Below are 55542 nucleotides of genomic sequence, written 5' to 3'. Positions count from 1 at the left end.
CTCGCGCGCCGCGTACATGAGCGCGAGGAAGAGCTTGAGGTTGTTCTCGTTCGTGTAGCCGGGCCCGCTCGGCACCACCTGGCAGTCGAGGTCCTGCGCCTCGCCCTCCTGGCCGAGCGGCACGATCTCGCGCATCGGCGCCTCGCCCGTCTCGAGGTACCAGTCGGTGGCGAAGATCGCCTCGAGGCCCGACACGATCGGTCCCTCGACGCGGACGACCAGCTCCTTCCACTTCAGGCCGCGGCGGATGTTCGCGCGCTTGTTGTAGGAGCGGTCGATGATGTTCTGCGAGCCCATGAAGCCGACCTCGCCGTCGACCACGAGGATCTTGCGGTGGTTGCGCAGGTCGGGTCGCTGGTAGCGGCCCTTCAGCGGCTGCACGGGCAGCATGAAGTGCCAGCGCACCTGCATCGCGTCGAGGCGCTTGAGCGTCTTGCGGTAGCCCTTCACCCGGATCGAGGCGATGTGGTCGAGGAGCACGCGCACCTCCACGCCCCGGGCCACCGCGTCGCCGAGCGCGTCGAAGAACCGGGCCGTCGTGTGGTCGTACGCGAAGATGTAGAACTCCACGTGGACGTAGCGCTGGGCCCGCTCGATCGCCTCGGTCATCGCGTCGAGCGAGCCCTGGTAGTCGCCGATCAGGCCGGCGCTGTTCGAGCCGATGAGCGGCATGGCGCCGAGCGTGCGGTTGAGGCGCACGACGCCGTCGAACCACGTCGGCCACGCGCGGCTGTCGCTGATGCGCTCGACGCCGTGGGTGGACTCGCGGATGTACTCGTCGACCTCGGCCTGCTTCTCGCGCCGCCGCTTGGGCAGCTTGGGATTGCCGATGAGCAGGAAGATCAGGCCGCCGAGCACCGGGAAGAAGAAGATGGCGAGCAGCCACGCCATGCCCGCGGTGGGACGGCGGTTCCGCGGCACGACGATGACCGCGATGATGCGGATGACGATGTCGACGAAGATGATCGCGCCGGCCACGAACGCCGCGAACTCGGGCGCTGAGATGTCGATCGTCATCCGGCGTGGCGTTCCGTCAGCCGGCCGGGTGCTCGCGCCCGAGCTTGGCTCGCTCCTCGGCTTCGATGCGGGCGTACGCCTTGCGCTCGCCGCGGTCGGCGCGGATGATCGCGCGCATCACGAACCAGAAGATCAGCCCGATGAGCACGGTCGGCGCCAGCGACCAGATCGCATTCGCCCAGAATTCGTCCATAGCCCTTCAAGGATACGGGGGTTTCCTCGGGTTCGTGCGACCGGATGCCGGGACGGGCCGCTTCCGGCGGTCGAGGAGCGCCCGGCGGAGCTGGACGCGCCTCGGAACCCGCCCCCACGCGGGGACGGGTTCCGAGAACTGCGAGCGGTGCGGGTCAGGCCGCGGCGACCGCCGCGGCCGGCACCGGCGCGGCCTCCTCGACCGCGACCGGGGCGCGACGCGCCCAGCGCTTCAGCGCGACGACGAGGAAGCCCATCACGATCGTGCCGGCGAGGATCGCGACGAGGAACATCCCGAAGTTGCCGATCGCGAAGAACACGAAGATGCCGCCGTGGGGCGCCTGCGAGGTGACCCCCGCGGCCATGCAGATGGCGCCGGCCGTCGCACCGCCGACCATCGACGAGGCGATCACGCGGAGCGGGTCTGCGGCCGCGAACGGGATCGCACCCTCGGAGATGAACGACAGGCCGAGCAGCCACGCGGCGACGCCGTTCTCGCGCTCGGGCTCGGTGAACATGTTGCGAGCGAGCACCGTCGACGCGAGCGCCATGCCGAGCGGCGGCACCATGCCCGCCGCCATGACGGCGGCCATGATCATCCAGGGCGCCTGGTTCTCGACGGATCCCGCGGCCAGACCGGTCACCGCGAACGCGTAGGCCACCTTGTTGACCGGACCACCGAGGTCGAAGCCCATCATCAGGCCGAGGATGGCCCCGAGCGCGATCGCGCTGACGCCCGTGAGGGAGTTCAGCCAATCGGTGAGCCCGGCCATCAGCGTCGCGATCGGAGCGCCGAGGATGAGGAGCAGCAGACCCGACGAGAAGAGCGACGCGAGCAGCGGGATGATGACCACGGGCATGAGGCCCGCGAGCCAGCGCGGCGGCCGGAGCCGACCGAGCCACATCGCCGCGGCACCGGCGAGCAGGCCGCCGACGAGGCCGCCGAGGAAGCCCGCGTTCAGGACGAGCGCGACCGAGCCGGCGACGAAGCCGGGGGCGATGCCCGGCCGATCCGCCATCGCATAGGCGATGTAGCCGGCGAGGGCCGGCACGAGGAACGCCATGGAGGCGGAGCCGATGATGATCAGCACCGATCCGAGGTATTCGGAGAGGCCGCCCGGCGGCAGGTTCCACAGCGCGTTGTTGAGCACCACGTCGGCGGCGTTGTCGCCGACCTGGTAGCCGCCGATCAGGAAGGCCAGCGCGATGAGCAGGCCGCCCGCCGCGACGAACGGGATCATGTAGCTGACGCCCGTGAGGAGCCACCGCTTGAGGTTGGCGCCGAATGACGCTCCGCCGACGGCGGTGGTCGCACCGGTCGGCGCTCCGCCCGCGGGCACGCGGGGGGCGTTCGGGTCGGATGCCGCGGCGAGCGCCTGCGCGACGAGCGCGTCGGGCTCGTCGATGCCGCGCTTGACGGGCACCTGCACGACCGGCTTGCCCGCGAACCGCGCCTTGTCGCGCACGTCGACGTCGACCGCGAAGATGACGGCATCGGCCGCGGCGATCACGGCGGGGTCGAGCGGCTTCGCGCCCGAGGAGCCCTGCGTCTCGACGTGGTACTCGACGCCCGCGCGCCCGGCCGCCGCGGCGAGCGCGTCGGCGGCCATGTAGGTGTGGGCGATGCCGGTCGGGCAGGCGGTCACCGCCACGATCGAACGGCGATCGGATGCCGCGGCGTCGGTCGGTGCGTCATCCGATGTCGCCGCGGCCGTGGTCGCTGCCGCAGCCGCGGCCGGCGCGGCATCCGCTGCCGGCTCGTCGTCGCCCCGGAGCGCACCCTGCACGATGCCGACGACCTCGTCGGGCGTGGCGGCGCTGCGCAGGGAGGCGACGAAGTCCTCCTTCATGAGCGAGCGGGCGAGCGTCGAGAGGAGCGCGAGGTGGTCCTGCGCGGCGGTGTCGGGCGCCGCGATGAGGAACACCAGGTCGGCGTCCTCTCCCTCGTCGAACTCGACGGGGCGCGCGAGGCGGGCGACCGCGAGGCTCGCCTGCTTCACCGCGGGCGACTTCGCGTGCGGGATGGCCATCCCGCCGGGGAGGCCGGTGGGCGCCTGCTCCTCTCGCTTCCACGCGTCGGCGAAGAGGGCCTCGGCGTCGGTGGCGCGGCCGCTCTCGGCGACCCGGGCGGCCAGCGCGCGGATCACGCCGGACTTCTCGGGCCCGAGGTCGGCATCCAGCACGACCAGGCCCGGTTCGATGATGTCGGACATGGGGTTCTCCTTACTGCCGGTCGCCGACCGGCTGGCCGGCGACCTCGGTGACGACGACCCGGGCCGGGTCGACCTGGTCTCGGGTGGGAACCGCGCTGCCCGGGAGGGCGACGGCGGCGGCGCCGGAGGCCACGGCGCGGGCGAGCGCGTCGGCGGGCGACGCACCCTCCACCGCGGCGACGAGGAAGCCCGCGAGCGAGCAGTCACCCGCCCCGACGGTGCTCCGCGGCACGACGCGGGGGGCCCGCGCGAACCAGGCGTGGTCCTCGGTCACGATGGCGGCGCCCTCGGCGCCGAGTGTGACGAGGCTCGCGCGGACCCGCTCCACGGGGATCGAGCGCGCGAGGTCGATGGCCTCGTCGGGGCCGGCCTCGAGGGCGGCCTCGTCCGAAGAGCCGGTGAGCTCGGCGAGCTCCTCGGCGTTGGGCTTGATGAGGTCGACGCCGACGCCGGACTCGACGAGCGCGGCGAGTGCCGCGCCCGAGGTGTCGACCGCGATGCGCGAGGCGGCGGCGCCAACGCGCTCGGCTGCGGCGCGAGCGGCCTCGACGACGCGGACGTAGAAGTCGTCGGGCGCCCCGGGCGGCAGCGAGCCGGCGAGCACCAGCCAGTCGGCGCCGACGGATGCCGCGGCGGTCGCGTCGACGAGACGCGCTTGCGCGTCGGCGTCGAGCTCGGGGCCGGGTTCGTTGACCTTCGTGGTCACGCCCGCGGCATCCACGATGGTGAGGTTCGTCCGCACGGCGCCGTCGATCGGCACCGCGCGGTGGGGCACGCCCTCGGCGGCGAGCGCGGCGAGGAACGCGTCACCCGCGCCGGCCGGCAGCACGGCGATCGAGTCGACGCCCGACGCGCGCAGCGCCCGCGTGACGTTGACGCCCTTGCCGCCCGGGTCCTGCCGCGTGCTCGTGGCGCGCTGCACGGCGCCGGGCTCCAGCGCCTCGGCGAGCTCCACGGTGCGGTCGAGCGACGGGTTGGCCGTCAGCGTGACGATCATGCGAGCACCACCTGGACGTCGGCGTCGGCGAGGGCCTCGGCGAGCTCCGGCGGCGGCGCGGCATCCGTGATCAGCGTGTCGAGCTCGTCGAGGCACGCGAACCGCACGAGCGACTCGGCGTCGAGCTTCGACGAGTCGGCCAGCACGACGACGCGGCGGGCCGCATGCACCATGGCGGCCTTCGCGGCGGCCTCGGTCTCGTCGGGCGTGGACAGCCCGAACGCGGCGCTCACGCCGTTGGCGCCGACGAAGGCGAGGTCGGGACGGATGTCGCTGAGCTGGGCGATCGTCGTCGGGCCGACGGCCGCGCCCGTGATGCCGCGCACCGCGCCGCCGAGGCTGCGCAGCTGGAGGTGCGGGTTGCCGGCGCTGTGCAGGCGAGCGGCGAGCGGGATCGAGTTCGTGGAGACGTCGAGCGTCGCACCGGGCACGTCGGGCTCCCATTCCTCGAGGAGCTCGGCGAGCCGGCCCGTGGTGCTGCCGGAGTCGATCAGCACCGAGCCGCGGAACGTCGGGGGGATGAGGGCGAGGGCCGCCCTGGCGATCGCGTCCTTCGCGGCGGCGTTGCGGCCGAGGCGCTCGGCGAGCGAGGTCTCTGCGAGGGTCGACTGGTCGGCGGGGACCGCGCCGCCGTGGACGCGGCGGAGGCGGCCGGCCTCCTCGAGGGCGTCGAGGTCGCGGCGGATCGTCTCGGTCGTGACGCCGAAGTCGCGTGCGAGGCCCGCGACGGAGACGCGGCCGACGACCTCGAGCGTGTCGGCGATCTGCTGGTGTCGCTCCGTCGCGTACATGAGGCCCGTCCTCCGGTCTGCGTCTGCCTGTGGTTCCGCCGCCGGTCTGTCGCCGTCGACGTGTTATGAGCAATATTCACACACAAACCAACAGAAAGCAACACATTCACAGATTTCTGTGCAGACGGATGCCGCGGGCCGGCGTTCACCGGCGGCTCGCGCCGCGCCCCAGACGCCCACCACCGGGCCGAATGCAGGAAGAACCCGGGCCGGTCCCGCTCGTCGCAGGCCAGAAGACGGCGTTTCGGAGAGTCCTTCCTGCATCGCGGCGGGCGGCAGGAGTGATCGTCCATGGCCGGGGACGACGAAGGCCCGATCCGCGTGGGATCGGGCCTTCGGGAGTTCGCGTGTTGGAGCGAGTGGGTTTCGAGACGGCCCTGGCGGGCCTCCTCAACCCGCGGAGAGGGTCAGCCGCCGTTGATGATGCCCCAGATGCCCGAGCCGAGCAGGTAGAGGCCGACCCCGGCGACGACGATCCAGATCACGATGCGTGCGTTCGACGGGCGCTTCGGATCGGGGTCGGGCTCGAGTTCCTTCTTGGGGAGGTAATCGTTCATGCGCGGCATCCGTTCACTTGACGAGGGGGAAGAGGATGGTCTCGCGGATGCCGAGCCCGGTGACCGCCATGAGGAGGCGGTCGATGCCCATGCCCATGCCGCCCGACGGCGGCATGCCGTACTCGAGCGCCCGCAGGAACTCCTCGTCGAGGCGCATCGCCTCGGGGTCGCCGCCGGCGGCGAGCTTCGCCTGCTCGACGAAGCGCTCGCGCTGCACGACCGGGTCGACGAGCTCGGAGTATCCCGTGGCGAGCTCGAAGCCGCGCACGTAGAGGTCCCACTTCTCGACGACGCCGGGGATCGACCGGTGCGCGCGGACCAGCGGCGACGTGTCGAGCGGGAAGTCCATGACGAACGTCGGCCGCTCGAGGGAGCCCTTCACGTGGTGCTCCCACAGCTCCTCGACGTACTTGCCGGGCAGCGGGTGGTCGATCTCGATGCCCTCGGCGTCGGCGAGCTCCGTGAGCCGCGACATCGGGGTCTCGGCGGTGATCTCCTCCCCCACCACCTCCGAGAGCGTGCCGTACATCGAGATGCGGTCCCACTCGCCGCCGAGGTCGAACTCGGTGCCGTCCGCCCAGGTCACGACGTGCGAGCCGCTCGTGGCCACCGCGGCATCCTGGATCAGCTGCTGGGTGAGCGACGCCATGGTGTTGTAGTCGCCGTAGGCCTCGTAGGCCTCGAGCATCGCGAACTCGGGGCTGTGCGTGGAGTCGGCGCCCTCGTTGCGGAAGTTGCGGTTGATCTCGTACACCCGCTCGATGCCGCCGACGACGGCGCGCTTCAGGTAGAGCTCGGGTGCGATGCGCAGGTACAGCTCGGTGTCGAACGCGTTCGAGCGGGTCACGAACGGGCGAGCGGATGCCCCGCCGTGCATGATCTGGAGCATGGGGGTCTCGACCTCGATGAAGCCGAGCGCGTCGAACGTGCGCCGCAGGCTCGCGTTGACCTTCGCGCGGTCGACGACGTTGCGGCGCGCCTGCTCGCGCGCGATCAGGTCGAGGTAGCGGCTGCGCACGCGGGTCTCCTCGGAGAGCTCGTTGTGCAGGTTCGGCAGCGGCAGGATCGCCTTCGACGCGATGCGCCAGTCCCTCACCATGATCGACAGCTCGCCGCGGCGGCTCGTGATGACCTCGCCCGACACGAACACGTGGTCGCCGAGGTCGACGAGCTCCTTCCAGTCGGCGAGCGACTCCTCGCCCACCTCGGCGAGCGACACCATCGCCTGGATGCGGCTGCCGTCGCCCGACTGCAGGGTCGCGAAGCAGAGCTTGCCGGTGTTGCGCGAGTAGACGATGCGGCCGGCGAGGCCCACCTGCTGCCCGCTCGCCTCGTCGACGCCGAGGCCGACGAAGCGGTCGCGCACCTCGGGGATGGTCGCCGTGATGGGCAGGCGCACCGGGTAGGCGCCGAGTCCGAGGTCGTCGGATGCCGCGATGAGCCGCTCGCGCTTGGCGAGCCGCACGGCCTTCTGCTCCGAGATCTCCTCGGCGGTGGGCTCGGCTGCGGCTTCCGTGGTGGTTTCGGCCATCGTTCACTCTCGGTTCGCGGAAATGTGCGTGCCCAAGCCTACTCAGCCGTGGCTCCGAGGTTCGTGGCAGTCGATCAGCCGCCGACCTCGACGAACGCGTTGTCGATCAGGCGGGTCGAGCCGACGATCGCGGCGACGAGCACGAGGGCCCGCCCGCGGTAGTCCTCGCCGACGGGCAGGAACGTGTCGGGATCGACGACGACGAGGTAGTCGAGGTTCACGCCGTCGTGGTCGCCGAACGCGGCCACGCCCTCGGCGAGCAGTTCCGAGGGGCCGTCGGATGCCGCGGCATCCGCGGCTCGCAGCGACTCGGCCAGCACGAGGGCGGCCTGCCGCTGGGTCTCGTCGAGGTAGCGGTTGCGGCTCGAGAGGGCGAGTCCGTCGTGCTCGCGCACGGTCGGCACGACCTCGACGCGCAGCGGCATGTCGAGCTCGGCGACCATGCGCGTGACGAGGAAGACCTGCTGGGCGTCCTTCTGGCCGAACAGGGCGACGTCGGGCTGCGCGATGTTGAAGAGCTTCGCGACGACGGTGAGCACGCCGTCGAAGTGCCCGGGGCGCGACGCGCCCTCGTACTGCGAGCCCACCGGCCCGGCCTGCACTGTCGTGCCGCCGCGTCCGTTCGGGTACATCTCGTCGACGGCGGGGGCGAAGACGGCGTCGACGCCGAGCGCGTCGAGCGCAGCGAGGTCGGCGTCGAACGTGCGCGGGTAGCGATCGAGGTCCTCGCCGGCGCCGAACTGCAGCGGGTTGACGAAGATCGAGACGACGACGAGGTCGGCGAGCTCGCGGGCGCGTCGCACGAGCGCGAAGTGGCCGTCGTGGAGGGCGCCCATGGTGGGCACGAGCGCGACGCGCGCACCCGCTGCACGTCGCCGGGCGACGAGCTCGCGGAGCTCCGCGATCGTGGGCACCGTGCGGATGCCCGAAGCCGCCTCGGTCACGAGCCACCTCCCAGTGGCCGGTCGGTGCCGGCCTCGTCGATCGTACCGGTCCCGTCGAGGTACGGTCCGGGGTCGTGCCGCGAGAGCGCGTTCTCGACGGCGCTGCGCACGAGCGGGGCGAGCACGGCGCCGGGGCGCGCGACGCCGATGCCGTCGAGGAGTCCGCTCGCCTGGTCGACGATGGCGCTCGAGAAGGATGCCGCGGTGTCGATCGCCTCGGCGTAGGCCGGGCGGTCGGCCTCGGCCACGACGAACGGCTCCCCGCCCATCTCGACGACGAGCGCCTGCCCGATGGGCAGCACCGGCGCGGGCGCGGTGACGGCGAACCACGTGCCGGCGAGGCGTGCGAGGTCGATGCTCGTGCCCGTGAACGCCATCGCGGGGTGCACCGCGAGGGGGATCGCGCCCGCACGGCGCGCGGGGTCGAGCACGCCGGTCCCGAATCTCGCGGCGGTGTGCAGCACGAGCTGGCCGGGCTGCCACACGCCCGCGTCGGCGAGCCCCGACACGAGTCCCTCGAGCTCGGTCTCGGGCACCGCGAGCAGCACGAGCTCGCTGCGCTCCACGATCTCGGGGATCGGCAGGACGGGCACCGCGGGCAGCATCGCCGCGGCGCGTTCGCGGCTCGCCTCGGAGACCGCCGCGATGCCGGTGACGGCGTGGCCGGCGCCGGCGAGCGCGGCCGTGAGCACGGCGCCCACGCGACCGGCGCCGATCGCTCCGACGCCGAGTCGGCCGGATCGCTCAGCGGGCATCGGCGGACTCCGGTCGCGCGGCCAGGGCGCCGGCGGCGCCCCAGTGGTGGGAGGTGTCGCGCGCGGCGCGATCCACGGCCTCGGCGGCGAGCCGCTCGAACAGCCCGTCGGCGTTCTCGCGGTCGGCGACCGGGAGCGTCGCGTACACGGGCCCCGCGACCGTGTGGATGCGCACGGCGGCGAGCCGCAGCACCCGCTTCACCGGACCGACGTGGATGGCCACCGATTGCATGCGAGCGAGCGGCGCGAGCGTGAGGCTGCGCAGCAGCCAGCCGCGACGGATGAGCGCGACGCCGTCGACGACGTTCCAGCCGATGCGCCGCCACGAGAACGGGCGCAGCCATGCGGCACGGCGGGGCGTGCGCGAGAACCCGTCGCCGTCGCGTCCGATGAGGCCGGCGTCGACGAACGCGTCGACGGATGCCGCGGCGTCGGGCAGGAGCAGGGCGAGCACGCGGTGCACGTCGGCGACGGTGCCGACGGGGAGCACGAGCGTGCGCTGCGCGGCGTCGTTGCCCGCGCTGACGGACTGGCCGGCGACGTTGATGCGGATCGACCACCAGCCGAAGGGCCGCCAGAGGATCCACTGCTGCGCCTCGATCGCGTGGATGCGCCCCGGCGGGATCGTCTGGTTTCCCGTCGAGAGCAGTCCGTGGCCGATGCGCACGCCGTCGGGCGTGCCGGCGATCGAGTACCGCAGCGACTTCGTGATGCGCGACCACAGGTAGCTGACGAGACCGATCGCAGCGGGCACGAACGAGAACAGCACCCAGAGCTGGCCCGTCGAGACGCCGATCACGATGATCGCGACGAGGATGATCGCCCAGACCGTCGAGCCGCCGAGCAGCGTCGAGCCGATCACGCGGCCGAACGGCAGGTGCACCACCGACTCGGGCGGCGCGAGGTTCGGGTCGAGCTCGGGTGCGAGGAACTCGTCGACGCGGTGCCCGATCACGGCCGACACCGCGCTGCGGCCGTTGGCCGGGGGTGCGGATGCCACGGGCGCACCCGGCGCGGCCGCGGCATCGATCGGGCCCGGGGCATCCGTCGCCTTCGCGGCCTGTGCTGCCGCCTTCTCGGCGCGTGCGCCCGACGCGAGCCGCAGCACGTCGGCACGGAGGCCGTCGGCGAGCGCGGACCCGAGGTACGAGAGCTGCACGTTGCCCGACTGGCCGGCGACCGAGATCTCGAGCTTGGCGGTGCCGAACAAGCGGGCGAACACCGGACGGTTCACGTTGATGCCCTGGATGCGGTCGAGCCGGGCGCTGCGGTGCGACCGGAACAGGAGGCCGCTGCGCACCTCGACCGCCTCGTTCGTGACGCGGAACGTGTGCATGCGCCACGACAGCCAGAAGCCGATGATGACGAGCACGATCACGACGGCGACACCCGCGATCGCCCAGCCCACGAGGCCGCGGTTGACGATGCCGCCGATCGGGTCGTTCGCCCAGTCGCCCTGCCAGCGCTCGAACTCGCCCTCGAAGTCGTCGCCGAGGTCGGGCGCGAAGATCACGATGAACATGTCGACGAGCCGCTCGCGAAGGTTCGCGATGATGAAGCCGAGCACGGCGATGAACACGAGGCCGCCGCGCAGCAGCGGGCTCGCCGGATGCAGCCGGTGCCACTCGCCGTCGGCGAGGTTCGTCACCGGCTGGGGCCGGACGGGTGCGGTCACGATGCGCTCCCCGCCCTCACAGCCCGGCCCGGCGGGTCTCGGCGAGCGCCACGAGCTCGTCGCGCAGCCGGTCGGCCTCCTCCATCGGGAGGCCGGGCACGGTCACGGCCGTGGCCGCCGCGGCCGTCACGAACTTGAGGTCGGCGAGTCCGAGCGCCCTGGCCACCGGACCGCGCGTGATGTCGACGAGCTGCATCCGCCCGTAGGGCACGGCGACCTGACGCTGGAACATGATGCCGCGCCTGAAGACGAGGTCGTCCTCACGCAGGCGGTAGCCGATCGAGCGCACGCGGCGAGGCTCGAGGGCGATGCCGATGAGCGAGATGACGCCGATCACGATCGCGCCCCACAGCGCCCACCACATGCCCCAGAGGGCGTAGGCGACGAGCAGGCCGCCGACGAAGACGACCATGCCGATGAGCGAGCCGACGACCTCGACCACGACGTACTTCGGGGAGACGCGGAGCCAGCCGGAGTCCTTGGGGGCGGTCGGCGCGGCCGGGGGCTCCAGTGCCGACGGCACCGCGGGCGCGGGCGCGCCGGGCGACGCAGCCGCGGCCGCCGCCCCCGCGACATCCGACGCGAAGACCGGCGCGGATGCGGCATCCGCCCCCTGCGTCGTCGGCGTCTCGGGCTCGGCGTCGGGGCCCGGCACCACGCCCTCGCCCGGCTCGAAGCGGCCCGCGTCGTCGCGGATCTCAGGCATGCGCGTGCTCTTCCTTCTCGGGTTCGGTGTCGTCGGGCGGGAGGGTGCAGAAGGCCTCGGCGATGAGGCCGGCGGCGAGCAGCAGGCCGGCGCCGATCGCGGTGGCGAGCGCGAGCCAGATCGTGTCGGCCGGCGGCACGACGCTGCGCGTGAGGAGGAACAGCGTGATGCCGATGCCGAACCCGAGCACCAGCGACCCGCTGAGGCTGCACGCCTTCGCGAGCACGGCCGTGCGCATCGCGCGGAACGGGTCGAGGTGCTTCGTGGCCTTGCCCTTGACCGCACGGCGGATCGGCCAGGCGAAGGCGACGACGAGCGCGGCGACGCCGACGAGCGTGATCGGCAGCGAGAGCGGCGGGACGATCGCGTTGCCGCCGCCCGACACGATGGCGAGGTCGATGAGGTAGCCGCCGACCGCGCCGGCGAGCACGAACGCGATGACGGTCGAGGCGTGCGTGCGCTTCATCGCCGCACCACCTCGTCGTGCGCCGCCGCGCGCAGCTCGGCGACGGGACCGCGGCCGGGGATCACGGCGTCGGGGTCGACGTCGAGCCACGGCTGCAGCACGAACGCTCGCTGCCACGCACGCGGGTGCGGCAGCTCGAGCTGCTCGTCGGACGACACCGCGCCGCCGAAGTCGATGAGGTCGAGGTCGAGCGTGCGGTCGCCCCAGTGCTCGGTGCGAACCCGGCCGTGCTCGTGCTCGAGGCCCTGCAGCACGTCGAGCAGCGCGTGCGCATCGAGGGGAGTCTCGACGACGACCACGCCGTTGAGGTACCCGGGCGCGTCGTGGTCGACGCCGGAGTCCTTGATCGCGGGCGTCTCGTAGACGGGCGAGACGGCCACCAGCTCGACGCCCGGCGTCTCGGCGAGGCCGCGCACGGCGGCGTCGATCGTGGCCTCGCGTTCGCCGAGGTTCGCCCCGAACGCGATGACGGCGCGGGTCATGCGCGGCTCCGCACGATGGTGACGGCGACGTCGTCGAACGGCACGGAGATGGGCGCCTCTGGCTTGTGCACCGTGACCTCCACCTCCTCGACCGCCGGATACGCGAGCGCAACGGCGGCGACGCGCTCGGCAACGGTCTCGATGAGGTCGACCGGGTCGCGACGCACCGCGTCGGCCACCGCCTCGGCGAGCTCGCCGTAGTGCACGGTGCGGGCGAGGTCGTCGCCGGATGCCGCGCCCGCGAGGTCGACCGCGACGGCCACGTCGATCACGAACTCCTGGCCCTGCTCGCGCTCGAAGTCGAAGACGCCGTGGTGCGCGCGGACGCGCACGCCGGTGAGGGTGATGCGGTCGGGGGTCCTAGCCACGTCGTCCACTCTGCCACGCCCCGAGGACGTCGAGCGCGCGGCGCGTGCCGCGCACGTCGTGGACGCGCACGCCCCAGGCGCCGGCCTGCGCCGAGAGGGCGCTCACGACCGCCGTGGGCAGGTCGCGATCCTCCATCGGCGCATCGTCGGGCAGCAGCGCTCCGATGAAGCGCTTGCGGGAGGCGCCGACGAGGATCGGCAGCCCCAGCTCGCCGAGCACGTCGAGCCGGCCGAGCAGCTCCCAGTTCTGCGCGCCGCGCTTCGCGAAGCCGAGGCCCGGGTCGAGGATGATGCGCTCGCGCGCGACGCCGGCGTCGGCGAGCGCGTCGACGCGCGCCGCGAGCTCGTCGCGCACCTCCGCGGCGACGTCGCCGTACTCGGCGAGCGCGTCCATGCGGTCGGAGTGCCCGCGCCAGTGCATCGCGACGTAGTGCACGCCCGTCTCGGCCACGATCGGGGCCATCGCGGCATCCGCGAGCCCGGCCGAGACGTCGTTGATGATCTCGGCGCCCGCCTCGACGGCGGCCAGGGCGGTCGCCGCGCGCATGGTGTCGACGCTGACCCGGATGCCGCGACCGGCGAGCTCGCGAACGACGGGGACGACCCGGCGCAGCTCCTCCTCGGGCTCGACGCGCGCGGCGCCCGGTCGCGTGGACTCGCCGCCGACGTCGAGCACGTCGGCGCCGTCGGCCACGAGGTCGAGCCCGTGCGCGATGGCGGCATCGGCGTCGAACCACAGCCCGCCGTCGCTGAAGGAGTCGGGCGTGACGTTGACGACGCCCATGATCAGGGTCGAGGCCCCGTCAGCCACGTTCGACGGATCCGATCAGCGCGATGATCTCGGCGCGCGCGGCCGGCTCGCCGAGCGCGCCCCGGCTCGCGATGGTGATCGTCGAGCTGCGCTCCTGCCGGGAGCCGCGGGTGGTGACGCAGCGGTGCTGCGCGTCGAGCACCACGAGCACGCCCTTGGGGTCGAGGCCGGCCTCGAGCGTGTCGGCGATCTCCTCGGCGAGCCGCTCCTGCAGCTGCGGACGTGCGGCGAGCGTCTCGATGACCGCGGGGATGCGCCCGAGCCCGACGACACGGTCGCGCGGCAGGTACGCGACGTGCGCGGTGCCGACGAAGGGCAGCAGGTGGTGCTCGCACACCGAGCGGAAGGCGATGTCGCGCAGTACGACCGCGTCGGACGTGGCGGGCACGCCCGCCTCGGTGTCGCCGAGCGGCACCGTGTCGGCCAGGTGCGTCAGCGGGTCGACCGCGAGGCCGCCGAAGAAGTCGGCGTAGGCCTCGGCGACCCGCTGCGGCGTGCGCTCGAGCCCCGGACGCTCGGGGTCCTCGCCGATCGCGAGCAGGATCTCGTGCACGGCGCGCTCGATGCGCCCGGTGTCGACACCGGCCATGGCACCCCCTCTTCGGGTCGGTCGGCTAGGCCGTCGCGGGTCGCGGGTTCGACCGCGGCGCGCGCGCCCCGGCCGGCTCCTCGACCGGAGTCTGGCCCGAGTCGACGCCGCCGTCGACGGCGCCCTGGTCGATCGGCATCTTCTCCTCGGCGGGGAACGCGATCGGCGGGCGGTCGGAGACGGGGCGACGGTCGCTCGACAGCCAGAGGGGGCGCTCGGGGAGCCGCTTCACGTCCTTGAAGATCTCGGCGATCTGGTTGTGGTCGAGCGTCTCGTGCTCGAGCAGCTCTGCCGCGAGCTTGTCGAGGATGTCGCGGTTGTCGTTGAGCACCTGCCACGCCTCGTCGTGCGCCTGCTCGATGAGCATGCGCACCTCGCCGTCGACCTTCTCGGCGATCTCCTCGGAGTAGTCGCGCTGGTGGCCCATGTCACGGCCGAGGAAGACCTCGCCCTGCGACTGGCCGAGCTTCACGGCGCCGACGTTCGCCGACATTCCGTATTCGGTGACCATCTTGCGCGCGGTGGCCGTGGCCTTCTCGATGTCGTTCGACGCGCCGGTCGAGGGGTCGTGGAACACGATCTCCTCGGCGACGCGACCGCCCATCGCATAGGTGAGCTGGTCGAGCAGCTCGTTGCGGGTGATCGAGTACTTGTCCTCCAGCGGGAGCACCATCGTGTAGCCGAGGGCCCGGCCGCGCGGCAGGATCGTGATCTTCGTGACGGGGTCGGTGTAGTTCATCGCCGCCGCCGCGAGCGCGTGTCCGCCCTCGTGGTAGGCCGTGATGAGCTTCTCCTTGTTCTTCATCACGCGGGTGCGGCGCTGCGGGCCGGCGATCACGCGGTCGACGGCCTCGTCGAGGGCGCGGTTGTCGATGAGCTGCGCGTTCGAGCGCGCCGTGAGCAGCGCGGCCTCGTTGAGCACGTTCGCGAGGTCGGCGCCCGTGAAGCCCGGCGTCTTGCGCGCGAGCACCTCGAGGTCGACGCCCTTCGCGAGCGGCTTGCCCTTCGAGTGGACCTCGAGGATCCTCTGGCGGCCCTTGAGGTCGGGCGCGTCGACGCCGATCTGGCGGTCGAAGCGGCCCGGGCGCAGCAGGGCCGGGTCGAGGATGTCGGGGCGGTTCGTCGCCGCGATGAGGATGACGTTGGTCTTCGGGTCGAAGCCGTCCATCTCGACGAGCAGCTGGTTGAGCGTCTGCTCGCGCTCGTCGTGGCCGCCGCCGAGGCCGGCACCACGGTGTCGACCGACGGCGTCGATCTCGTCGACGAAGATGATGGCCGGCGCGTTCTGCTTGGCCTGGTCGAAGAGGTCGCGCACGCGGCTCGCGCCGACGCCGACGAACATCTCGACGAAGTCGGAACCCGAGATGGAGTAGAAGGGCACGCCCGCCTCACCCGCGACCGCGCGGGCGAGGAGCGTCTTGCCCGTTCCGGGAGGACCGTAGAGCAGCACGCCCTTGGGGATGCGCGCGCCGACGGCCTGGAACTTCGCCGGCTCCTTCAGGAACTCCTTGATCTCCTGGAGCTCCTCGATCGCCTCGTCGGCGCCCGCCACGTCGTCGAACGTGACCTTCGGGCTCTCCTTCGTGACGAGCTTGGCCTTCGACTTGCCGAACTGCATGACGCGGTTGCCGCCGCCCTGCATGCCCGAGAGCATGATCCAGAAGAAGAGGCCGATGAGCACCAGCGGCAGCAGGATGCCGAGCATCGACAGGAACCAGTTCGGCTGCGGCACCTCGTCGTTGAAGCCGTCGGACGGGTTCGCCGTGTCGACGGCGTTGACGACGTCTTCACCACGAGGCGTGACGTAGTAGAACTGCACCTGCTTGCCGAGCTCGTCGTCGGCCTGCTTCAGGGTGAGGTCCACGCGGTTCTCGCCGTCGACGATCTTGACCGACGAGACCTTGTCGTCCTTCAGGAGCTCGAGGCCCTTCTGGGTCGACACCTCGCGGAACCCCGAGGCGGTGATGAGGCTCGATCCGATCCACACGGCGACGATCGCGAGCAGGATGTAGATGATCGGCCCGCGCAGGATCTTCTTCATGTTCATGGTCCTGCAAGGCTACCCCGGTGGTGCTGGGCACCGGCTCCCTGTTCGCTGAAAGCGCGCAGGGCCTAGGAGTCGGGCCGATCGGATGTCTCGTACCGCGTGCGCCGCAGGCCGATCATCGCCGGCAGCCCCTTGCCGGCGGCGACTGCGGTGCGCGAGAGGCGGCCCGGCCACGACGGCGGCGCCAGCGGGGGGAGCGGATCCTCGAGGTCGCCGACGTCGACGAAGAACGCGCGCACGGTGCCGAAGCCCTCGAGGTCGGGCGCGACCTCCTGCACGGGCTGGCGCACCGAATCGGCGCCGGTGCGGTAGAGGTCCTCGGAGAGCAGGACGTACTCGGGGATGCCGACGGGGTTCTTCAGCAGGCGGTGCACGAGGATGACGTCGATCCCGACGAGCTTGATGCGGTCGCGGATCGTCTGGGTGGCGACGTCGCCGACGTGGGCCACGAACTTGAGCTTGAGGTCGGCGGCCCCCTTGCAGCCGGTGCACGGGCAGAGGTTCGCGGCGACGTACTGCCGTTCCTCGTGGAAGGCGCGATGCATGGCGACGGCTGCGTCGAGGATCGCGGCGATCGCCGTCTCGGCGTCGCCGTTCTCGGCCTGCCGGGACAGGAAGGCCGCGTCGCCCTCGATCTCGATGAGGTCGAAGCCCGGGGCGGCGTCGATCATCTTCTCGAGCATGCGCGCCGTGTTCACTTCGGCGTGGGCGAGGCTCATCCGGTGCGTGCTCATGTACTCGGTGTAGCCGCCGATGTCGGCGATCAGGAGGACCGCCCGCCCCGAATCCATGCCTCACCTTCGCATCTCTGGGTTCGCATCTCAACAGGTCGGGCGTCAGGCCGGGGGCGACGGGTCGCCGGATGCCTCGTCGGGCTCGGGCGAGTACCGCTCGAGCTCCGCGTCGACGGCCAGCTCCGCCTCGCGCGCGCTCGGGGTGTAGCCGACCACGACGGGGAGGAACTGGTCGGACCGGAGCATCCGGAGTTCGAGCGGGCTCGACGCGACCACCGTCGCGGTGCGCGGCGTGCGCCGCAGGAGTGCGATCTCGCCGAAGCCCTCGCCGGGGCCGAGCGTCGCGACCACGCGACCGCCGCCCACGACCTCGGCCTGGCCCGACTCGATCACGTAGTAGCGGTCGCCGACGTCGCCCTGCGAGAACACGGTCGCGCCCGCGGGCACCTCCGCGGGCTCGAGCCCGCGTGCGAGCTGCTCGATCGAGGGCAGGGGGAGCGGCGCGAGCATGGGCACGCTCCTGAGCAGTGCGACATCCGCGTCCAGGTCGTCGACCGAGCGATCGAGGCTCCGCAGTCGACGCAACGACAGCACCGCGAGCACGGGGCACACCAGCCCGATCACGATGAGCGCGGCCTGGATCCCGAACCACTCGACCAGTGCCGACGCGACGACGGCACCGATCCCGATGAACACCGCGACGAGGCTCTCGAGCACGCCGAAGACCCGGGCCAGGACCTCGTCGGGTGCCATCCGGGCGATCAGGGTGAACCCGGCGATGTCGATGAGGGCGTTGCCGACGCCGACGAACGACAGGATGACCAACGCGGCCGCCTGCTGGGGGAAGACGCCCACAAGGGCGATGGGGAGGCCCCAGAGGGCGACCCCGACGGCGAACCACGCACCGAGCCGACCGGTGCCGACGAGGAGCGAGGCGCCGAGCGATCCGAGCACGGCGCCGACCCCGACCGCGGTCATCAGGGTGCCGACGCCGGGCTCGCCGGTGCGGAGCAGCTCGATCGCGACCACCACGGAGAACACGGTGAGCGCGCCTCGCGTGAGGGCCTGCGCCGACGCGAGTCCGAGGATCAGCAGCAGGTCGCGGTTCCGCGCGACCGCCCGCACCCCTTCGACGGCCTCCTTGGCCAGGTTCGGACGACTCGGCGCCGGCGGGCGCGGAGGGGCTTCGTACCGGAGCCCCAACAGGAGGGCGGCCGCACCGAACGACGCGGCTGCCGCGACCGCGAACACGACGTCCACCCCCGTGAACTGGAGCAGCACCGCAGCGACCAGTGGACCCACGAGCGTGGCTGCGGAGTCGAGCAGCCCGCGGACCATGTTGGCGCTGGCGAGCTCGTAGCCGGTGCGGCACAGCGACGGCAGCAGCGCGGAGTGCGCCGGGCGGTACAGCGTGGCGGCGATGGTCGACACGACGGCGAGGGCGTAGATCACCGCAGCCGGACCCGACACCGCGACGACGACCGCGGCGACCGCCGTCGCGGCCCCCCGGACGATGGACACCAGGATGAGGACCCGCTCACGGCGCCCTCGGTCGGCGATCGGCGACAGCAGCGGCGCGAAGATCGCGGACGGCACCATGCGCAGCAGGCCCACGAGTCCCACGGCCACCGCGCCGCCGTCGCGGTAGGCGACGATCCCGAGCGCGACCGTGAACGCCCACTCGGCGGTCCAGGCGCCGAGGAAGCTCAGCTGCGCACGGCGGAGATTCGGGTTGATCCAGTTGCTCGCGAAGGCAGCACCGGCGTCGCGCAGTCTGCCGCGGCGCCCACCCTGGCCCATGGGGACGACTCTATGGCCGGAGGCTTCGGGTCTCCAGAGGCTCGTCCGGGGGACGCTCAGCCCGCGCGTCAGCTGTACACGTGCGCCGCGAGGATCGCGACGTCGCGCAGGTTCCGGTACCGCTCGGCGTAGTCGAGCCCGTAACCCACCACGAACTGGTTCGGGATGTCGAAGCCGAGGTACTTGACGGTCACCTCGACCTTCGCGGCATCCGGCTTGCGAAGGAGTGCGCAGATCTCGACCGACTCGGCGCCGCGGGACTCGAGGTTGCCGAGCAGCCAGCTGAGCGTGAGGCCCGAGTCGATGATGTCCTCGACGATGAGCACGTGACGCCCGGTGAGGTCGGTGTCGAGGTCCTTGACGATGCGCACGACGCCGCTCGACTGCGTGCCGGCGCCGTACGACGAGACCGCCATCCAGTCCATCTCGACGTGCGGGCGCAGCTCGCGCGCCAGGTCGGCCATGACCATGACGGCGCCCTTCAGCACCCCGACGAGGAGCAGGTCGCGGCCCTCGTAGTCGGCCTCGATGCGGCGGGCGAGCTCGGCGAGCTTCGCACGGATCTCGTCTTCGGTGACGAGCACCTCGGTCAGGTCGCCGTCGATCTCGCGCGCGTCCATGCCTGCTCCCTGGTGTCGTGGGCGAACGGATGCTCAGAGCCTAGCGCCGTGGACCTCGTGGCCAGAGGGCCCGGCACGACTCCGCGCACGACTCAGTGGTCGTGCGGCAGCACCTCGGTCGATCCGGTCGTGCTGAACACGATCCGGCTGCCGGCGCGGGTCGCGCGGATGCCCCCGGGCAGGTCGATCGGGCCCTGCCCGTGCCAGTCGGTGACCAGTCGGGCCACCTCGAGGGTCTGCGTGCGCGTGAGCGAGACGCCGAACTCGCTCGCGACGACGTGCCGGATGATGCGCTGCCGCAGCGCGGCGGGGTTCGCGGCGAGCGCCGCCGCCGACACGGCGATGCCCGCCTCGGCGGGTTCGCAGAGCTCCTCGATGAACTCGTCGATCTGGCTCGTGAACGCCTCCTCGTCCTCGCGCAGCTGCTCGGCCGTGCGGGCGAGCGCCTCGGCGACGCCGGGTCCGAGCTCGGCCTCGAGCACGGGCAGCACGCGTTCGCGCACGCGCACGCGCGTGTACGCAGGATCGAGGTTGTGCGGGTCGTCCCACGGCTCGAGCCCGGCGTCGAGGCACGCCTGCCGCGTGGTCGCCCGGCGGATCCCGAGCAACGGGCGCGCGTAGCGTCCCGACTGCGGCGCCATGCCCGCGAGGCTCGCGGCGCCCGAGCCCCTCGCGAGCCCGAGCAGCACGGTCTCGGCCTGGTCGTCGAGCGTGTGACCGAGCAGCACGAACGCGGCGCCGGTCTCGTCGGCGGCCGCGTCGAGCGCGGCGTAGCGGGCGGCGCGAGCGGATGCCTCGGGGCCGCCCTCGCCCGTCACCTCGACCCGCCGCACGAGCACGGGGTCGAGCCCGAGGGCCCGGGCGGCATCGGCTGCCGCCTCGGCGACGGCGGCGGAGGCATCCTGCAGGCCGTGGTCGACGATCAGCGCGCCCGCACGGAGGCCGGCGCGCGGCGCCTCGAACGCGGTGGCCGCGGCGAGGGCGAGCGAGTCGGCGCCGCCCGAGAGGGCGACGAGCACGAGGGGTGCGGCGGGCCCTGAGCCCGTCGAAGGGCCGATGTGGCCGCTCCCTTCGACGGGCTCAGGGAACGAGGCGAGGACGCTGCGCACCGCCCGACGCACGTCGGCGATCGGCGAGGTGAGGCGCGGACGCCGCGCGGAAGGGTCCTCAGGAGCCATCAAGTAACCTTATTGCGCCGTTCCCGCCGTCCTGCCGCGGGCCTGCACGGCCGAAGCTTCCGCCAGACAAGGAGAACCAGCATGGGCGAGTACGCCGCCGTCATCGAGATCCCGAAGGGGAGCCGCAACAAGTACGAGGTCGACCACGAGACCGGTCGCGTCTTCCTCGACCGCGTGCTCTACACGACGTTCGTGTACCCGACCGACTACGGCTTCTTCGAGAACACGCTCGGCGACGACGGCGACCCGCTGGACGTGCTCGTGCTCACGCAGTACCCGCTCTTCCCGGGCGTCGGCGTCAAGGTGCGCCCGGTCGGCGTGTTCCACATGACCGACGACGGCGGCGGCGACGCCAAGGTCATCGCGGTGCCCGCGGGCGACCCGCGCTGGGACTCCATCCAGGACGTGAACGACATCCCCGAGTTCACGCGCAAGGAGATCGAGCACTTCTTCGAGCACTACAAGGACCTCGAGCCCGGCAAGTGGGTCAAGACCGAGGGTTGGGCGGAGGCCGCGGAGGCCGAGTCGCTCATCCAGAAGGCGATCGAGGCCTACCCGGGTCACTGATCCGGGCCTGAGCTGCACGAAGGGGCGAGCCGATCGGCTCGCCCCTTCGTCGTGTCCGCGGAATCGTCCCCGCGGGCCGGCCTTCCGCGCACCGATCGATCTGGATTCAGGCGAACGTCCCCGATTCAGGCCGTTCTTCGCTGTTGCCGCCTGAGCAGCGTCCGATTGCCTGAATCTCGGATGATGCGGAATCCGAGGCGGGACGGACTCCGCGGGGTGAGGAGCGGGCGCAGCCCGCGGGGTGAACTCAGCCCGCCGGGCGGGCCGCCGCCGAGGGCGAGCCCCAGATGAAGTACTCGCGCACGGGAACGCCCTCGCGCGGCGCCTCGAGGATGCGACCGCCGCCGAGGTAGATCGCGACGTGGTAGTAGTCGCCGCCCGATCCCCAGAAGAGCAGGTCGCCGCGCTGCGCCTGCGACACCGGCACGGCGAGGCCGCGTCCCGCGAGCGTGTAGTACTGGTTCGTCGCGGAGTGCGTGCCGATGTAGATCCCGGCGTTGGCGTACGCCATCTTGGTGAGGCCCGAGCAGTCCCACACGTTGGGGCCGGCGCCGCCGAGCACGTACGGCTCCCCCAGCTGCGCGCGGGCGAACGCGATGGCGGTCTCGACCGCGCCGGCGTTCGGCGGTGCGGGCGCCGCCGGTGGTGGAGGCGCGGGAGCCGGGGCCACGCCACCGCCGCCGGGCGCAGGCGCCGGCGGCGCAGGAGCGGCGGGTTGCGCCGGGCGCGACGCCGCTGCTGCGGCAGCCGCCGCGGCCGCCGCTGCCGCCGCGGCCGCTTCGCGCGCCTGGCCCTCCGCTCGCTCGCGCTCGAGCTCGGCGGTGGTGTCCTTGAGGCTGGCGAGCTGCGCGTACAGCTCCGCGGACTTCTGCTCCTGCACCGCGACGGCGGTGTTGGCGCGGTCGGCGGCCTCGCGCGCCTCGTCGGCGCGCTGCTCGGCGAGGTCGGCGAGGCGCTGGCGCTCGGCCGCGGCATCCGCCGCCTGCTCGCGGAGCGAGTCGGCCGTGTTGCGGTCGGCGAGCGCCTGCTCGTAGACCTCGTTCGACTGCTCGCTCAGCTTCGACGCCATGCCGAGCTGCTGCAGCAGCTCGCGCGCGTCGTCGCCCGAGAACATGAGCTCGGTGGTGAGGTCGCTGCCGGCGGTCTTGGCGAGGTGCGCCGCAAGGAGGCCTGCGCGCATCTTCGAGATCTCGGCCACGGCGTCGGCCTCGTCGGCCTGGTGCTCGAGGGTCCGCTCGCGCTCGGCGGCCCGGTCGCGCTGGTCGACGGCGATGCGCCAGGCCTCGTCCGCCTGCATGGACGCGATCGCGGCGGCATCCGCCGCCTGCTGCAGGCCCACGAGGAGCTCGCCGACGCGGGCGATCTCGGCCTGCTTCGTCTGCTCGTTCTGCTTCGCCTGCTCGATCTCGCTCCACGACGGGTAGTCGGGCTCGGCCATCGCCGGGCCGCCCGCCGCGACGACCGAGGCCGTGACGGCGCCGATCGCGACGGTCGAGAAGACGGTCGCGGGCTTCACCCGCGAGATCGGTCGAGTACGGTGCTCAGCCAAGGTCCACCCCCCGGTCGGCCATGAACGGAATCGGGTTGATGCGGCTGCCGCCGACGAAGACCTCGAAGTGCAGGTGGCATCCGGTCGACGCGCCGGTCGTGCCGCTCGACGCGATGTTCTGGCCCGACTCGACCCACTGGCCCGTGCCCACGAACGTGCCGCCCGGCCGGATGTGCGCGTAGCCGGTCCAGACGCCGCCGCCGTGGTCGATCTGCACGTAGTTGCCGTAGGTGCCCGACCAGCCGGCGAAGCGCACCACGCCGCTGTTCGCCGCGAAGATGGGCGCGGAGCATCCGGTGCCGAGGTCGACCGCGTAGTGGAAGCTGCCGGAGCATCCGCCGCCGGTGCAGATCGACGAGCGGGGGCCGAACGTGCCGGTGATGTAGCCCGCGGCCGGCAGCGCCCAACCCGACGCCGCGACCGCGCCCGGGGAGCCGTTCTTCAGCGCCTCCTGCCGGCGGCGCTCCTCCTCCTCCTTGCGGATGCGCTCGCCCTCCTGGTAAGCCGCCGCGGTCTTCGCCTCGGTGTCCTGCAGGAACTTCAGCTGCTGCTCGAGCTCGATCTTCTTCGCCTGCGACTCGGCGAGCGCGGCCTCCGCCGCCGCCTGCGCCGCCTGCGCCGCGGCGAGGGCCTCCTCGGCGGCGATGCGCAGCTTCTCGCGCTCGGCGCGGGCGACCGCGGCCTGGTCGGAGAGCGAGCGCGCGGCGTTCTGCTTCTCCTTGGCCTTGTTGTAGATGGACGAGGTGCGCTCGACCATCTTCTCCATGCTGCCGAGCTTCGCGAGCAGCGCCTCGGTCGCGGCGGAGTTCCCTGCGTCGAGGAACAGGCTCACGCCGACGTCGCCCGTGCCCGCGCGGTAGAGCTGTGCCGCCACCTGGCCGGCGTTCCGCTCGGCCGCGGCCGCCTCGGCCGCCGACGCGTCGGCCTGCGCCTGGATCTGGTCGGCGCGCGCGACCGCGTCGTCGAACTTCTGCTGCGCCACGATGAGCTCGTCGGTGCGGCGCTCGGCCTCGGCGCGCGTCACCTCGACGTTCGTCTCGAGCTGGGCGATGAGCCCCGTGATCTGCGTCACGGCGGCCGCGCCCGCGGCGGTGTTGGCCTTCGCCGCCTGCAGCTCGTCCCACGTCGGATACGTCGCCGCCTGCGCACTCGTCGGCACGGCGATCGCCCCCACGAGCGTGAGCGCCGCGATCGAGACGCCGGCCATCACGTGCCGCACGCGACCGTGCAGCCGCATGCTCGCGCGAGGCGACGTCGACCCGCCCGACGTGCCGGGCGCGCCGGACGTGCCGGGCGCGCTCGACGCCGGTCGGCCGGGCCGGCGACGGATGCCCCGTGGCGAGGTCGTGCGGTCTCGGGCGATCGGCATGCGGATGGTGGTGCGGTCCATGGTTCCCCGTCCACGCGGGCTCGTTCGCCCCGCGCTCCTCGCGTCTCTCGGCTTCTCGTGGGTCGGTGATCGGCTGCCCGTGCGGGCAGTGGCAGCCTTCACGTTAGGCGCGTGCGAGGCGCTTTCCGGGTATTTCGGGCGCGCGTGGCGGATGCCGCGGGGCGCGCGCCGCGGCCGGGAATCGGGGTCTTCGCGGCATCCGCGAGCCTCGTTTTGCGCTCGCGCGCGTTGGCACGTATGCTTGCTTGTCGGCGGTCATGCCCCGAAAGCAAGGCCACCCGGCCCCATCGTTTAGTGGCCTAGGACACCGCCCTTTCACGGCGGCAGCACGGGTTCGAATCCCGTTGGGGTCACCACGAAGGCATTACAATTGAACAGCTTCTTTACGAGGCCCTGTGGCGCAGTTGGTTAGCGTGCCGCCCTGTCACGGCGGAGGTCGCGGGTTCAAGTCCCGTCAGGGTCGCTCAGGCGACAAGCCCTTTCCCTTTCGAGAGAAGGGGCTTTCTCCTTATCGAGGCATCATTCCGACTCGTCGGGCGGATGCCACGAGGCTCTGTAGCTCAGTTGGTAGAGCGTTCGACTGAAAATCGAAAGGTCACCGGATCGATGCCGGTCGGAGCCACTTCTAAATATCCTGATCAATCGCGGTTTTCGCGGGGGTCTCACCCCCTCGAAGTTGACCATTCGATTGGGCGTAATACGCCGTGAGCGCTGCTCCCCCGCGTCGGGCGGCATCCCGACGCGTGTCGGCATAGCGCTGCGTCGTGGCGAGGTCCGAGTGGCCCATGATCGCCTGCACGTCCGTTGCCGGGACGTTGGCGAGGAACAGGTTCGTTGCCGCCGTGTGCCGCAGGTCGTGCCAGCGGAGCGGAGCCTCACCGTTCGGGAATGTCTTCACCTGATCGCGGATCCCATGCCAGTCGACAGCCCGCGAGAGGTTCCCCGACGAGAGGAACCCCCCGCGCGGCCCGGTGAACAGGTAGTCGTGCTCCCCCTTGCCCTCCATCGCCGCGAGCAGCTCAGGCACGAACGGTTCAGGCATCGGCACGTCACGCACACGGCGGCCCTTGGTCGGCCCGACGACGACCTCGCCGTGGCGCCCTGGTGACGCGGTGCGCTGAACGCGGATGGTCAGGCCTTCCAGATCGACGTCGCCAACGCGGAGGCCCGCGACCTCACCGAACCGGCAGCCGGTATAGAGCATGGCGAGCACGAAGCGCCGGTGGCACCCTTCGCGCGGAAGCACCGCAAGCAGCCGGCCAACCTCGCGCCGGCTAAGCGCGCGTGACGTGGGATCACCGGACTGCCGCCGCCGATACTCGACCCCGACGCATGGATTCGCGGCGATGAGCCGCGCTTTGAGCGCCGCGCGGCACAGCGCCGAGAGCATCGCCACGGCATCCTTGCGCGTGGACACCGCGCCCGACCACGACGCGAACGCGAGTTCGACGTCGAATGCAGTCAGGTCCGACAGTTCCCGCGTGCCGAACGTCGGCCCGACCCGCCGCCGCCATGCGACCAGGTATCCGCGCGCCGTGCCATCAGACAGCAGCGACGCGACCGCAGGCCACAGCCGGTCGAAGGCTTCATTGACGGTCACCACCGACCGAGCCGTTCAATCAGCGCGGAACGACGCGCGCCGGACTCGACTACTCGCATATTGCGAGACTAGTGAGTCCTTAGTCTAGTCGCAAGTTATGCGACTAACTGGGTTTTGCTGCTGCCTTGACCTTCTCTTGCAACCCCTGAGCGAACACCGCCGGATCGACCGTGACACCGGGGAACTCGCACACGTCGGGGTGCTCCCCGAACGCCTGCCGGAACAGCGCGATACGGCGGAACATCTGCGACTTGCTGATGCCCAGCGCCTGCTGAGTGCCCTCGAAGCCGCCGCAGACCTGCCACATGAACCAGAAGCCCATCAGATCGACGAGACGAGAGCCGGCCTGACCTCGAAGTGACTCACGCAGTTCCGGAAAGGCCCCGAAGACCCGTCGATTGACTGCCCGATTCGCCTTGAAGTAGGCCTCCCACGAACGTTCGAGCGCGGACTTCGCACGACCCTCGCCCTCCGGCGAGGACATCCGTTCTGATCGAAAGTCCGCCATGACGCACCAATCCGCTAGTCCCACATTCAGCGACTACAGCCTAGAACCCAGGACCGACGAACCGGCCTCCCGAAATCTTCTACACATGATCAAGTCGGGCGGCTCCGCCGCCCGCAGGCTGCCGCCCTCCGCGCTCCGCGCTCCGGTTGCCATCGACCGCGTCTACATCGAGCCGCGCGCTGGGTGTCACCCGGAGCCGGTCAGGGCGACGAGCGGCGGGGCGACGGAGTGCTCGCAGGCGCTCCGCGCCACGCTGCGCCACTCCGTCGCCCCTCCGCCCCGCCTCCCGGATCCGGCAGCGCGAAACGACCGGAGGGGCTTAGTCCTGGGTGAGGACCTTCGGAGCAGGGTCCTCGAAACTATTGCGCAGCTCAACACGAGTCCAGGCGACCGGTGCCGTTGCGAACACGGGCTCGAGCGCACGCCACATCGTGGAAGCATCGTCGCCAACGAAGTAGAGCTCGTACCCGTGCGCTCCCACGTCGTTGCCGTCGATCCAACCAGCGTCGGCTGCTGCGAGGGCCTCGTCCGCTGCGAGTTCGGTTTCCAGCAAAGCGTCCATCAGATTCACGTCGAATTCGTCGTCCCTGCCCTCGAACATGACGACCACCCAGGCGTACTCCGCGGCGGGCGCGGATGCCTCCCCGTCGAATGCCTCCGCGTCGGCAGCCGGCGTTGCAGAGCACCCGGCGAGCGCCAACCCCGGCACCAGGAGCGACACAACGACAGCGGGAACAAGCAGAGCGCGGCGAGAAAGCATTGCGCAATCGTAGCCGCTCGGAGCGGCCATTTTCGGCCGTGCCAGAGTCGACGATTTATGCGTGCTATGGCACCGCAGCGCCGCTCGATACCAGCTCGCCGCGCGCCCGCTCCGCGATGATCTCCAACAGCTCAGGCACCACCGCGACGCCCTCAGGCGCAGCCGGGGCCGTCTCCGCCGCGTGCGCCTCGAACCACTCCCGTCGCAGCCGCCGCTGAACCGTGCGCGTGAGACCCGTGAACGACCAGCCCGAGCGCCGAGCGGTGCGCCGCGAAGCGCTCACGACGTGCGACCGCGAGCCGAAGCGCTCATGCACGCGGCTCCGGCACGCGCCTGGTCGACAGTCCCGCGAGCACCGCATCTCGCGTGCCGCCTGGTCGAGGCGAGCGACGTGCCCCCAGACCGCACCGTGTGCGCTCTCGCCATCCTGCACCACGTCCTTCATCACGTAGTTCAGCGCCTTGGAGAGATACCAGATCGTGCGCGCCCCCTCGCCATCCGCGCGGAACGCGTCGCACTGTGCCTGCGATCCCCAGACCACCACAGCACCGTCGACCTTCGACCACGCGACCGCCGAGCGCGCCGAGTCGCGCAGCACGTCCGCATCCGGTGCCTCACCCCGCCCAATCCGCACAAGCGCGTGCAGGTGGAGTACGCCGCGATCCTGCCACTCACGAACGACGAAGTACTCCGCCGACTCCCACCGGTCGCGCAGCCGCCGCCGCGTCCGATCCCAGAGCAGGCCCGCATCACGGTTCCAGGCCACTTGCGCCGCGTAGTCGTACGTCGACGGATCGAGCGGAACCCCGCGGAGCCCAGCGTCCTCCGCGGAGTGCATCACGCCGCAGCCGCACTGACCGACGCGCGCGCCATGTACTCGAGGCACCCGATGCACGCGACCGAACGACGGAGCCGTGAGCGTCAGCAGGTAGAACCGGTAGTGCTCCACCGGGCCATCGAACACACCAGAGCGGGCGATCGCCGCCCAGTCGCCTCGATACAGCTCGGCGCACGACTCGCACTGGCTCTTGACGCGCGAGCCGCACCGCACCCACACGCCTGAGGCCGTGCGAATCGGTCGAGCGCAGCCGCGCGCGACAACGTCGGCACGGTCGGAATCGGTTGCCGCCATAGGCCAGCCGCAACCGCGAGATCAGGACTGAAAATCGAAAGGTCACCGGATCGATGCCGGTCGGAGCCACGACGAAAACCCCCGGTCAACCGGGGGTTTTCCATTGCCCTTGATCTCGCGGTCGGCCCGCGTCGCCCAGTGAAAGCAGATCGTGGAGCTGACGAGTCGAGTGAGGCCCTCCCCCGCCGCCAGCGCATGACCGCCCGCAACTAGCACGCCGGCCTCTGCCCCCTGAAGATTACAATCAGTGCTCGTCTGCGCGCTGCTTCGTCTCGTCGCTCGAACCACTGCCGTGCCAGTGCTCGGCGTTGGCGTCCTTCCAGCGCTTCGCCCGCTCCTCGTCCGGGGTCGCCTTCTCGGCAGCGGCGTCGCTGGTCGCGTCACCGTCGAGCGTGCCGCCGTCCGCCTCCCAGCGTTCGTCTGCCGGTACGTCCCCTTTGCCTGTGTGCTTCGACATGGGGCTCACTCCTCCCTCTACTCATACGTGGATCGGTGGGGCCGGAAGTCGATCAGCTCCGCGGCCGAGCAGGTGCGCGTAGAGGCCAGCCGAGCCGCGGCGGTGCTTGCTGTCCGGCGCGCCGAGGGCAGCTGGCATCGTTCACGAGGATGCGACCGACGCCGACGTCCTCATCGAACGCGGCGGTAATCAACCTGCTCGCCTTCCGAGCAGGAGCCCACGACGCGCGCAGACTCCCGGCCCACCGCCTCAGTCGACGAGTGGGGGTCGAAGTGTGCCCAGAACACGTGATCACGGATGCCTCGACCCGAAGGGCGGCGCTGACCGTACGATCCGGGTCAATTTTGACAAATACTCACTTACAGTGTAGAAGCGTCGCAGCTGTGAACCCCCGCAGCTTTCTCTACTGCGCAGCCAATGATCACCCCGTATCGAAATCACGGCTCAGTCGCCCGCCCGGAAGGTGTCGGGCGTATCCTCGGAGTATGTGGACCCTCATCATCGTGCTGCTCGTCCTTTGGGCGATCCTGGCGATCGTCGGGTTCGTGTTCGAGGGCCTCCTCTGGCTCGCCGTGATCGGTGCCGTCCTGTTCGTCGGCACACTGATCATCGGCATCATCCGTCAGCGTGCGCGGAGGTCCTCCGCGTAGCGTCGCCCAGAGTCCGCGTGCCCAGACCCCGCGTGCGGCGACGTAGAGAGTTGGTCGTCATGACCGCCGACATCGCCCCCGTCCACCGGACACGCAGCCCCTCAGGCGTGCCCTCGAACGCCCCAGCGAGCGACTTCACGGAACTCGCCCGGCGCATCAAAGAGGCGGGGCTCATGCGCCGCCGATACGGCTACTACTGGACGAAGCTCATCGGCGTGCCGGTCGTCTTCGCCGTGGCGATCGCCCTGTTCATCTGGGTCGGGAACACCTGGTGGCAGATGTTCACTGCCGTCGGGTTCGCCGTGCTCTTCACCCAGACCGCGTTCCTCGGCCATGACGCCGCACATCGACAGATCTTCCGGTCGGGCAAATGGAACGACTGGATCAGCCTCATCCTCGGCGGGTTCGTCGGCATGAGTTACGGGTGGTGGCAGCACAAGCACACCCGACATCACGCGAACCCGAACCAGGTCGGCGTCGATCCCGACATCGACCTGCCCGTCGTCGCGTTCACGCCGGAGCAGGCCACGCGCGACCGGCCGGCGTTCTTCAAATGGGTCATCGGGCACCAGGGCTACTTCTTCTTCCCGATCCTCCTCCTCGAGGGCCTCTCCCTGCACGCGTCGAGCGTGCACCGTGTCTTCATGAGGGAGCACCTCCCCCACCGGTCAGCGGAGATCGCGTTCCTCGCCGTGCGCATCATCGGCTTCCTGGCGCTCGTGTTCCTCGTGTTGTCGCCCGACAAGGCGGCCGTGTTCCTGGCGATCCAGCTCGGCCTGTTCGGCGTCTACATGGGCATGTCCTTCGCGCCGAACCACAAGGGGATGCCGCTGGTGCCGAAGGGCCTGAAGCTCGACTTCCTCCGGCGGCAGGTGCTCATGAGCCGCAACATCCGCGGCAGCCACGTGATCGACGTCGTGATGGGCGGACTCAACTACCAGATCGAGCATCACCTCTTCCCGTCGATGCCGCGCCCGCACCTCCGACGCGCGGCCCCGATCATCGAGGGGTACTGCCGTGACCTCGACGTGCCGTACACGCAGACCACCCTCTTGCACTCGTACGTGATCGTCTTCCAGTACATCAACCGGGTCGGCCTCGGGGAGCGTGACACCTTCGAGTGCCCGCTCGTGCTGCAGCGCGCGAGCATTTGAGCCGCCACATCCCATCGCATCGCGCCAGCCATGCAGCTGGGGGACGACCGAATCGCTCACCGCCAGCTCTCGCAATACGGCGTAGGAACCACCGACGAACGCCAGGTCGAGGATCCGGATGGACGGCTTGGGGGAGGCCGCGACGACGGGGCGTAGTGTCGCAACGTGACGAGAACAGTTCGGCCAGGGTGATGAGAGTGGCGATGCTCGGGCCGATCGCGTGGCGGACGCCGCCGCGGCACTACGGTCCGTGGGAGCGGGTGACGAGCCTCCTCACCGAGGGGCTGGTGCGTCGGGGCGTCGACCTCACGCTCTTCGCGACGGCCGATTCGCTGACGTCGGCGACGCTCGAGTCGGTGGCGCCCCACGGCTATGCCGAGGACGCCGACATGGACGGCCGGGTCTGGGAGGCACTGCACATCGCCCACGCGATGAACCTCTCGCCGGGCTTCGACCTCGTGCACAACCAGCTCGACTGGCTCCCGCTCGCCTTCGACGCCCAGTGGGGTGCGCCGATGGTCACGACGATCCATGGCTTCTCGGGTGACGCGATCCTGCCGGCCTACGAGCGTGCGCGTTCGACGTTCGTGTCGATCTCGGACGCCGACCGCTCACCCGCACTCACCTATGCGGCGACCGTGCACCACGGCATCGACATGACCGAGTTCGACGTCTCGGATGCCGCTGCGCCGTCGGCGCGCGACGACCTCGTGGTCTTCGGCCGCATCCACCCCGACAAGGGCATCGCCGATGCGATCGACATCGCCGCCCGGGTGGGGCGCCGACTCGTCATCTGCGGCATCGTGCAGGATGCCGCGTACTACGCGGAGCAGATCGAACCGCGCATCGACGGCGACCGGGTCGTGTATCGCGGATCGGTGGGTCCCACCGAGCGCACCGCGGTGCTCGCATCGGCGGCCGTGCTGCTGCATCCGATCCACTTCGCGGAGCCCTTCGGCCTCTCGGTCATCGAAGCGATGGCATGTGGAACGCCCGTCGTCGCCTACCGGCGCGGCTCGATGCCCGAGGTCGTCGAGGACGGGCTGACCGGTTTCGTCGTCGACGGTGTCGTCGAGGCCGTCGACGCCGTCCCTCGCGCCGCCGCCCTGGATCGCACCACCGTGCGGCGGCGCGCACGCGAACGCTTCGATGTGGAGCGCATGGTCGACGGCTACCTCGAGGTCTACGAGGCGGTGCTCGGGAGCCCCGGGAGGCTCGCATGACCGTAGTGTATGGTGCGGAGCACAGCGCGCCCTGCTATCGGGCCGCGTGAACCGGACCGCGGCAGCGCAGGCGTAGTTCCACGAGGGTGGCCGTTTTGGCAGACGTCTCGAAGCACCGGCATCGTCAGATGCCGGTCGGAAGAGAAGATCGCCATGACCCGATACGGATTCCTGTCCACCTACCCGCCCACTCGCTGCGGGCTCGCCACATTCACCGAGGCGCTCTCGGGCGCCCTCGCCGGCCACGGAACCCGGGACGCCACGATCGTGCGGGTGCTCGATTCACCCGATGACCGACCGGATCCGATCGTCGTCGGCCGCATCCCCACCACGCGGGAGCTCTTCGCGGGGGATCCGGCCAGCCTCAGCGCATCGATACGGGCGCTCGGGCAGTGCGATGTCGCAATCGTGCAGCACGAGTACGGCATCTACGGCGGACATGACGGCGACGAGGTCGTCACGTTGCTCCGCATGCTCCGAACCCCGACGATCGTCGTGCTGCACACCGTGCTCGCCGCGCCGACCCGACATCAGCGCGAGGTGCTGGAGTCGGTCTGCGAATCGGCGGCGGCCGTCGTGGTGATGACCGAGAACGCGCGCGACATCCTGATGAGGACGTACCGCGTCAGGCCGACGACGGTCCATGTCATCCCCCACGGCGTCCCGGTGCAGCACGCGACATCCGCGCCGAAGCACAACTCGACGAAACGAGTGCTGACATGGGGACTGATCTCGCCTGGGAAGGGCCTCGAATGGGGCATCCGCGCGATCTCGGAACTCGCCGAGCTCGGGTCTGCGGTCGAATACGTCATCGCTGGACAGACCCACCCGAAGGTGCTCGCACATGAAGGCGAGCGGTACCGCGAGGCACTGCAGCGGCTCATCGCCGGACTCGGGCTCGACGACGCCGTCACGATGGACGACCGGTATCTCGACGCCTCGCAGCTCGCCGACCTGGTGACATCGGCCGACGTCGTGCTGCTGCCGTACGACTCTCGCGACCAGGCCACCTCCGGCGTGCTGGTCGAGGCGATCGCGGCAGGGGTGCCCGTCGTCTCGACCGGCTTCCCCCACGCCGTCGAACTGCTCAGCGGCGGGGCGGGCCTGATCGCCCGGCACGGCGACCCCGAATCGATGGCCGCCGCCATCCGCACGATCGTGGGGACGGAGGAGACGGCCCGGCAGATGCACGATGCCGCGCTCCGCGATGCGCACGATTCGTCCTGGCCGGTCGTCGGCGAGCGCTATCGCGAGCTCGCCGACCGGATCGCAGCGGCGCGCGCCGCGTGACCATGCCGGGCCGCCCGCCGTCCTACTCCCACCTCGTCGCGCTCATGGACGAGCACGGCATCTTCGAGCATGCGCTGTTCGACGTCCCGCGCCGCGGCGACGGCTATTGCGTCGACGACGTGGCCCGCGCCCTCATCGTGCTGGTGCGCGAACCGGACCAGACACCCGAACTCGCCGCCCGCGCCGAGACGTGCCTCGCATTCCTCGAGGATGCGGTCGACGTCGACGGCCGCGTGCACAACCGCATGGCCGCGGGAGGCGGCTGGACCGACGAGCCCGCGCTCGGCGACTGGTGGGGTCGCGCGCTGTGGGCACTCGGCGTCACGGCCGCCCGCGCGCCGACGGAGGCCGCACGCTCGCGCGCACTGAACGCCTTCCACCGCGCGGCATCCGCCCGCTCGCCGCATGGTCGGGCGATGGCCTTCGCGACGCTCGGGGCCACCGACGTGCTGGCCGCGCATCCCGACGACCTCGCTGCGAACGCGCTGCTGCACGATGGGGTGTCGACGATCGCGATCCCGCGGGACGGCCAGTGGGCCTGGCCGGAACCGCGCCTCCGCTACGCGAACGCGGTGCTCCCCGAGGCCCTGCTGGCCGCGGGGATGGCGATGGACAGCCCTCGTGTCGTGAGCCAGGGGCTCGGGATGCTGCGATTCCTCGTCGGTCTGGAGACGACCGGGGGACGCCTCTCCGTCACCGGGACCGACGGCCGGGGCCCGGGGCAGACGGCGGCCCAGTTCGACCAGCAGCCGATCGAGGTCGCCGCCATCGCGGACGCCTGCGCGCGGGCGTTCGACATCACCGACGATCCGTCATGGCGCGACGTCGTCACCGCAACGTGGGCGTGGTTCACGGGCGACAACGACGCCTCGACCGCCATGTTCGACCCCGGATCGGGCGCCGGGTTCGACGGACTCGAGCGGGACGGTCGTAACGAGAACCGCGGGGCCGAGTCGACGCTCGCGGCACTGAGCACATATCAACAGGCCCGGCGTCTCGGGGTCCTCGAGGTGGTCGCCTCGCGATGATCCGCGCCCACCCGGCACGCCTCGAGCACGATCCCTCACGCGTCGTCGCCAGGTTCTTCCTCCCCGGAGACGGGCTCCCGTCGTCGCACTCGCGAGTCACGCAGATCGTCGCTCGCGTGCTCGAGAGCCCCACTCGGCTCACGCAGGAGGCGGCCGATCGTGTCGTGGCCGAGCTCACAGAACGGCACGCGGGTGCCGCGGACCTGATCCTCGCGAACGCCAGGGCGGTCGGCAGTCGGGTCCGCGGTTCCGCCCGGCTGACGGAGTCCCAGGCACTCGTGCTCGGGGCGGCGTTCACGGCGGAATACGCGGTCGAGGGAGCGGCCCTCTGCAACCCGAGCGCGGTGGTGCATCCGTACCAGGACGGTCTCGCACCCGACCAGCTCAGGGTGGCGATCGCCCTCCGCTGCATCGGGGAGGGACACATCTCGTCGATCGGGTTCGCCGAGGCCGTCATCGACGCCGACGACACGTGGACGTTCGCGCCGAGGGCGGCGCCGATCACCGGTCCTGCGGTCTCGGTCGGCGACTGGTCGCGGCACCACTTCGGCCGCTCGCTCGAGCACGAGGGCCACCTCAACGACCTCGCGAACGCGGTCCTGAGCGACCTGCCCGAACGCTTCACGGGCGTCGAGCTCGAACAGGCCATCCTCTCGCTGCCCGATCAGCTCTCCACCCGTCCCGACAGCCGCGGGCCGACACAGGCGCTGCGCGACATGGCGGCCTCCGCGTACCATGCCGACTTCCCCGCGGCCGTGCCACTGAGCGCACGCGTGCTGCTCCCCGTCGCTGCCGAGGAGGACCATGGCATGGAGGACGCCCGCTTCGTGCGCTTCACGGACGAGGACGGGACCATCGGGTACCGCGCGACCTACACGGCGTATGACGGACAGGACATCGCACCGAGGCTCATCACGTCTCCCGACCTGTCCGCATTCGCCATCCATCGCCTGACCGGCACCGGCGCGCGCAACAAGGGCATGGCGCTGTTCCCCCGGCTCGTCGGCGGCCACCATCTGGCGCTCAGCCGCACCGATGGCGAGAACATCTCGCTCGCGCGGTCGGCCGACGGCGTGATCTGGGATGACCTCGGAATCCTGCATCGACCCACCGAGCTGTGGGAGCTCGTCCAGCTCGGCAACTGCGGCGCCCCGATCGAAACCGATGAGGGATGGGTCGTGCTGACGCACGGGGTGGGACCCCTCCGCACCTACTCGCTCGGCGCGCTCATGCTCGACCTCGACCACCCGTCGAAGGTGATCGCGCGGTCGACCGCGCCACTGCTGCAACCGACCGGCGACCTGCGGGACGGTTACGTCCCGCGCGTCGTGTACTCGTGCGGCGCGATCCTCCACCGGAAGACCCTGTGGATCCCCGTGGGCGTGGGCGACGCGCGCATCCAGATCTTCTCGGTCCCGATCGATGAGCTCATCACGTCGATGACCCGCCTCTCGTCGAACTGAGACCTCCGCGCCTCTCAAACGGATCGGCCCCTACAATCCGACACCGACTAGTGATGAAACGATGGTCCTCGCGACGCCGGCAACTTGGCCGCAGTCCGTGCCCACATCTTGCCGTTGGAGCGGCTGTCGGGCCGAGCGTGCCGTTCGCACGCCCGGTGCAACTGCCGTGGGGCGACGGCGGTACGGAGTCGCGCGATACCCCGCAGACGGCGCGCACATCGGAGAGCTCGTCGATTCCTGCACCGGCGTGAGCGATGCGGTGACGGTGCATGGGCAATCGGCGGCACGCAATGCCACGACGAACCAGACGGCGCGCCCTTGAGAAACTCCCGCCGGCACCTCGAGGAAAGGTCTGACGAGCCGGCCCGAGGAACGAAGAAGACCCCCGGGCGATTGCCCCGGGGGTCTTCTCGATGGCGTGCGTCAGTGCGAGTCGGCGGCCGACCGCGCCGGCGCGGGCTGCCACTCGGGCTCGCCCGTCGGGCCCTCGTCGTCGGTGTCTTCGTCGGAGGAGCCATCCGCCGGCGCGGCCGCATCGGCCGAGGGCTGGGGCAGGCTGCCGAGGCGATCGACCTGCTCGGTGAGCGCATCGAGGACCGAGCGCAGCTGCACCTGCGCAACCTGCGCGTAGGTGCGGACGTACTCGATCTCGGGAACCACTGCACCGTGTTCCGCGGGGACCGTCGCGGTCGCCGCCTGGCTGGCCGTGGTCTCGGCGCGCTCGAGGATCTCGCGGTACTGGTTGCGGGCGGTGAGCACGAGGTCTCGGGCGTACTGCTCGGCGTCGGCCACGGCCTTGTCGGCGATGAGCTGGGCCTGAGTGAGCAGCCCGACCGCCCCGGCAGTGATCTCGTCCTCGGATTCAGGACCGGATGCACCGGCGCTGACCTTCTGGGCCCGCAGCTCGGCGAGCTCCTGCCGAGTGCTGGCGGCAGCCGCCTTGACCTCGGCGATCGCCGTCGCGAGGTCCCGCATGAAGTTGTCGACTTCGAGGCGGTCGTAGGCGCCGCCCCGGATCTTCATGGTGAACTCCACCGAATGCGGGTCGGGGAGGTGGCTCACCGCGACGGCCAGGTCGTGCTCAGGCCCCGTGCCCGATTCGGCGAGGCTTTCGGGGTCGATCTCGTTCAGCGACATGCGTAGTACCCCTATTCGCTCCCCGGCAGCCCAGCCGGCTCCGGTTCATGGGTGTGGTGGTGAAGTTCGTGGCTGTCTTCGTCGAGGGTTGCGAACTGCTCGAACCGGACGTCCGACCGCGCGATCCCTCCGGCGCGGAGTCGGGAGACCGTGTGGCGCACCATCTCGGGGGATCCGCACACCAGCGCGAGACGACCGTGCAGCGATCCGCTCTCCGCCGCGGCATCCCCCACCAGGCCCTTGCGGCCCGGATAGCTGGGGTCGTCGGAGACCACCGGCGTGTAGGTGAACCAGGGGCGGGCCGACAGGTTCTTCAGCAGCCGGTTCTCGTAGAGGTTCCAGGGCAGGCGCGCACCGTGGAACAGGTGGACCTGCGGAGCCTGGCCGGTCGCCTGCCAGTCCTGGTCGATCCGCTCCAGGTGGGACCGCAGCGGGGCCAGGCCGGTTCCTCCGGCGACCATGATCAGGTCGCGCCGACGCTCGTCCTCGTCGAGGGTCAGCTCCTGACCGACGGGGGCTCCGATGCGCACGGTCTCGCCGGCTTCGAGGTGGCGCACCATGCTGCTGCTGACCTGCCCGCCGGGGACCATCTGGACGTGGAACTCGAGGGTGCCGTCGGCACGCGGCGCGTTCGCCGGGCTGAGGTAGCGCCACAGCCGAGGCCGCGACGGGATCTCCACCGCAACGGATTGGCCCGGCACGAACGACAGCTGCGGTTCGGGTCGGACCTGGATGACGGCGAGGTCCATCCCCCGCCGATCCACCGCGGTGACGTGCCCGGCCCACGAGGCGGGGCTGGTCGACTCGGCGGCCTCGGCCGCCTGGACCATGACCGTGGCGATCACCCCGTAGGCCTCGGCCCAGTCGGCCGCGACCTCGTCGGTCCACCCGTCGCCGAGGAAGTGCTTGAGCGTGGCGAGGAGGGAGGCGCCGACCGCGTTGTAGTGCGCCGCGATGACCTCGAAGCGCCGGTGGTCGCGACCGAGCTGCTCGATGAACCCGACCACCTCGCCGAGCTCGTCGACGCTCGACACGATCCGGCCGAGCGCGCCGACGAGACGATCGCGTTGGGTCGCCATCGAGACGGGGAACATGCCCCGCAGCTCGGGGTGCGACAGGAACAGGTGCGAGTAGAAGAACAGCGGCACCTCGTCGCCGAGGCTCTCGGCCGCCGCCCACGTCCGCTTCAGCGCAGCGGTGTCCACCGCGTCACCCGGCCGCCGTGTCGTTATCGATGATGTCGGGTGCCGTGCCGGCGACCGCGGTCACCGTGCGGTCGATGATCGCGGGCTCGACGCCGGCCTCGGTGAGTGCGGTCACGAGGTGACCCGCGACGGCGGTGAAGGCATCGGTCGAGATGCCCTTGCCCTGGTGGACGGTACGCAGCTGACGGCCGGTGTACTCGACCGGGCCGCCCATCACCTGGGAGACGAGTGCCGTCTGGTGTCGCTTGAGCCGGTCCATCTCGACGCCGTCGAAGTACCCGCGGAGTCGGTCGTCGTCGAGGATGAGGACGTAGAACCGCTCGACGACCGCAGCGACCGCCTGGCCACCGCCGACCGCGTCGTAGTCGCTTCGCGCTTGGGTGTCGGACTGCTCGTTACGGCTGTCGTTCATCGGTGGGTTCCAATCACTGGCAGGGCAGGGGTGTTCCTTTCTTAGCAGAGTCGAACCGCGCACCTGAAGCCGTCAGTTCGGCATTGTGGAAACGCCGGAGCGGTGGCATCGCGACCCGAAAGCCTCCGTCATCAGGCGGTTCCAGTGTCGGCTCGACGCCCGAACCAGGCACGGTGTCGGGGGATTTCCCAGCTTGCGAGAGCGTCGCGGACCCGATTCGGCCGAGCACCCGCTCCGCCGCCTGCCGGTACAGCTGTGCCGCCGACGATCCACCACTACTCGAGCGCCTGCCGCTCGAGCGCAGCCGCCTCGTTCCGGTAGCCCACGGTCTCGTAGAGCACGATGACGAGCGCCGGGGAGCCGGCGACGAGCAGGAGCCCGATGCCGATGCTCGCCCCGGATGCGACGGCGACGACCGCACCGGCGAGCACCAGTGCGGCCGTTGCGAAGGCCCAGAGATGGAGCCGGTCCGTCGACCGCAGGAGCAGCACGTACAGGGCGAGCAGCATCAGCTCGTACACGAGCACCGGGACGACCACGGTGAGCACCGCGGCCACCGCGTCGATGTGCGCCTCCCCCGCGATGAACATCGCCGCGACGTGGAGCCCGGCGCCCGTGCCCGCCACGGAAGCGAACACGACGATGTGGCCGTAGCTCCATCCGTACGCCCGACCGCGATGTCGCGCCAGGAGGCGCCCGACGGGCACCGTGAAGTACAGCCACCACATGCCGAACGCGAGTGCGGTCCCGCTGAAGGCGATGAGCACCGCCTCGGGCGACCACCCCACCCGGTCGACCGCGGCGGAGACCGCGAGCACCGTGCCGAAGACGATCTCCCCGAGGGTGATGATCACGAGCAGCGAGTACCGCTCGGCCAGGTGGTGCGGATGCCACGGGGTGCCGCCGAAGCGCGTCTCGGCGATGATCGGGCCGGTCAGCTCCACTGCCGTCAGCACGCCGAACGCGACGAACGTGCCCCAGACCGGCAGTGACAGGAAGATCAGTGCGACCCATCCGACCTGCGCGACGGCGATCGCCGCGGCGTACGCCAGGCACGCGCGTCGGTGCTCCGGATCATCCCTTGCGGCTCGAAGCCAGAGCACGATCGCCGCCACCCGCATGATCACGTAGCCGGCCACCATGATCGAGTTGTCGACGTGCTGTCCCTCCTCGATCGATCGGAAGAACGGCGGCAGCCCGAGGGCGATGACGACCACGCCGATCATCTCGACGAGCGTCGCGAGCCGGAACAGGAGATCGTCGTTGTCGTAGGCGGACGCGAGCCACGAGTAGTTCACCCATGCCCACCCGACGGCGAAGGCGCTCAGGACGAACGCGGCGATCCCGGGCGCCCAGTGGCCCGCCTCGAGCACGTGCGCCGTCTCGCTCGACATAACGCTGAACGACACCACGAAGGTGAGGTCGAAGAGGAGCTCGAGCGGTGTGGGTGCGCGATGCCGCTCGGCGGGGTCTCGACCCGACATCCGTACGAGCCGGTGCGTGAGGCTCATGGACCGTACGGTACACCGCAAGGTCGGAGTCACCGGTCCGGCGACGCACCCGCTCCGCGGACGTTACGCGACACTCGGCGGACCGGCGGGCGCGACCACCCCGTGGCTCGGTGCGGTGGCCGCGGCCGGCAGCTGCACCGAGACGCGGAGTCCGCCGCCGTCACGGGGATCGATGCGCATCGATCCGTCGTGCGCGCGCGTGATGCTCGCGACGATCGCCAGGCCGAGGCCGACGCCGGCGTGGTCGGAGCGGATGCGCTCGGTGCCGCGCTGGAACGGCTCGGTGAGCGTCGAGACCAGCGGCGGGCTGAGCTGCTCCCCCGTGTTCTCGACGGTCAGCGTCACGGACTCGGGGCCGACGGCGGTGTGCACCTGCACGGTGCCGTGCTCCGGGATGTTGTGGACGATCGCGTTGTGGACGAGGTTCGTCGTCAGCTGCAGCAGGAGCGCGTGCGAGCCGACGGTCGTCGCGACCTCGCCCGACGTCACGATGGCGACGCCGTGCTTCTCGGCGAGCGGCAGGAGCGTCTCGGCGGCCTCCTCCGCGACGAGCGACAGGTCGACGGGCGCCCGGGTGAAGGCTCGCTGGTCGGTGCGGCTGAGCAGGAGCAGCGCCTCGGTGAGCTCGATCGCCCGGGCGTTGACGACGCGGAGTCGTTCGATGAGCTCATCCCCCTCGCGGCGCGGATCGTGCTGCGCGACGTCGAGGAGGGTCTGCGTGATCGCGAGCGGCGTCCGCAGTTCGTGCGAGGCGTTGGCCGCGAAGCGCTGCTGCTCGGCGACCTGCGCCTCGAGCCGCGCGAGCATGGCGTCGAAGCTGTCGGCCAGCTCGCGGAACTCGTCCTGGCGACCCTCCAGCTCGATCCGGTGCGAGAGCGAACCGGATGCCGCGCGTCGCGCTGCCCTCGTGATGCGCGCCAGGGGCGCGAGCATGCGCCCGGCGAGGATCCACCCGCCGAGCAGCCCGAACACGAGGAGGGCGAGCATCGCCCAGGCCACCGCCGGGACGAACGCGCGCACGAGGTCGTCGCGGCCCGGGACGAATCCCCCGATCGTGTTGATCGCCTCGGCCGGCACGTACCGCAGGAGGAACAGCCACACGACCGCGAGCAGCAGGGCACCGGCGACCATGAGGAACCCGGCGTAGCTCAGCGTGAGCTTGAAGCGGACGCTGAGTCCGGGCTCCCTAGCCACGCGCGCCTCCACCGGTCTCCGCGCCGACCGCACCGCCGTCCGACTCGGGGCCGGTGTCGATGCGGTAGCCGACCCCGGGCACCGTGGCGATGAGCCACGGCTCGCCGAGGCGCTTGCGCAGCGCCGAGACCGTGATGCGCACGGCGTTCGTGAACGGGTCGGCGTTCTCGTCCCATGCGCGCTCCAGCAGCTCCTCGGCGCTGACGACACCGCCCTCGGCGGCGACGAGCACCTCGAGCACGGCGAACTGCTTCCGCGTCAGCGCGACATAGCGCTCGTCGCGGTAGACCTCGCGACGGAACGGATCCAGGCGCAGCCCGGCGATCTCCCGCACCGGCGGTCGGCTGACGGCCCGACGGCGGTCGAGCGCGCGCAGCCGGAGCACGAGCTCCCGGAGCTCGAACGGCTTGGTGAGGTAGTCGTCGGCGCCGAGCTCGAAGCCTGACGCCTTGTCGTCGAGCCGATCGGCGGCCGTCAGCATGAGGATCGGCATGCCGCTGCCGGACGCGACGATGTGCTCGGCGACCTCGTCGCCGGACGGGCCGGGGATGTCGCGATCGAGGACCGCGATGTCGTAGCTGTTGATGCTCAGCAGTTCCAGGGCAGTATCCCCGTCGCCGGCGATGTCGGCGGCGATCGCCTCGAGCCGCAGGCCGTCGCGGATGGCCTCGGCCATGTACGGCTCATCCTCGACGACCAGAACGCGCATGCACTCGATGCTAGAAGGCCGCGCATATCGTCGGCCTATCGAAAATCGCATACGGGCCTGCAACGCGCCGCCGCATTGACTTGCGGCATGAATCGAACCCTGACTGCAGGACGACGGTTGCGCAGGACGATCGCGTTCCTCGCGATCGGCCTGGCCGTCGCCGCCGCCGCGATCGTCGGCGCATCCGTCGCCCAGTCCTCGCTGTCGTCGGCGAGCTCGTTCGGGGAGGCCCCCGGCCGGGTCGGCGACGAGGGCGGTGGCGGCGAGGTGCCTGGCGGCGAACCGGGGCGCGCGGCATCCGCTGCCGACGGCGCCGTGACCGAGGCCGACGGCGTCATGCCCGACGGAGTGACGGTCTTCGACGATCGGTACCCCGGCGTCGCGAACCTCGACGCCGAGCTGCTCTCGGCGCTGCGGGCAGCCGCCACGGATGCCTCCGCCGACGGCGTGGAGTTCTTCGTCAACAGCGGCTGGCGCTCGGCCGAGTACCAGGACCAGCTGCTGCGCGAGGCGGTCTCGACGTACGGCTCGGAAGCCGAGGCCGCCCGCTGGGTCGCCACCGCCGAGACCTCCGCCCACGTCGCCGGGGACGCCGTCGACATCGGGTCGTACGACGCCACGACCTGGCTCTCCGAGCACGGTTCCGCGTTCGGGCTGTGCACCACGTACGACAACGAGCCCTGGCACTTCGAGCTGCGCCCCGAGGCGATCGCGGACGGCTGCCCGGCCACGTTCGCCGACCCCACGCAGGATCCGAGGATGCAGCAGTGACCGGGGAGCGAACCGGTGGCAGAACGGCTCTTGTCGTGATGTTCGCCGTCTACCTCGTGCTGCTCGTGTGGATCGTGCTGTGGAAGGTCGAGCTCCCGTGGCTCGGCGAGGAATCGAGGCGCGTGGTCAAGCTCGTCCCGTTCGTGGCGGGGCCCGGTACAGGTGCCAGCCGCCCCCTCGAGGTCGTGGCGAACGTCCTGCTCTTCGCGCCCTTCGGCGTCTACGTCGGCCTCCTCGCGCCGGCGTGGACGTGGTGGAGGGCCGCGCTCGTGTTCACGGCGAGCAGCCTGGGCCTGGAGGTCGCGCAGTACGTGCTGGCGGTCGGCAGTTCCGACGTGTCCGATGTCATCGCCAACACTGCGGGAGGCCTGGTCGGGTTCGGCCTGCTCGCCGTGGTGCGCCGGCGGCTCGGAGCGAGGACGACGCCCGTCCTGACGCGCGCCTGCGCGATCGGGACCGCGGTGCTCGTCGTCGGGAGTGCGGTCGTCGCGACCGCGCCCGTGCACTCCGGGCCGCCCGGCCACGGCCCCGGCCCGCAGCGCGCCATCCCCGTGCAGGACTCCGGAGCGTCGCCGCCCGCCCGATCGGCGTAGCCGCGAAGCAGGCACCGCCAGGGCCTCCCGGACGCCCCCACTCCGGCCTACCGTTGATGGCATGGCTGACGTTCGCGCCGAGGTGCGGGAGTTCCTGAGCTCCCGCCGCGCCCGGCTGACCCCCGAGCAGGCCGGGCTCCCCGCGTACGGCGGCAACCGCCGGGTGAAGGGACTGCGCCGCGAGGAGGTGGCGATGCTCGCCGGCGTCTCGGTCGACTACTACGTGCGGCTCGAGCGCGGCAATCTCGGCGGGGCATCCGACAGCGTGCTCGACGCGCTCGCGACGACCCTGCAGCTCGACGACGCCGAGCGGCAGTACCTCTACGACCTGGCGCGCGCCTCGGGGCCGGGCCTCACCCGCGCCCCGAAGCCGAAGGCCTCGGTGCGGCCGGCCGTCCTGCAGGTGCTCGATGCGTTCGCGGATGCCCCGGCGTGGGTGCGCAACGGACGGCACGACATCCTCGCGGCGAACCGGCTGGCCCGCGCCCTCTACTCCCCGGTGTTCGACGATCCCCGACGGCCGGTCAACACGACCCGGTTCGCGTACCTGAACCCCGCGGCGAAGGAGTTCTGGCGCGACTACGACCAGATCACCCACGACGCCGCCGCGATGCTCCGCATGGAGGCCGGCCGCAACCCGCACGATCCCGAGCTCATCCGGCTCGTCGGCGAGCTGTCGACGCAGAGCGAGCTGTTCCGCGAGCGGTGGGCGTCGCGCGACGTGAAGTTCCATCGCAGCGGGCGGAAGCGCCTGCACCACCCGGTGGTCGGCGACCTCGACCTGGACTACGAGTCGATGGACCTGCCGAGCGAGCCCGGTCTCGTGCTGAACGTGTACACCGCGCCCGCGGGCTCGCCCTCGGCGGACGCGCTCAAGCTGCTCGCGTCCTGGGCCGCGACGCACGAGGCCGAGTTCGCCGCGGCCGACGAGGCCGTCCGCACGACGGCGCCGGCGAGGAATCCCTAGGCGTCCTCACCGGCCGCGTCGCTCACGCCGACGGGTACTCGTCGGCGCGCAGCTTGTCGCCCCAGACCGTCTCGGGCTCGTCCGCTCCGGCACCGGGCGCCTCCCACAGCGCCAGATGGCACATGAAGCTGTCGGCGGTCGCGCCGTGCCAGTGCCACTCCCCCGCCGGCGTGTAGACGGTGTCGCCGGGATGCAGCTCGATCAGCTCCTCACCGCGCGACTGCACGTATCCGCGGCCCTCGGTCACGTGCAGCATCTGCCCGACCGCGTGCCGGTGCCAGGCCGTGTGGGCGCCGGGCGTGAACCGCACGAGGTTGAGGCGCGCCCGCGACGGCTCCTCGCCCGCGTAGTAGGCGTTGAAGTACACGTCGCCGGTGAACCAGTCGTCCGGTCCCTTCACGGTCGGCCGCTTCGGCTGCCGTTGCGTGCTCATGGGTTGCTCCTTCGTCTCGGGCGGGCGGATGCCGCGTCGTCATCGGTGCGCGGATGCCGCGGCATCCGTCAGCGGCCGACCATCTGCATGCCCGACGCGTCGTAGCGGTTGCCGGCAACGCCGACCCGCTCGACGAGCGCGTTCAGGTCCGCGACGTCGTCGGCCGAGAGCGCGACGGCGGTCGCGGCGGCGTTCTCGTCGACGCGCTCGCGGCGCCGGGTGCCGGGAATCGGCACGATGAACGGCCGCTGCGCGAGCAGCCAGGAGAGCGCGACCTGCGCCGGCGTCGCGCCACGCCGGTCGGCGAGCGCGCGGACCTGGTCGATCAGCACCTGGTTGGCGGCGAGGTTCTCGGCTTCGAAGCGGGGCACGCGCGCACGGATCTCGTCGGGCGCGAAGGTCGCGTCGGCCGCGACCGAGCCGGTGAAGAAGCCCTTGCCGAGCGGGCTGAACGGCACGAACCCGATGCCGAGCTCGGCGCACGCGGGCAGCACCTCGAGTTCAGGATCGCGGGTCCAGAGCGAGTACTCGCTCTGCACGGCCGTCACCGGGAAGACCGCGTGCGCGCGACGGATCGTCGCCGCGCCCGCCTCGGAGAGCCCGAAGTGCGCGACCTTGCCCTCGGCGACCAGTTCGCCGACCGCGCCGGCGACGTCCTCGACGGGCACGTCGGGGTCGACGCGGTGCTGATAGAACAGGTCGATCCGATCGATCCCGAGGCGCTGGAGGGACGCCTCGGCGACCCGCCGGATCTGCTCGGGTCGCGAATCGAGGCCCTGCATGCGCCCGTCGACGATGTTCCAGCCGAACTTCGTCGCGACCACCGCCTGGTCGCGGATGGGCGCGAGAGCCTCGCCGACGAGTTCCTCGTTCACGTACGGGCCGTAGACCTCGGCGGTGTCGATGAACGTCACGCCGTGCTCGACGGCGTAGCGGAGCACGCCGATCATGTCCTTGCGGTCGCCGGGGTTGGGCCCGTAGCTCATGGACATGCCCATGGCGCCCAGCCCGATGGCCGACACCTCGAGGCCCTGGCCGAGTGTTCTCGTGTGCATGGTGTTCCTTCCTGGGTGGTGCGCCGTTCGCGCGACCACCTCCATCCCACGCCTTCCAGCGTGCGCGCGGGAGTCCCTGGCGTGACAGGTACCAGCACGGCCTCCCTCCTCGTCCACCGGGCGCCTAGCGTGGCCGCCATGTCCATTCCGCACCTCACGCTGAACAACGGCGTCGAACTGCCCGCACTCGGGTTCGGCGTCTTCCAGACCCCGCCCGACGAGACCGTCGCGGCCGTGACCCAGGCGCTCGAGGTCGGCTACCGGCACATCGACACCGCCGCTGCGTACCGGAACGAGCGCGAAGTCGGTCGTGCCATCAGCGAGTCGGGCGTGCCCCGCGACGACCTGTTCCTCGAGACGAAGGTCTGGATCAGCGACTACGGCTTCGACGAGACCCTCCACGCCTTCGACAAGTCAGCGGGCAAGCTCGGTGTCGATCGCCTCGACCTGTTCATCCTCCACCAGCCGCTGCCCACCGCGTTCGACCGAACGATCGACGCCTATCGCGCGCTCGAGCGGCTCCAGGCCGAGGGCCGGGTGCGCGCGATCGGCGTCAGCAACTTCATGCCCGAGCACCTGACGCGGCTGCTGGAGGTCGCCGAGGTCATCCCGGCGGTCAACCAGATCGAGGTCCATCCGTACTTCCAGCAGCGGAAGCTGCTCGCGTTCGACGCGGAGCACGGCATCCTCAACCAGGCCTGGTCGCCCATCGGCGGCATCACGTTCTACCCGGGCTACGGCGACGACCGGCGCAGCACCCTCGCCGATCCGGTGCTGCTCGGCATCGCCGACGCGCACGACCGTTCGGCCGCGCAGGTCATGCTGCGCTGGCACCTGCAGCAGGGCCGTTCGGCGATCCCGAAGTCGACGAACCCGCGTCGGATCGCCGAGAACTTCGACGTGCTCGGCTTCGAGCTGTCGCCCGACGAACTCGCGGCGATCGACGCCCTCGACACCGGAGTTCGCGGCGGACCCGAGCCGGCAGCCATCACCCTCGAGTTGAACGGCCGCCCCATTCCCGAGGCCTAGGCCGTGGTGTGCTGGGTCGCCGCCCACGACGCCAGGAGCTGCAGTCGCTCCGCCGACGGCGAGCCGGGCTCTGCCGTGTAGACGAGCATGACGAGCCCCGGCTCGGCCGTGAGCGTGAACTCCTCGTACGCCAACGTGAGCTCACCGACGACGGGGTGGTTGAAGCGCTTGGTGCCCGCGCCGTGCGTGCGCACGTCGTGCGCGGCCCAGAGCCTGCGGAACGTCTCGCTGCGGGTCGAGAGCTCGCCCACGAGGTCCTGCATCGTGCGGTCGTGCGGATTGCGCCCGGCATCCGCTCGCATGATCGCGACGCACATCTCGGCGAACAGGTCCCAGTCGGGGTAGAAGTCGCGCGACGCCGGGTCGAGGAACTGGAAGCGCGCGAGGTTCGGCGTACGTCCACCGTCGCCGATGAGGGGCGAGTAGAAGGCGCGCCCGAGGGCGTTCGTCGCGAGGAGGTCGGAGTACTGGTTCCGGACGAACGCGATGCCGCCCGTGATGGACTCGAGGGTCCACTGCAGGCTCGCCCGCGACGGCGCCTGCCGGGTCGTCCGCCTGCGGGGACGCCCCGATGCGGGGATGCCGTCGGCGGCGCGGGCGAGGTCAAACAGGTGCGCCCGCTCCGTGTCGTCGAGCTGCAGCGCGTCGGCGACGGCGTCGAGCACCGAGGCGGATGCCCCGGCGATCGCTCCGCGCTCGAGCTTCGCGTAGTACTCCACGCTCACGCCGGCGAGCACGGCGACCTCGGTGCGTCGGAGGCCCGCCACGCGCCGGTTCGGCCCAGCCGGAAGGCCCGCCTGCTCGGGCGTGAGCTTCGCCCGGCGCGACATGAGGAACTCTCGCACCTCGGCTCGGTTGTCCATGCACACAGGGTAGGTCGGATGCCGCGCACGAGGGGTGCCCTGCCAGTACACGGTTCGTCAGGGACTCCCTCGAACGGCGGCGATCGCGTCCACTTGATGTCGTGACCACCACCGTCCCCACCCCGAACCCGTCGACCTCCGTCGGCCGCCTGCTGCCTGCCGTGCTGCTCCTGCTCACCGTGTTCGGTCCCATCTCGATGGACCTCTACCTGCCGCTGCTCCCCGCGCTGACGCTCGACCTGGGCGCCGCGACGTCGACGGCCCAGCTCACCATCACGGCGTGCCTCATCGGACTCGCGTCGGGCCAGCTCTTCGCCGGTCCACTCTCGGATCGGTACGGCCGGCGGGTTCCGCTGCTGATCGGCGTCGGCGCGTACGTCGTCACGTCGGCCTGGTGTGCGATCAGCCCCGGCGTCGAGGTGCTCATCGTCGCCCGCTTCGTGCAGGGCGTCGCGGGCGGGGTGGGCCTCGTGATCGCGCAGGCCGCGGGCCGCGACCTCTACGCCGGTGGCGCGCTGATCCGCTACTTCGGGCGTCTCACGGTGCTCAGCGGCCTCGCCGCGATCGTCGGCCCGCTGGCGGGCGGCGCGCTCGCGACGATCGCGGACTGGCGAGGCCTGTTCCTGTTCCTGGCGGGCATCGGCGCGGTCATCCTCCTCGCCGTCGCCCTCCGGTTCTCCGAGACCCTGCCGCGCGAGCGCCGCACGACCGGCGGACTCGCGCACACGGCCCGGGACTTCCGCGTGCTGCTCTCGGACCGGCGCTACGTGGGCGCGGTGCTCGTGAGCGCCTTCGCCAACGCCGCGATCTTCGCCTACCTCGCCGGCGCCACGTTCGTGCTGCAGGGCGTCTACGGGCTCTCGCCGCAGCAGTACGCCCTGGCGTTCGGCCTCAATTCGGCCGGCTTCATGGTGTTCGGCTGGCTCGCCGCCCGCAGCGCCGAACGCTGGAGTCTCCACGGCACCCTCGTCGTCGGGCTGGTGATGTGCGCGCTCGGCGCGCTCGGCCTGCTCGCCGCCGGACTCGCCGCGTTGCCGGTCGGCGTCGTGATCGCGTCCCTGCTGACGATGGTGAGCGGCGTCGCCGTGACCACGCCCGCCACCACGACCCTCGCCCTCACCGGATATCCGCGGATCGCCGGGACGGCCTCATCACTCCTCGGCATGGCGCGCTTCGCGTTCGGCGGCGTCGCCGCGCCGCTCGTGGGCATCGCGGGCGCCGCGGCCATGGTGCCGCTCGGCATCGTCACCGTCGCCGCGATCGGGCTCGCCGCGGCATCCGCCGGCCTGCTCGCGACCCGGACCTCGAAGATCACCCGGCCCCATCACGCTCCGGCCGACGCGTTCGCGACGGCCCCCGAGCACTGACCCCACCCCCACTGACCCACCCCCCTGAGAGAAGGAGCACACCCATGCGCGGTGTCATCATGCACGGCCCCGGCGACGTCCGCGTCGAGGACCGCGAGGCCCCCACCATCGAGGCGCCGACCGACGCGATCATCCGCGTCACCTCGGCCTGCATCTGCGGATCCGACCTCTGGCCGTATCGCGGCCAGGACGACTACGGCTGGCCGGCCCCGATGGGCCACGAATACGTCGGCGTCGTCGAGGAGATCGGCAGCGAGGTGCGGAACGTGAAGGTCGGCGACTTCGTCGTCGGATCGTTCTTCGCGTCGGACAACACGTGCGAGATCTGCGAGGCGGGCTACCAGTCCCGCTGCGTCCACGCCGTGCCGATGGGCGCGCTCGGCACGCAGGCGGAGTTCCTCCGGGTCCCGCTCGCCGACGGCACGCTCGTCGCGACGGCGACCCGACCCACCCCGGCGCAGGAGCGGAGCCTGCTCGCGGCATCCGATGTGCTCGGCACCGGCTGGTTCGCCGCCGTCGCCGCCGAGGCGGGGCCGGGCAAGACCGTCGCGGTCGTCGGCGACGGCGCGGTGGGGCTGCTCGGCATCCTCGCCGCGCGCGAGCTCGGCGCCGATCGCATCATCGCGTTCAGCCGCCACGCCGACCGCCAGGCGCTCGCGCGGAGCTTCGGCGCGACCGACATCGTCGAGGAGCGCGGCGACGCCGGCGTGGCGAAGGTGAAGGAGCTCACCGGTGGGCTCGGCGCGCACTCGGTGATCGAGGCCGTCGGCACGCAGGAGTCCATGATGCAGGCGATCCGGTCCACCCGCCCGGGCGGCCACGTCGGCTACGTCGGCGTCTCGCACGACGTCGAGCTCCCCGGGCTGGAGCTGTTCTTCTCCGGCGTGCACCTGCACGGTGGACCCGCGCCCGTGCGCCGCTTCCTGCCCGACCTGGTCGACCTCATCATGCGCGACCGGATCGACCCGGGAACGGTCTTCGACCTGACCCTGCCGATCGAGCAGGCCGCCGATGGCTACCGGGCGATGGACGAGCGACGCGCCACGAAGGTGCTGCTCACGTTCTGACGCGTGGCGCTCACAGACCCTTCCCATGTGCAGCCTGTAGGCTTCGAGCATCTGCAGCGGACGATCGCCCGCGTGACGCGGCTGGGAAGTCGACAAGATCCAGCTGGGACGTGCACACATCTCCTTCACCGAATACATCGGTGCGGTCCGGGCGACGAAGCCCCGAACCGGATCCGCGGACCTCGCCCGCGGCGACATGGCGCGCTCCCGCATCGGACTCGCCGCCCACGACCCGGTCGACTCCGCTGTCGTCGGCCGGGCCCGACCCATCATGCGCGACACGCGCATCCCCTCACTTCCGCCGACGGACGTCGTCGGCGGAACAACGCACGACCAGCGTCGTGCACGTCGCAGCCGCTTCGGCGGCTCGGCTCTACAGAAGGAAAGAAACATGGCAACCGGAACCGTCAAGTGGTTCAACGCCGACAAGGGCTTCGGCTTCATCGCCCCCGACGACGGCAGCGCCGACGTCTTCGCGCACTTCAGCGCCATCGCGACGGGCGGATTCCGCTCGCTCGACGAGAACCAGAAGGTCGAGTTCGACACCGCTCGCGGCCCCAAGGGCCTGCAGGCCGAGAACATCCGCGTCATCGCGTAGGTCTCGAACGCTGATCGGCGGTGACGCCGCCGATCCACGAGCGGATGCCGCGGCCAGCGCCCCCTTCGCGAGGCGCCGTCGCGGCATCCGCTCGCCCTGTCTCAGAGGTCCTCGACCCAGTCCGGGACGTCACTGCTCGAAGCAACGGCGACGACGGTCAGATGGCGACGTGGAACTTCGGCCCCGGGCCCGACCCTGCGGGGCGCTCACCCGCGAGGACCGCGGGCAGGTCGTCGAGCACCACGGTCGCGGCGACGAGTGGCCTCGGGTCGACCTGGTCGTGCGCGTAGGCGCGGATGGTGCCCTCGAGGCCGGGTGACGCGCTCAGGATGCCGACCGCCGTGACGTCGCCGAGCACGAGCATCCGGGTATCGAGCAGGCTCGGCGAGCCCGCGAGTCCGATGTAGACGACGCGCTTGCCCGGTTCGACGAGCTCGACGGCCTTCGCCGGGAGCTCGGGAGCGTTGGAGGCCTCGATGACGGCGTCCCACGGCAGTTCCGGGAGTGCGTCGTCGGACCACACGTGCTCGAAGCCGAGTGAGCGCGCGAAGTCGAGCGATCGCGGACTGCGGCCGAGGAGGTGCACGTCGGCGCCTCCGGCCCGCGCGAACATCGCGCAGAGCAGTCCGATCGTGCCCGCGCCCGTGACGAGCACGCGATCGCCCGGCTCGAGGGCGGCGGCCTGCACGGCGCGGAAGGCGTTGCCGCCGGGCTCGACGAGCGCGCCCGCCGCGTCGTCGACGGTGTCGGGCAGCGCATGCAGGGCACGAGCGGGCACGGCGAGCTGGTCGGCGAGGGCACCAGGCCGTCCGCGACGGATGCCGAGCTCGGACCGGTCGGCGCAGACGTGCTGGAATCCCGTGCGGCAGCGGCGGCACACCCCGCAGCCGAGCATGGTGTCGCCGGTGACGCGACGCCCGAGCCACACCGGATCGACCCCGTCGCCGATCGCCGACACGACCCCCATCCACTCGTGCCCGATGCGCATCGGATAGGCCGCGTGCCCGTCGTGGAGGTACTGCATCTCGCCCGTGAAGAACTCGATGTCGGTTCCGCAGATGCCGGCGCGTCGCACGTCGACGACGACCTCACCCGGCCCCGCGTCGGGCGCCGGGACGTCCTGCACCTCGGCGTGCCCGGGGCCGGTGATCACGAGCGCCCTCATGTGCGCTCCCCTTCGCCCGCATCGACGAAGCCTGCCCACAGCGGCTGGGCGAGCCCGGTGACGCCGGGGACGATCGTGAAGAGGCATCCGGAGTATGGATACTGCTCGAGCTGCTCGGGCGACAGCTCGTCGGCCGCGGTGGTGATGACGAGCGTGTCGAGCGCGGCGCCGGCGAAGGCGACGCTCGACGTGTGCGGGGCCGGCACCTCGATCACGCGGACGAGCTCGCCCTCCGGGGTGTAGCGGCGCACCTGGCCCAGACCCCACACTGCGATCCAGAGATGGTCCTCGGCGTCGACGCACATGCCGTCGGGGAAGCCCGCGTCGAGCTCGAGGAGCACCTCGCGCGGCCCGGTCCGTCCGGTCTCCACGTCGTAGTCGCGGGTGTACACGCGTCGCCGGAGCGTGTCGATGGTGTGCAGCCGGGTGCCGTCGACCGACCATCCGAGGCCGTTCGCGAGCGTGAGGTCGTCGTCGAGCACGCGCCGGGATCCGTCGCGTTCGACGACGAGCAGCTCCTCGCGCTCGGAGGACCCGCCTTCCGAGAGCGTGCCCACGAGGTAGCGGCCCGCGGCATCCGGCTTGCCGTCGTTGAACCGGCGAGATCCGTCGCTCCCGAGCACGGGGATGGTGCGGACGACCCGGCCGTCTCGCACCATCACGAGGTCGTCGCCGTTCGCGACGATCCAGTCCCCCTTCGCAGACGGAGCCATCGCGCCGACGGTGCCCGGCAGCGGGACCCGGTCGGCGACGTCGATCGTCCCGTCCTCGGCGAGCGTGCCGGTGAGCACCTCGCCGCGCCGGATGTCGACCCAGTGGATGCTGCGGCGGACCGGATCCCAGAACGGCCCCTCGGAGAGCACACCCGGCTCTGCGGTGGCGAGCACCAGGCTTTCGGAGCTCATGCGGGGGTCTCGGGTGTCGACATGCTCGCGCGTCTCCCCTCTCGGGCCATATGCTCACCGCAGTCTCACATGACGGACCCCGTATTTCGAAGGGTGGAGATCATGGACCGGGTTCTCCGCAGTTCCGCCTGGTACTCGGGCGACGATCGGAACGCGTACATCCATCGCGCCTGGATGCGTCGGGGCGTGCCCGACTCCGCGTTCACCGGCCGCCCGCAGATCGCGATCGCGAACACCGCATCCGACCTCACGCCGTGCAACGCGCACCTGACCGAGGTGGCCCAGTCGGTCAGGAACGGCATCTACGAAGCCGGTGGCATCCCGCTCGAACTCCCGGTCGTCTCGCTGGGCGAGACACAGGTGCGTCCGACGGCGATGCTGTGGCGGAACATGGCGGCGATGGCCACCGAGGAGATGCTGCGCGCGAACCCGATCGACGGGGTGGTGCTGCTCGGCGGGTGCGACAAGACCATACCGTCGCTGCTGATGGCCGCGGCATCCGTCGACCTGCCCGCCGTGGTCGTGCCCGGCGGGCCGATGCTGACCGGGCACTTCCGCAACGAGGCCCTCGGATGCGGCACCGACGTGTGGCGGCTCAGCGAGGAGGTGCGCGCCGGCACGCTGAGCGAGGCGATGTTCCTCAGGTCGGAGTCGTCGATGATCCGCTCGAAGGGACACTGCAACACCATGGGCACGGCGTCGACGATGGCGCTCGTCGCGGAGGCGCTCGGCACGGTGCTGCCCGGGCTGGCCGGGACGCCCGCGCCCGATGCGCGGCTGCTCGAGGCAGCGCACGAGACCGGGCGGCTCGCGGTGCAGCTCGTCGCCGAGGACCGGCGACCGTCGACGTTCCTGACGGCCGGGAGCTTCCACAACGCGATCGTGGCCCTGGCCGCGATCGGTGGGTCGACCAACGCGGTCGTGCACCTGCTCGCCATCGCCGGGCGGCTCGGGATCGAGCTGACGATCGACGACTTCGACCGGATCGGCGAGGAGGTGCCGCTGCTGGTGAACCTGCAGCCCGCGGGGCGGTACCTGATGGACGACCTGTACCGGGCCGGCGGGTTCCTCGCCGTCATGCGCGAGGTGCGCGACCTGCTCGACCCCGACGCGCTCACGATCACCGGGCGCCCGTTCGTCGAGTACCTCGACGACGCGCGGATCTGGGATCCCGAGGTCATCACGCCGCGCGAGACTCCGCTGCTCTCCGCCGCAGGAATCGCGGTGCTGCGCGGGTCGCTCGCGCCCGGCGGGGCGATCATCAAGCCCGCCGCGGCATCCCCACACCTGCTGAAGCACCGCGGTCGGGCCTTGGTGTTCGACTCGATCGAGGACTTCCACGCCCGCATCGACGACCCCGACCTCGACATCGACGCGGACTCGGTCATGATCCTGCGCGGCTGCGGGCCGCGCGGCTATCCGGGCATGCCCGAGGTCGCGAACATGCCGCTGCCGAAGAAGCTCCTCGAGCAGGGCGTGCGCGACATGGTCCGCATCTGCGACGGGCGCATGTCGGGCACCGCGTACGGGACCGTCGTGCTGCATGTCACGCCCGAAGCCGCCGCCGGCGGACCCCTCGCGCTCGTGCAGACCGGCGACTGGATCTCCCTCGACGTCCGCGCCGGGCGGCTCGACGTCGACGTGCCGGCCGACGAGCTCGCGAACCGACAGCCGACCGACGCGACGATCGACGGCTACGCGAATCCGCGCCGCGGCTGGGAACGCCTCTACGTCGACCACGTCCTGCAGGCCGACCGCGGCGCCGACCTCGACTTCCTCGTCGGCGGATCGGGCTCGACGGTCAGCCGTGAGTCGCACTGATCGCACACTCGTCACGTCCCGCGAACTGGTCCTCTCACTCGCGTGGTCACGCGTCCTAGAGTGACCGGCATGGACCAGAAGCGTTGGCAGAAGCTCACTGAGTGGCCGCTCGCGGCAGCGGCGCTCGCATTCCTCGTCGCCTACTCATGGCAGGTGATCGGCAATCTCACCGGGCCTGACGCAGTGCTCGCGGAAACGGTCATCTGGACCACCTGGGGCCTGTTCCTCGCCGACTACCTGGTGATGCTGTGGTTGGCACCCCAGCGATGGCGCTGGTTCTCCACGCACCTGTTCGACCTCGCGATCGTGGTCCTCCCGATGCTCCGCCCGCTCCGGATGCTTCGACTGGTGACGATCCTCGTCATCCTGCAACGCACCGCGGGTGCCGCGTTCCGTGGTCGGGTGATCATCTACGTCGTTGGAGCGACGCTGCTCCTCGTGTGGGTGGCCGGACTCGCGGTACTCGACGCGGAGCGGGGCCAGGACGGCTCGATCCAGACCTTGGGCGAAGGCATCTGGTGGGCGTTCGTCACCGTGACGACGGTCGGCTACGGCGACTACTTCCCCGTCACGCCGACCGGACAGCTCGTCGCGGTGGGCGTGATGATCGGCGGGATCGCACTGATCGGTGTCGTGACGGCCACGCTCGCCTCGTGGATCATCGAGAAGGTGAGCGCCACGAACCAGGCGGACCGCGCTGCCACGAAGGCGCACATCGACGAGCTCATGGTCGAGGTCCGGCAGCTGCGGGAGCTGCTCGAGAGCTCCAAGTAGTCGTGCGCACGGTCTTCGGCGGCGTCTCGAACGTGCTCGTCGGCGACGGCACGGACACGCTGCTGGTCGACGGGTACTTCAGCCGGCCTTCCCTGCTCCGTCTGCTCGGCCGCGTCCGTCCGAACCCCGAGCGGATCGCCGCCGCCCTCGAGGCGATGAACGTCGAGCGGCTCTCGGCGGTGCTCGTCTCGCACTCGCACGTCGACCACGTGCTCGATGCCCCGGTCATCGCCGACCGCACGGGAGCGGTGTTCGCCGGATCGACGTCCACTCGGCAGGTGCAGGTCGGCTATGGGCTCGCGGACCGTCCGTTCGTCGAGCTCACGCCCGGCGAGCCGGTCGCGTTCGGCGCGTTCACGGTCACGCCCGTGCTCGGACGGCACAGTCCCGGAGACCGCGTGCCGGGCCGGATCGAGGCGCCGGTCGGCCTCCCCGCGAGGGCGCGGGACTTCCGGACGGGCGAGACCTGGAGCTTCCACATCGCCCACCCCGAGGGCGCCGTGCTCGTGCACGGCAGTGCGAATTTCGTGCCCGGAGCACTCGACGGCCTCCGTGCGGATGTCGTCTACCTCGGGGTCGGGGGGGGGGGCCCCCCCCGGGGGGGGGGGGGGGGGGGGGGGGGGGGGGGGGCGGGGGGGGGGGGGGGGGGGCGGGGGGGGGCGTGGGCTCGGGCGTCGGCGTGGGCTCGGGCGTCGGAGTGGGCGTCGGGGTGGGCGTGGGCT

Annotated in this window: 56 protein-coding genes and 3 tRNA genes (1 of these 59 cut by a window edge); 20 read left to right on the top strand and 39 right to left on the bottom strand. The window is 71.3% G+C overall.

Going from position 1 to position 55542, the window contains the following annotated elements; translation table 11 throughout:
• The 21 genes from cls to tilS form a co-directional block, all read right to left on the bottom strand.
• Positions 1-1017, bottom strand: partial view of a cardiolipin synthase gene (gene cls, locus ACWGO8_RS11655; RefSeq protein ID WP_452043209.1) — the 5' portion only. Its footprint begins 459 nt before the window's first position; the window shows 1017 of its 1476 coding nt (coding positions 1-1017); its start codon is at positions 1015-1017; its stop codon lies off the left edge, out of view.
• A 16-nt stretch (positions 1018-1033) separates the two neighbouring features.
• Positions 1034-1210 (bottom strand): hypothetical protein, encoded by a 177-nt coding sequence (locus tag ACWGO8_RS11650; protein ID WP_376953857.1) that lies wholly within the window; start codon positions 1208-1210, stop codon positions 1034-1036.
• A 154-nt stretch (positions 1211-1364) separates the two neighbouring features.
• A complete protein-coding gene (locus tag ACWGO8_RS11645) occupies positions 1365-3422 on the bottom strand; it encodes a PTS fructose transporter subunit IIABC (protein WP_452043208.1) in 2058 nt (685 codons plus the stop codon).
• Positions 3423-3432: 10 nt separating this feature from the next.
• The gene (locus ACWGO8_RS11640) at positions 3433-4419 is read right to left on the bottom strand and encodes a 1-phosphofructokinase family hexose kinase (RefSeq protein ID WP_452043207.1); all 987 of its coding nucleotides are present in this window, start codon (positions 4417-4419) and stop codon (positions 3433-3435) included.
• Positions 4416-5210 (bottom strand): DeoR/GlpR family DNA-binding transcription regulator, encoded by a 795-nt coding sequence (locus ACWGO8_RS11635; protein ID WP_452043206.1) that lies wholly within the window; start codon positions 5208-5210, stop codon positions 4416-4418. The genes ACWGO8_RS11640 and ACWGO8_RS11635 overlap by 4 nt, the downstream gene beginning before the upstream one ends.
• Before the next feature lie 407 nt (positions 5211-5617).
• On the bottom strand, positions 5618-5767 hold the full coding sequence (locus ACWGO8_RS11630; RefSeq protein ID WP_452043205.1) for a hypothetical protein: 150 nt from the start codon (positions 5765-5767) through the stop codon (positions 5618-5620).
• Positions 5768-5780: 13 nt separating this feature from the next.
• Positions 5781-7298: a lysine--tRNA ligase gene (lysS, locus tag ACWGO8_RS11625; RefSeq protein WP_452043204.1), complete on the bottom strand. Its 1518-nt coding sequence runs from the start codon at positions 7296-7298 to the stop codon at positions 5781-5783.
• 74 nt (positions 7299-7372) lie between these two features.
• Complete coding sequence (panC, locus tag ACWGO8_RS11620) at positions 7373-8242, bottom strand: pantoate--beta-alanine ligase (RefSeq protein WP_452043203.1); 870 nt, start codon at positions 8240-8242, stop codon at positions 7373-7375.
• Entirely contained in the window at positions 8239-8997 is a 759-nt protein-coding gene (locus ACWGO8_RS11615) for a Rossmann-like and DUF2520 domain-containing protein (RefSeq protein WP_452043202.1), read from the bottom strand. Before ACWGO8_RS11615 ends, panC begins: the two co-directional genes overlap by 4 nt.
• On the bottom strand, positions 8987-10672 hold the full coding sequence (locus ACWGO8_RS11610; RefSeq protein WP_452043201.1) for a PH domain-containing protein: 1686 nt from the start codon (positions 10670-10672) through the stop codon (positions 8987-8989). Before ACWGO8_RS11610 ends, ACWGO8_RS11615 begins: the two co-directional genes overlap by 11 nt.
• Before the next feature lie 16 nt (positions 10673-10688).
• A complete protein-coding gene (locus ACWGO8_RS11605) occupies positions 10689-11195 on the bottom strand; it encodes a PH domain-containing protein (RefSeq protein WP_452043559.1) in 507 nt (168 codons plus the stop codon).
• Between the two features lie 175 nt (positions 11196-11370).
• The gene (locus tag ACWGO8_RS11600) at positions 11371-11844 is read right to left on the bottom strand and encodes a DUF3180 domain-containing protein (RefSeq protein ID WP_376953847.1); all 474 of its coding nucleotides are present in this window, start codon (positions 11842-11844) and stop codon (positions 11371-11373) included.
• Complete coding sequence (folK, locus tag ACWGO8_RS11595; RefSeq protein ID WP_452043200.1) at positions 11841-12326, bottom strand: 2-amino-4-hydroxy-6-hydroxymethyldihydropteridine diphosphokinase; 486 nt, start codon at positions 12324-12326, stop codon at positions 11841-11843. Before folK ends, ACWGO8_RS11600 begins: the two co-directional genes overlap by 4 nt.
• On the bottom strand, positions 12323-12694 hold the full coding sequence (gene folB / locus ACWGO8_RS11590; protein WP_452043199.1) for a dihydroneopterin aldolase: 372 nt from the start codon (positions 12692-12694) through the stop codon (positions 12323-12325). The genes folK and folB overlap by 4 nt, the downstream gene beginning before the upstream one ends.
• Positions 12687-13478 (bottom strand): dihydropteroate synthase, encoded by a 792-nt coding sequence (gene folP, locus ACWGO8_RS11585; protein WP_452043558.1) that lies wholly within the window; start codon positions 13476-13478, stop codon positions 12687-12689. The genes folB and folP overlap by 8 nt, the downstream gene beginning before the upstream one ends.
• A 19-nt stretch (positions 13479-13497) precedes the next feature.
• Positions 13498-14094, bottom strand: a complete 597-nt coding sequence (gene folE / locus ACWGO8_RS11580; protein ID WP_452043198.1) for a GTP cyclohydrolase I — start codon at positions 14092-14094, stop codon at positions 13498-13500.
• A 25-nt stretch (positions 14095-14119) separates the two neighbouring features.
• Positions 14120-16141 (bottom strand): ATP-dependent zinc metalloprotease FtsH, encoded by a 2022-nt coding sequence (gene ftsH, locus ACWGO8_RS11575; protein WP_452043197.1) that lies wholly within the window; start codon positions 16139-16141, stop codon positions 14120-14122.
• Between the two features lie 65 nt (positions 16142-16206).
• Positions 16207-16932: a DUF2652 domain-containing protein gene (locus ACWGO8_RS11570; RefSeq protein ID WP_452043196.1), complete on the bottom strand. Its 726-nt coding sequence runs from the start codon at positions 16930-16932 to the stop codon at positions 16207-16209.
• 45 nt (positions 16933-16977) lie between these two features.
• Positions 16978-18675 (bottom strand): MFS transporter, encoded by a 1698-nt coding sequence (locus ACWGO8_RS11565; protein ID WP_452043195.1) that lies wholly within the window; start codon positions 18673-18675, stop codon positions 16978-16980.
• Between the two features lie 68 nt (positions 18676-18743).
• Positions 18744-19295 (bottom strand): hypoxanthine phosphoribosyltransferase, encoded by a 552-nt coding sequence (gene hpt, locus ACWGO8_RS11560; RefSeq protein WP_452043194.1) that lies wholly within the window; start codon positions 19293-19295, stop codon positions 18744-18746.
• Between the two features lie 92 nt (positions 19296-19387).
• Entirely contained in the window at positions 19388-20473 is a 1086-nt protein-coding gene (tilS, locus tag ACWGO8_RS11555; protein ID WP_452043193.1) for a tRNA lysidine(34) synthetase TilS, read from the bottom strand.
• An 81-nt stretch (positions 20474-20554) separates the two neighbouring features.
• On the opposite strand from tilS, the gene ppa reads away from it, so the two are divergent.
• Positions 20555-21040, top strand: coding sequence for an inorganic diphosphatase (ppa, locus tag ACWGO8_RS11550; protein ID WP_452043192.1), 486 nt, complete (start codon positions 20555-20557; stop codon positions 21038-21040).
• Between the two features lie 247 nt (positions 21041-21287).
• Here ppa and ACWGO8_RS11545 read toward each other — a convergent pair whose 3' ends face one another.
• Together ACWGO8_RS11545 and ACWGO8_RS11540 are read right to left on the bottom strand one after the other, a co-directional pair.
• On the bottom strand, positions 21288-22556 hold the full coding sequence (locus ACWGO8_RS11545) for an NlpC/P60 family protein (RefSeq protein ID WP_452043191.1): 1269 nt from the start codon (positions 22554-22556) through the stop codon (positions 21288-21290).
• A 25-nt stretch (positions 22557-22581) separates the two neighbouring features.
• Entirely contained in the window at positions 22582-23979 is a 1398-nt protein-coding gene (locus tag ACWGO8_RS11540) for a M23 family metallopeptidase (protein WP_452043190.1), read from the bottom strand.
• Positions 23980-24259: 280 nt separating this feature from the next.
• Between ACWGO8_RS11540 and ACWGO8_RS11535 the strand changes: the two genes are divergently transcribed.
• From ACWGO8_RS11535 to ACWGO8_RS11525, 3 genes are all read left to right on the top strand, one after another.
• A tRNA-Glu gene (locus ACWGO8_RS11535) sits at positions 24260-24335 on the top strand.
• A 33-nt stretch (positions 24336-24368) separates the two neighbouring features.
• Positions 24369-24442: transfer RNA gene (locus ACWGO8_RS11530), tRNA-Asp, on the top strand.
• Positions 24443-24528: 86 nt separating this feature from the next.
• Positions 24529-24601: transfer RNA gene (locus ACWGO8_RS11525), tRNA-Phe, on the top strand.
• A 3-nt stretch (positions 24602-24604) separates the two neighbouring features.
• Here the strand turns inward: ACWGO8_RS11525 and ACWGO8_RS11520 are convergent.
• The 5 genes from ACWGO8_RS11520 to ACWGO8_RS11500 all read right to left on the bottom strand — a co-directional run bounded on the left by ACWGO8_RS11520 (position 24605) and on the right by ACWGO8_RS11500 (position 28436).
• On the bottom strand, positions 24605-25582 hold the full coding sequence (locus tag ACWGO8_RS11520) for a tyrosine-type recombinase/integrase (RefSeq protein WP_452043189.1): 978 nt from the start codon (positions 25580-25582) through the stop codon (positions 24605-24607).
• Between the two features lie 100 nt (positions 25583-25682).
• On the bottom strand, positions 25683-26063 hold the full coding sequence (locus ACWGO8_RS11515) for a hypothetical protein (RefSeq protein ID WP_452043188.1): 381 nt from the start codon (positions 26061-26063) through the stop codon (positions 25683-25685).
• A gap of 343 nt (positions 26064-26406) precedes the next feature.
• A complete protein-coding gene (locus ACWGO8_RS11510; protein WP_452043187.1) occupies positions 26407-26847 on the bottom strand; it encodes a hypothetical protein in 441 nt (146 codons plus the stop codon).
• Positions 26848-26911: 64 nt separating this feature from the next.
• The gene (locus ACWGO8_RS11505) at positions 26912-27979 is read right to left on the bottom strand and encodes a replication initiator (RefSeq protein WP_452043186.1); all 1068 of its coding nucleotides are present in this window, start codon (positions 27977-27979) and stop codon (positions 26912-26914) included.
• A 244-nt stretch (positions 27980-28223) separates the two neighbouring features.
• Positions 28224-28436 (bottom strand): hypothetical protein, encoded by a 213-nt coding sequence (locus ACWGO8_RS11500; RefSeq protein ID WP_452043185.1) that lies wholly within the window; start codon positions 28434-28436, stop codon positions 28224-28226.
• A 485-nt stretch (positions 28437-28921) separates the two neighbouring features.
• Between ACWGO8_RS11500 and ACWGO8_RS11495 the strand changes: the two genes are divergently transcribed.
• The 6 genes from ACWGO8_RS11495 (at position 28922) to ACWGO8_RS11470 (ending at position 35244) form a co-directional block, all read left to right on the top strand.
• Positions 28922-29086, top strand: a complete 165-nt coding sequence (locus ACWGO8_RS11495; protein ID WP_452043184.1) for a hypothetical protein — start codon at positions 28922-28924, stop codon at positions 29084-29086.
• Positions 29087-29145: 59 nt separating this feature from the next.
• A complete protein-coding gene (locus ACWGO8_RS11490) occupies positions 29146-30240 on the top strand; it encodes a fatty acid desaturase family protein (protein ID WP_452043183.1) in 1095 nt (364 codons plus the stop codon).
• A 203-nt stretch (positions 30241-30443) separates the two neighbouring features.
• Positions 30444-31463: a glycosyltransferase family 4 protein gene (locus ACWGO8_RS11485; RefSeq protein WP_452043182.1), complete on the top strand. Its 1020-nt coding sequence runs from the start codon at positions 30444-30446 to the stop codon at positions 31461-31463.
• A gap of 153 nt (positions 31464-31616) precedes the next feature.
• A complete protein-coding gene (locus ACWGO8_RS11480) occupies positions 31617-32753 on the top strand; it encodes a glycosyltransferase (protein WP_452043181.1) in 1137 nt (378 codons plus the stop codon).
• 2 nt (positions 32754-32755) lie between these two features.
• Positions 32756-33781: a glycosyltransferase gene (locus ACWGO8_RS11475; RefSeq protein ID WP_452043557.1), complete on the top strand. Its 1026-nt coding sequence runs from the start codon at positions 32756-32758 to the stop codon at positions 33779-33781.
• Positions 33778-35244: a glycoside hydrolase family 130 protein gene (locus ACWGO8_RS11470; RefSeq protein ID WP_452043180.1), complete on the top strand. Its 1467-nt coding sequence runs from the start codon at positions 33778-33780 to the stop codon at positions 35242-35244. The genes ACWGO8_RS11475 and ACWGO8_RS11470 overlap by 4 nt, the downstream gene beginning before the upstream one ends.
• Positions 35245-35667: 423 nt before the next feature.
• Here the strand turns inward: ACWGO8_RS11470 and ACWGO8_RS11465 are convergent, their stop codons facing one another.
• The 6 genes from ACWGO8_RS11465 to ACWGO8_RS11440 form a co-directional block, all read right to left on the bottom strand.
• The gene (locus ACWGO8_RS11465) at positions 35668-36381 is read right to left on the bottom strand and encodes a hypothetical protein (protein ID WP_452043179.1); all 714 of its coding nucleotides are present in this window, start codon (positions 36379-36381) and stop codon (positions 35668-35670) included.
• A gap of 11 nt (positions 36382-36392) precedes the next feature.
• On the bottom strand, positions 36393-37586 hold the full coding sequence (locus ACWGO8_RS11460) for a globin domain-containing protein (RefSeq protein WP_452043178.1): 1194 nt from the start codon (positions 37584-37586) through the stop codon (positions 36393-36395).
• A gap of 4 nt (positions 37587-37590) precedes the next feature.
• Positions 37591-37998, bottom strand: coding sequence for a group I truncated hemoglobin (locus ACWGO8_RS11455; RefSeq protein WP_452043177.1), 408 nt, complete (start codon positions 37996-37998; stop codon positions 37591-37593).
• Between the two features lie 275 nt (positions 37999-38273).
• Complete coding sequence (locus tag ACWGO8_RS11450) at positions 38274-39509, bottom strand: low temperature requirement protein A (protein WP_452043176.1); 1236 nt, start codon at positions 39507-39509, stop codon at positions 38274-38276.
• Positions 39510-39572: 63 nt separating this feature from the next.
• Entirely contained in the window at positions 39573-40703 is a 1131-nt protein-coding gene (locus tag ACWGO8_RS11445) for a sensor histidine kinase (protein ID WP_452043175.1), read from the bottom strand.
• Positions 40696-41412, bottom strand: coding sequence for a response regulator transcription factor (locus tag ACWGO8_RS11440; RefSeq protein ID WP_452043174.1), 717 nt, complete (start codon positions 41410-41412; stop codon positions 40696-40698). Before ACWGO8_RS11440 ends, ACWGO8_RS11445 begins: the two co-directional genes overlap by 8 nt.
• Before the next feature lie 87 nt (positions 41413-41499).
• Between ACWGO8_RS11440 and ACWGO8_RS11435 the strand changes: the two genes are divergently transcribed.
• From ACWGO8_RS11435 to ACWGO8_RS11425, 3 genes are all read left to right on the top strand, one after another.
• Positions 41500-42183, top strand: a complete 684-nt coding sequence (locus ACWGO8_RS11435) for a M15 family metallopeptidase (RefSeq protein ID WP_452043173.1) — start codon at positions 41500-41502, stop codon at positions 42181-42183.
• A 38-nt stretch (positions 42184-42221) separates the two neighbouring features.
• Positions 42222-42776 carry a VanZ family protein gene (locus ACWGO8_RS11430; protein ID WP_452043556.1) on the top strand — a complete coding sequence of 185 codons (555 nt, stop codon included), beginning with the start codon at positions 42222-42224 and terminating at the stop codon, positions 42774-42776.
• Positions 42777-42837: 61 nt separating this feature from the next.
• On the top strand, positions 42838-43743 hold the full coding sequence (locus ACWGO8_RS11425; protein ID WP_452043172.1) for a helix-turn-helix transcriptional regulator: 906 nt from the start codon (positions 42838-42840) through the stop codon (positions 43741-43743).
• Between the two features lie 22 nt (positions 43744-43765).
• Here the strand turns inward: ACWGO8_RS11425 and ACWGO8_RS11420 are convergent, their stop codons facing one another.
• Both ACWGO8_RS11420 and ACWGO8_RS11415 read right to left on the bottom strand, forming a co-directional pair.
• Positions 43766-44176, bottom strand: coding sequence for a (R)-mandelonitrile lyase (locus ACWGO8_RS11420; protein WP_452043171.1), 411 nt, complete (start codon positions 44174-44176; stop codon positions 43766-43768).
• A gap of 68 nt (positions 44177-44244) precedes the next feature.
• Positions 44245-45231 (bottom strand): aldo/keto reductase, encoded by a 987-nt coding sequence (locus ACWGO8_RS11415; RefSeq protein ID WP_452043170.1) that lies wholly within the window; start codon positions 45229-45231, stop codon positions 44245-44247.
• A gap of 138 nt (positions 45232-45369) precedes the next feature.
• Between ACWGO8_RS11415 and ACWGO8_RS11410 the strand changes: the two genes are divergently transcribed.
• Positions 45370-46260, top strand: coding sequence for an aldo/keto reductase (locus ACWGO8_RS11410; protein WP_452043169.1), 891 nt, complete (start codon positions 45370-45372; stop codon positions 46258-46260).
• Here ACWGO8_RS11410 and ACWGO8_RS11405 read toward each other — a convergent pair.
• Positions 46257-47123: a helix-turn-helix transcriptional regulator gene (locus ACWGO8_RS11405; protein ID WP_452043168.1), complete on the bottom strand. Its 867-nt coding sequence runs from the start codon at positions 47121-47123 to the stop codon at positions 46257-46259. The two genes, ACWGO8_RS11410 and ACWGO8_RS11405, sit on opposite strands and share 4 nt — an antisense overlap.
• Positions 47124-47224: 101 nt before the next feature.
• Here ACWGO8_RS11405 and ACWGO8_RS11400 point away from each other — a divergent pair, with 101 nt between their 5' ends.
• The 3 genes from ACWGO8_RS11400 to ACWGO8_RS11390 all read left to right on the top strand — a co-directional run bounded on the left by ACWGO8_RS11400 (position 47225) and on the right by ACWGO8_RS11390 (position 50155).
• The gene (locus ACWGO8_RS11400) at positions 47225-48490 is read left to right on the top strand and encodes a multidrug effflux MFS transporter (protein ID WP_452043167.1); all 1266 of its coding nucleotides are present in this window, start codon (positions 47225-47227) and stop codon (positions 48488-48490) included.
• 44 nt (positions 48491-48534) lie between these two features.
• Entirely contained in the window at positions 48535-49557 is a 1023-nt protein-coding gene (locus ACWGO8_RS11395; protein WP_452043166.1) for a zinc-dependent alcohol dehydrogenase family protein, read from the top strand.
• A 391-nt stretch (positions 49558-49948) separates the two neighbouring features.
• Positions 49949-50155, top strand: a complete 207-nt coding sequence (locus ACWGO8_RS11390; RefSeq protein WP_452043165.1) for a cold-shock protein — start codon at positions 49949-49951, stop codon at positions 50153-50155.
• Between the two features lie 157 nt (positions 50156-50312).
• On the opposite strand, the gene ACWGO8_RS11385 is transcribed toward ACWGO8_RS11390, so the two are convergent.
• Both ACWGO8_RS11385 and ACWGO8_RS11380 read right to left on the bottom strand, forming a co-directional pair.
• On the bottom strand, positions 50313-51320 hold the full coding sequence (locus ACWGO8_RS11385) for a zinc-dependent alcohol dehydrogenase (protein WP_452043164.1): 1008 nt from the start codon (positions 51318-51320) through the stop codon (positions 50313-50315).
• On the bottom strand, positions 51317-52225 hold the full coding sequence (locus tag ACWGO8_RS11380) for an SMP-30/gluconolactonase/LRE family protein (protein ID WP_452043163.1): 909 nt from the start codon (positions 52223-52225) through the stop codon (positions 51317-51319). Before ACWGO8_RS11380 ends, ACWGO8_RS11385 begins: the two co-directional genes overlap by 4 nt.
• Positions 52226-52327: 102 nt before the next feature.
• Here ACWGO8_RS11380 and ACWGO8_RS11375 point away from each other — a divergent pair, with 102 nt between their 5' ends.
• The 3 genes from ACWGO8_RS11375 to ACWGO8_RS11365 all read left to right on the top strand — a co-directional run.
• Positions 52328-54046: an IlvD/Edd family dehydratase gene (locus ACWGO8_RS11375; RefSeq protein ID WP_452043162.1), complete on the top strand. Its 1719-nt coding sequence runs from the start codon at positions 52328-52330 to the stop codon at positions 54044-54046.
• A gap of 69 nt (positions 54047-54115) precedes the next feature.
• The gene (locus ACWGO8_RS11370; RefSeq protein WP_452043161.1) at positions 54116-54820 is read left to right on the top strand and encodes a potassium channel family protein; all 705 of its coding nucleotides are present in this window, start codon (positions 54116-54118) and stop codon (positions 54818-54820) included.
• A 2-nt stretch (positions 54821-54822) separates the two neighbouring features.
• Positions 54823-55542, top strand: a 720-nt coding sequence (locus ACWGO8_RS11365; protein WP_452043160.1) for an MBL fold metallo-hydrolase, incomplete at its 3' end; no start/stop codon positions are given.

This window comes from Agromyces sp. NPDC055661, assembly GCF_053618135.1.
The sequence above is the reverse complement of the archived record's forward strand: the minus strand, read 5'-3'. Positions and strand labels throughout refer to the sequence as shown.

Excerpts from the sequence above, each read along its gene's own strand:
- folE (WP_452043198.1), bottom strand. The coding sequence starts at position 14,094 with ATGGCCGGTGTCGACACCGGGCGCATCGAGCGCGCCGTGCACGAGATC.
- ACWGO8_RS11370 (WP_452043161.1), top strand. The coding sequence starts at position 54,116 with ATGGACCAGAAGCGTTGGCAGAAGCTCACTGAGTGGCCGCTCGCGGCA.
- ACWGO8_RS11650 (WP_376953857.1), bottom strand. The coding sequence starts at position 1,210 with ATGGACGAATTCTGGGCGAATGCGATCTGGTCGCTGGCGCCGACCGTG.
- ACWGO8_RS11405 (WP_452043168.1), bottom strand. The coding sequence starts at position 47,123 with ATGGACAACCGAGCCGAGGTGCGAGAGTTCCTCATGTCGCGCCGGGCG.
- ACWGO8_RS11640 (WP_452043207.1), bottom strand. The coding sequence starts at position 4,419 with ATGATCGTCACGCTGACGGCCAACCCGTCGCTCGACCGCACCGTGGAG.
- ACWGO8_RS11480 (WP_452043181.1), top strand. The coding sequence starts at position 31,617 with ATGACCCGATACGGATTCCTGTCCACCTACCCGCCCACTCGCTGCGGG.
- folP (WP_452043558.1), bottom strand. The coding sequence starts at position 13,478 with ATGGGCGTCGTCAACGTCACGCCCGACTCCTTCAGCGACGGCGGGCTG.
- ACWGO8_RS11385 (WP_452043164.1), bottom strand. The coding sequence starts at position 51,320 with ATGAGGGCGCTCGTGATCACCGGCCCCGGGCACGCCGAGGTGCAGGAC.
- ACWGO8_RS11540 (WP_452043190.1), bottom strand. The coding sequence starts at position 23,979 with ATGGACCGCACCACCATCCGCATGCCGATCGCCCGAGACCGCACGACC.
- ftsH (WP_452043197.1), bottom strand. The coding sequence starts at position 16,141 with ATGAACATGAAGAAGATCCTGCGCGGGCCGATCATCTACATCCTGCTC.
- ACWGO8_RS11510 (WP_452043187.1), bottom strand. The coding sequence starts at position 26,847 with ATGCTTTCTCGCCGCGCTCTGCTTGTTCCCGCTGTCGTTGTGTCGCTC.
- ACWGO8_RS11425 (WP_452043172.1), top strand. The coding sequence starts at position 42,838 with ATGGCTGACGTTCGCGCCGAGGTGCGGGAGTTCCTGAGCTCCCGCCGC.
- ACWGO8_RS11485 (WP_452043182.1), top strand. The coding sequence starts at position 30,444 with ATGCTCGGGCCGATCGCGTGGCGGACGCCGCCGCGGCACTACGGTCCG.
- ACWGO8_RS11645 (WP_452043208.1), bottom strand. The coding sequence starts at position 3,422 with ATGTCCGACATCATCGAACCGGGCCTGGTCGTGCTGGATGCCGACCTC.
- folK (WP_452043200.1), bottom strand. The coding sequence starts at position 12,326 with ATGACCCGCGCCGTCATCGCGTTCGGGGCGAACCTCGGCGAACGCGAG.
- ACWGO8_RS11465 (WP_452043179.1), bottom strand. The coding sequence starts at position 36,381 with ATGTCGCTGAACGAGATCGACCCCGAAAGCCTCGCCGAATCGGGCACG.
- ACWGO8_RS11475 (WP_452043557.1), top strand. The coding sequence starts at position 32,756 with ATGCCGGGCCGCCCGCCGTCCTACTCCCACCTCGTCGCGCTCATGGAC.
- ACWGO8_RS11420 (WP_452043171.1), bottom strand. The coding sequence starts at position 44,176 with ATGAGCACGCAACGGCAGCCGAAGCGGCCGACCGTGAAGGGACCGGAC.
- ACWGO8_RS11455 (WP_452043177.1), bottom strand. The coding sequence starts at position 37,998 with ATGAACGACAGCCGTAACGAGCAGTCCGACACCCAAGCGCGAAGCGAC.
- lysS (WP_452043204.1), bottom strand. The coding sequence starts at position 7,298 with ATGGCCGAAACCACCACGGAAGCCGCAGCCGAGCCCACCGCCGAGGAG.
- ACWGO8_RS11390 (WP_452043165.1), top strand. The coding sequence starts at position 49,949 with ATGGCAACCGGAACCGTCAAGTGGTTCAACGCCGACAAGGGCTTCGGC.
- ACWGO8_RS11570 (WP_452043196.1), bottom strand. The coding sequence starts at position 16,932 with ATGGATTCGGGGCGGGCGGTCCTCCTGATCGCCGACATCGGCGGCTAC.
- ACWGO8_RS11375 (WP_452043162.1), top strand. The coding sequence starts at position 52,328 with ATGGACCGGGTTCTCCGCAGTTCCGCCTGGTACTCGGGCGACGATCGG.
- ACWGO8_RS11440 (WP_452043174.1), bottom strand. The coding sequence starts at position 41,412 with ATGCGCGTTCTGGTCGTCGAGGATGAGCCGTACATGGCCGAGGCCATC.
- ACWGO8_RS11380 (WP_452043163.1), bottom strand. The coding sequence starts at position 52,225 with ATGAGCTCCGAAAGCCTGGTGCTCGCCACCGCAGAGCCGGGTGTGCTC.
- ACWGO8_RS11635 (WP_452043206.1), bottom strand. The coding sequence starts at position 5,210 with ATGTACGCGACGGAGCGACACCAGCAGATCGCCGACACGCTCGAGGTC.
- ACWGO8_RS11500 (WP_452043185.1), bottom strand. The coding sequence starts at position 28,436 with ATGTCGAAGCACACAGGCAAAGGGGACGTACCGGCAGACGAACGCTGG.
- ACWGO8_RS11515 (WP_452043188.1), bottom strand. The coding sequence starts at position 26,063 with ATGTCCTCGCCGGAGGGCGAGGGTCGTGCGAAGTCCGCGCTCGAACGT.
- ACWGO8_RS11615 (WP_452043202.1), bottom strand. The coding sequence starts at position 8,997 with ATGCCCGCTGAGCGATCCGGCCGACTCGGCGTCGGAGCGATCGGCGCC.
- ACWGO8_RS11470 (WP_452043180.1), top strand. The coding sequence starts at position 33,778 with ATGATCCGCGCCCACCCGGCACGCCTCGAGCACGATCCCTCACGCGTC.
- ACWGO8_RS11505 (WP_452043186.1), bottom strand. The coding sequence starts at position 27,979 with ATGGCGGCAACCGATTCCGACCGTGCCGACGTTGTCGCGCGCGGCTGC.
- ACWGO8_RS11600 (WP_376953847.1), bottom strand. The coding sequence starts at position 11,844 with ATGAAGCGCACGCACGCCTCGACCGTCATCGCGTTCGTGCTCGCCGGC.
- ACWGO8_RS11395 (WP_452043166.1), top strand. The coding sequence starts at position 48,535 with ATGCGCGGTGTCATCATGCACGGCCCCGGCGACGTCCGCGTCGAGGAC.
- ACWGO8_RS11450 (WP_452043176.1), bottom strand. The coding sequence starts at position 39,509 with ATGAGCCTCACGCACCGGCTCGTACGGATGTCGGGTCGAGACCCCGCC.
- ACWGO8_RS11415 (WP_452043170.1), bottom strand. The coding sequence starts at position 45,231 with ATGCACACGAGAACACTCGGCCAGGGCCTCGAGGTGTCGGCCATCGGG.
- ACWGO8_RS11495 (WP_452043184.1), top strand. The coding sequence starts at position 28,922 with ATGTGGACCCTCATCATCGTGCTGCTCGTCCTTTGGGCGATCCTGGCG.
- ACWGO8_RS11490 (WP_452043183.1), top strand. The coding sequence starts at position 29,146 with ATGACCGCCGACATCGCCCCCGTCCACCGGACACGCAGCCCCTCAGGC.
- hpt (WP_452043194.1), bottom strand. The coding sequence starts at position 19,295 with ATGGACGCGCGCGAGATCGACGGCGACCTGACCGAGGTGCTCGTCACC.
- ACWGO8_RS11630 (WP_452043205.1), bottom strand. The coding sequence starts at position 5,767 with ATGAACGATTACCTCCCCAAGAAGGAACTCGAGCCCGACCCCGATCCG.
- ppa (WP_452043192.1), top strand. The coding sequence starts at position 20,555 with ATGGGCGAGTACGCCGCCGTCATCGAGATCCCGAAGGGGAGCCGCAAC.
- ACWGO8_RS11435 (WP_452043173.1), top strand. The coding sequence starts at position 41,500 with ATGAATCGAACCCTGACTGCAGGACGACGGTTGCGCAGGACGATCGCG.
- ACWGO8_RS11410 (WP_452043169.1), top strand. The coding sequence starts at position 45,370 with ATGTCCATTCCGCACCTCACGCTGAACAACGGCGTCGAACTGCCCGCA.
- ACWGO8_RS11430 (WP_452043556.1), top strand. The coding sequence starts at position 42,222 with ATGTTCGCCGTCTACCTCGTGCTGCTCGTGTGGATCGTGCTGTGGAAG.
- tilS (WP_452043193.1), bottom strand. The coding sequence starts at position 20,473 with ATGGCTCCTGAGGACCCTTCCGCGCGGCGTCCGCGCCTCACCTCGCCG.
- ACWGO8_RS11565 (WP_452043195.1), bottom strand. The coding sequence starts at position 18,675 with ATGGGCCAGGGTGGGCGCCGCGGCAGACTGCGCGACGCCGGTGCTGCC.